This window comes from Ruminococcus sp. FMBCY1 (assembly GCF_023921805.1).
Classification (GTDB): Bacteria; Bacillota; Clostridia; order Oscillospirales; family Acutalibacteraceae; genus Ruminococcoides; species Ruminococcoides intestinale_A.
The window spans coordinates 173,014-230,684 of sequence record NZ_CP074197.1; the positions used below are offsets into that span (position 1 = coordinate 173,014).

At 36.0% G+C, this 57,671-nt stretch carries 50 protein-coding genes, 3 tRNA genes and 3 pseudogenes (1 of these 56 running past the window's edge); 16 read left to right on the forward strand and 40 right to left on the reverse strand.

Annotated features, from left to right (window positions below):
* The 12 genes from mobP3 to KGF34_RS00820 form a co-directional block, all read right to left on the reverse strand.
* Positions 1-2,171, reverse strand: partial view of a MobP3 family relaxase gene (mobP3, locus tag KGF34_RS00765; protein WP_252559512.1) — the 5' portion only. 1,843 nt of this gene lie to the left of the window's left edge; the window shows 2,171 of its 4,014 coding nt (coding positions 1-2,171); the start codon lies at positions 2,169-2,171; the stop codon falls past the left edge of the window.
* A gap of 11 nt (positions 2,172-2,182) precedes the next feature.
* Positions 2,183-2,578: a hypothetical protein gene (locus tag KGF34_RS00770; RefSeq protein WP_186935043.1), complete on the reverse strand. Its 396-nt coding sequence runs from the start codon at positions 2,576-2,578 to the stop codon at positions 2,183-2,185.
* Positions 2,566-3,033 carry a hypothetical protein gene (locus KGF34_RS00775; protein WP_195410806.1) on the reverse strand — a complete coding sequence of 156 codons (468 nt, stop codon included), beginning with the start codon at positions 3,031-3,033 and terminating at the stop codon, positions 2,566-2,568. The genes KGF34_RS00770 and KGF34_RS00775 overlap by 13 nt, the downstream gene beginning before the upstream one ends.
* An 11-nt stretch (positions 3,034-3,044) precedes the next feature.
* Positions 3,045-3,617: a hypothetical protein gene (locus KGF34_RS00780; protein WP_252559513.1), complete on the reverse strand. Its 573-nt coding sequence runs from the start codon at positions 3,615-3,617 to the stop codon at positions 3,045-3,047.
* A gap of 40 nt (positions 3,618-3,657) precedes the next feature.
* Positions 3,658-4,950, reverse strand: a complete 1,293-nt coding sequence (locus KGF34_RS00785; RefSeq protein WP_252559514.1) for a CHAP domain-containing protein — start codon at positions 4,948-4,950, stop codon at positions 3,658-3,660.
* Positions 4,951-7,353: a type VI secretion protein gene (locus tag KGF34_RS00790; protein WP_195410803.1), complete on the reverse strand. Its 2,403-nt coding sequence runs from the start codon at positions 7,351-7,353 to the stop codon at positions 4,951-4,953.
* 2 nt (positions 7,354-7,355) lie between these two features.
* Entirely contained in the window at positions 7,356-7,619 is a 264-nt protein-coding gene (locus KGF34_RS00795) for a hypothetical protein (RefSeq protein WP_186935038.1), read from the reverse strand.
* Positions 7,620-7,647: 28 nt separating this feature from the next.
* Positions 7,648-8,502 carry a conjugal transfer protein TrbL family protein gene (locus tag KGF34_RS00800; protein ID WP_252559515.1) on the reverse strand — a complete coding sequence of 285 codons (855 nt, stop codon included), beginning with the start codon at positions 8,500-8,502 and terminating at the stop codon, positions 7,648-7,650.
* 54 nt (positions 8,503-8,556) lie between these two features.
* A complete protein-coding gene (locus KGF34_RS00805; protein WP_252559516.1) occupies positions 8,557-8,922 on the reverse strand; it encodes a DUF3852 family protein in 366 nt (121 codons plus the stop codon).
* Positions 8,923-8,936: 14 nt separating this feature from the next.
* Complete coding sequence (locus KGF34_RS00810) at positions 8,937-9,623, reverse strand: hypothetical protein (protein WP_252559517.1); 687 nt, start codon at positions 9,621-9,623, stop codon at positions 8,937-8,939.
* Positions 9,624-9,756: 133 nt separating this feature from the next.
* Complete coding sequence (locus tag KGF34_RS00815; RefSeq protein WP_252559518.1) at positions 9,757-10,848, reverse strand: GH25 family lysozyme; 1,092 nt, start codon at positions 10,846-10,848, stop codon at positions 9,757-9,759.
* Between the two features lie 27 nt (positions 10,849-10,875).
* Positions 10,876-11,064 carry a hypothetical protein gene (locus tag KGF34_RS00820; RefSeq protein ID WP_252559519.1) on the reverse strand — a complete coding sequence of 63 codons (189 nt, stop codon included), beginning with the start codon at positions 11,062-11,064 and terminating at the stop codon, positions 10,876-10,878.
* 671 nt (positions 11,065-11,735) lie between these two features.
* Between KGF34_RS00820 and KGF34_RS00825 the strand changes: the two genes are divergently transcribed.
* A complete protein-coding gene (locus KGF34_RS00825) occupies positions 11,736-12,506 on the forward strand; it encodes a hypothetical protein (protein WP_252559520.1) in 771 nt (256 codons plus the stop codon).
* Here KGF34_RS00825 and KGF34_RS00830 read toward each other — a convergent pair.
* From KGF34_RS00830 to KGF34_RS00880, 11 genes are all read right to left on the reverse strand, one after another.
* Entirely contained in the window at positions 12,490-12,804 is a 315-nt protein-coding gene (locus tag KGF34_RS00830; RefSeq protein ID WP_252559521.1) for a hypothetical protein, read from the reverse strand. The genes KGF34_RS00825 and KGF34_RS00830 overlap by 17 nt on opposite strands.
* Before the next feature lie 156 nt (positions 12,805-12,960).
* Positions 12,961-13,179 carry a hypothetical protein gene (locus tag KGF34_RS00835; RefSeq protein WP_252559522.1) on the reverse strand — a complete coding sequence of 73 codons (219 nt, stop codon included), beginning with the start codon at positions 13,177-13,179 and terminating at the stop codon, positions 12,961-12,963.
* A 266-nt stretch (positions 13,180-13,445) separates the two neighbouring features.
* Positions 13,446-13,727 (reverse strand): hypothetical protein, encoded by a 282-nt coding sequence (locus KGF34_RS00840; RefSeq protein WP_252559523.1) that lies wholly within the window; start codon positions 13,725-13,727, stop codon positions 13,446-13,448.
* 32 nt (positions 13,728-13,759) lie between these two features.
* Entirely contained in the window at positions 13,760-14,665 is a 906-nt protein-coding gene (locus tag KGF34_RS00845; protein ID WP_252559524.1) for a class C sortase, read from the reverse strand.
* Between the two features lie 56 nt (positions 14,666-14,721).
* Entirely contained in the window at positions 14,722-16,215 is a 1,494-nt protein-coding gene (locus KGF34_RS00850) for a SpaH/EbpB family LPXTG-anchored major pilin (RefSeq protein WP_252559525.1), read from the reverse strand.
* Positions 16,216-16,282: 67 nt separating this feature from the next.
* The gene (locus tag KGF34_RS00855) at positions 16,283-19,372 is read right to left on the reverse strand and encodes a SpaA isopeptide-forming pilin-related protein (RefSeq protein WP_252559526.1); all 3,090 of its coding nucleotides are present in this window, start codon (positions 19,370-19,372) and stop codon (positions 16,283-16,285) included.
* 152 nt (positions 19,373-19,524) lie between these two features.
* Complete coding sequence (locus KGF34_RS00860) at positions 19,525-20,469, reverse strand: hypothetical protein (RefSeq protein ID WP_252559527.1); 945 nt, start codon at positions 20,467-20,469, stop codon at positions 19,525-19,527.
* 230 nt (positions 20,470-20,699) lie between these two features.
* The gene (locus tag KGF34_RS00865; RefSeq protein ID WP_177379012.1) at positions 20,700-21,287 is read right to left on the reverse strand and encodes a dockerin type I domain-containing protein; all 588 of its coding nucleotides are present in this window, start codon (positions 21,285-21,287) and stop codon (positions 20,700-20,702) included.
* A gap of 85 nt (positions 21,288-21,372) precedes the next feature.
* Positions 21,373-22,623 (reverse strand): ParB/RepB/Spo0J family partition protein, encoded by a 1,251-nt coding sequence (locus KGF34_RS00870; protein WP_195410787.1) that lies wholly within the window; start codon positions 22,621-22,623, stop codon positions 21,373-21,375.
* On the reverse strand, positions 22,616-23,416 hold the full coding sequence (locus KGF34_RS00875; protein WP_195410786.1) for a ParA family protein: 801 nt from the start codon (positions 23,414-23,416) through the stop codon (positions 22,616-22,618). The genes KGF34_RS00870 and KGF34_RS00875 overlap by 8 nt, the downstream gene beginning before the upstream one ends.
* Positions 23,417-23,519: 103 nt before the next feature.
* On the reverse strand, positions 23,520-24,545 hold the full coding sequence (locus KGF34_RS00880; protein ID WP_252559528.1) for an ArdC-like ssDNA-binding domain-containing protein: 1,026 nt from the start codon (positions 24,543-24,545) through the stop codon (positions 23,520-23,522).
* 349 nt (positions 24,546-24,894) lie between these two features.
* Here KGF34_RS00880 and KGF34_RS00885 point away from each other — a divergent pair, with 349 nt between their 5' ends.
* From KGF34_RS00885 to KGF34_RS00895, 3 genes are all read left to right on the forward strand, one after another.
* Positions 24,895-25,812, forward strand: a complete 918-nt coding sequence (locus tag KGF34_RS00885) for a tyrosine-type recombinase/integrase (protein ID WP_195410783.1) — start codon at positions 24,895-24,897, stop codon at positions 25,810-25,812.
* Positions 25,788-25,850 (forward strand) — tRNA-Ser (locus KGF34_RS00890). The genes KGF34_RS00885 and KGF34_RS00890 overlap by 25 nt, the downstream gene beginning before the upstream one ends.
* 129 nt (positions 25,851-25,979) lie before the next feature.
* Positions 25,980-26,054 (forward strand) — tRNA-Gln (locus KGF34_RS00895).
* 59 nt (positions 26,055-26,113) lie between these two features.
* Here the strand turns inward: KGF34_RS00895 and KGF34_RS00900 are convergent.
* The 8 genes from KGF34_RS00900 to KGF34_RS00935 all read right to left on the reverse strand — a co-directional run bounded on the left by KGF34_RS00900 (position 26,114) and on the right by KGF34_RS00935 (position 31,983).
* Positions 26,114-26,995 carry a tyrosine-type recombinase/integrase gene (locus KGF34_RS00900; protein ID WP_252559529.1) on the reverse strand — a complete coding sequence of 294 codons (882 nt, stop codon included), beginning with the start codon at positions 26,993-26,995 and terminating at the stop codon, positions 26,114-26,116.
* The gene (locus tag KGF34_RS00905; protein ID WP_252559530.1) at positions 26,973-27,986 is read right to left on the reverse strand and encodes a replication initiation factor domain-containing protein; all 1,014 of its coding nucleotides are present in this window, start codon (positions 27,984-27,986) and stop codon (positions 26,973-26,975) included. The genes KGF34_RS00900 and KGF34_RS00905 overlap by 23 nt, the downstream gene beginning before the upstream one ends.
* Before the next feature lie 135 nt (positions 27,987-28,121).
* On the reverse strand, positions 28,122-28,373 hold the full coding sequence (locus KGF34_RS00910) for a hypothetical protein (RefSeq protein ID WP_252559531.1): 252 nt from the start codon (positions 28,371-28,373) through the stop codon (positions 28,122-28,124).
* A gap of 1 nt (position 28,374) precedes the next feature.
* Positions 28,375-29,814, reverse strand: a complete 1,440-nt coding sequence (locus tag KGF34_RS00915) for a hypothetical protein (RefSeq protein ID WP_252559532.1) — start codon at positions 29,812-29,814, stop codon at positions 28,375-28,377.
* 25 nt (positions 29,815-29,839) lie between these two features.
* Positions 29,840-30,595 (reverse strand): zonular occludens toxin domain-containing protein, encoded by a 756-nt coding sequence (locus KGF34_RS00920; protein ID WP_252559533.1) that lies wholly within the window; start codon positions 30,593-30,595, stop codon positions 29,840-29,842.
* Between the two features lie 347 nt (positions 30,596-30,942).
* Positions 30,943-31,248 (reverse strand): hypothetical protein, encoded by a 306-nt coding sequence (locus tag KGF34_RS00925; RefSeq protein ID WP_252559534.1) that lies wholly within the window; start codon positions 31,246-31,248, stop codon positions 30,943-30,945.
* Positions 31,249-31,523: 275 nt separating this feature from the next.
* On the reverse strand, positions 31,524-31,694 hold the full coding sequence (locus tag KGF34_RS00930; protein WP_252559535.1) for a hypothetical protein: 171 nt from the start codon (positions 31,692-31,694) through the stop codon (positions 31,524-31,526).
* Position 31,695: 1 nt separating this feature from the next.
* Positions 31,696-31,983 carry a hypothetical protein gene (locus KGF34_RS00935; RefSeq protein WP_252559536.1) on the reverse strand — a complete coding sequence of 96 codons (288 nt, stop codon included), beginning with the start codon at positions 31,981-31,983 and terminating at the stop codon, positions 31,696-31,698.
* Between the two features lie 631 nt (positions 31,984-32,614).
* Here KGF34_RS00935 and KGF34_RS00940 point away from each other — a divergent pair.
* The 3 genes from KGF34_RS00940 (at position 32,615) to KGF34_RS00950 (ending at position 33,343) form a co-directional block, all read left to right on the forward strand.
* On the forward strand, positions 32,615-32,893 hold the full coding sequence (locus KGF34_RS00940; protein ID WP_252559537.1) for a helix-turn-helix transcriptional regulator: 279 nt from the start codon (positions 32,615-32,617) through the stop codon (positions 32,891-32,893).
* Between the two features lie 9 nt (positions 32,894-32,902).
* The gene (locus KGF34_RS00945) at positions 32,903-33,085 is read left to right on the forward strand and encodes a hypothetical protein (RefSeq protein ID WP_252559538.1); all 183 of its coding nucleotides are present in this window, start codon (positions 32,903-32,905) and stop codon (positions 33,083-33,085) included.
* Positions 33,086-33,268: 183 nt separating this feature from the next.
* A tRNA-Gln gene (locus KGF34_RS00950) sits at positions 33,269-33,343 on the forward strand.
* A 116-nt stretch (positions 33,344-33,459) separates the two neighbouring features.
* On the opposite strand, the gene KGF34_RS00955 is transcribed toward KGF34_RS00950, so the two are convergent.
* Positions 33,460-34,665 carry an ISL3 family transposase gene (locus KGF34_RS00955; protein ID WP_252558941.1) on the reverse strand — a complete coding sequence of 402 codons (1,206 nt, stop codon included), beginning with the start codon at positions 34,663-34,665 and terminating at the stop codon, positions 33,460-33,462.
* Positions 34,666-35,066: 401 nt separating this feature from the next.
* Between KGF34_RS00955 and KGF34_RS00960 the strand changes: the two are divergent.
* The 3 genes and pseudogenes from KGF34_RS00960 to KGF34_RS00965 form a co-directional block, all read left to right on the forward strand.
* Positions 35,067-36,287, forward strand: a pseudogene (locus tag KGF34_RS00960) (IS256 family transposase); the annotation flags it as partial.
* Between the two features lie 69 nt (positions 36,288-36,356).
* Positions 36,357-36,539 (forward strand): annotated as a pseudogene (locus KGF34_RS11800) (hypothetical protein); the annotation flags it as partial.
* 156 nt (positions 36,540-36,695) lie between these two features.
* The gene (locus tag KGF34_RS00965) at positions 36,696-38,348 is read left to right on the forward strand and encodes an LPD23 domain-containing protein (protein WP_252559539.1); all 1,653 of its coding nucleotides are present in this window, start codon (positions 36,696-36,698) and stop codon (positions 38,346-38,348) included.
* A 111-nt stretch (positions 38,349-38,459) separates the two neighbouring features.
* Here the strand turns inward: KGF34_RS00965 and KGF34_RS00970 are convergent.
* From KGF34_RS00970 to KGF34_RS00980, 3 genes and pseudogenes are all read right to left on the reverse strand, one after another.
* Positions 38,460-39,629, reverse strand: a pseudogene (locus tag KGF34_RS00970) (IS256 family transposase); the annotation flags it as partial.
* A 126-nt stretch (positions 39,630-39,755) separates the two neighbouring features.
* Positions 39,756-41,054, reverse strand: coding sequence for a GHKL domain-containing protein (locus KGF34_RS00975; RefSeq protein ID WP_252559540.1), 1,299 nt, complete (start codon positions 41,052-41,054; stop codon positions 39,756-39,758).
* Positions 41,051-41,770 carry a LytTR family DNA-binding domain-containing protein gene (locus tag KGF34_RS00980; protein WP_252559541.1) on the reverse strand — a complete coding sequence of 240 codons (720 nt, stop codon included), beginning with the start codon at positions 41,768-41,770 and terminating at the stop codon, positions 41,051-41,053. Before KGF34_RS00980 ends, KGF34_RS00975 begins: the two co-directional genes overlap by 4 nt.
* A 296-nt stretch (positions 41,771-42,066) precedes the next feature.
* Between KGF34_RS00980 and KGF34_RS00985 the strand changes: the two genes are divergently transcribed.
* On the forward strand, positions 42,067-42,615 hold the full coding sequence (locus KGF34_RS00985; RefSeq protein ID WP_252559542.1) for a T6SS immunity protein Tdi1 domain-containing protein: 549 nt from the start codon (positions 42,067-42,069) through the stop codon (positions 42,613-42,615).
* Positions 42,616-43,162: 547 nt separating this feature from the next.
* On the opposite strand, the gene KGF34_RS00990 is transcribed toward KGF34_RS00985, so the two are convergent.
* Positions 43,163-44,455: a UDP-N-acetylglucosamine 1-carboxyvinyltransferase gene (locus KGF34_RS00990; protein ID WP_252559543.1), complete on the reverse strand. Its 1,293-nt coding sequence runs from the start codon at positions 44,453-44,455 to the stop codon at positions 43,163-43,165.
* 599 nt (positions 44,456-45,054) lie between these two features.
* On the opposite strand from KGF34_RS00990, the gene KGF34_RS00995 reads away from it, so the two are divergent.
* Complete coding sequence (locus KGF34_RS00995) at positions 45,055-45,372, forward strand: metalloregulator ArsR/SmtB family transcription factor (RefSeq protein ID WP_022234585.1); 318 nt, start codon at positions 45,055-45,057, stop codon at positions 45,370-45,372.
* Positions 45,373-45,386: 14 nt separating this feature from the next.
* Complete coding sequence (locus KGF34_RS01000; protein WP_252559544.1) at positions 45,387-47,741, forward strand: heavy metal translocating P-type ATPase; 2,355 nt, start codon at positions 45,387-45,389, stop codon at positions 47,739-47,741.
* A 220-nt stretch (positions 47,742-47,961) separates the two neighbouring features.
* Here KGF34_RS01000 and KGF34_RS01005 read toward each other — a convergent pair whose 3' ends face one another.
* From KGF34_RS01005 to KGF34_RS01015, 3 genes are read right to left on the reverse strand one after another with little or no spacing between them, the layout of a single operon-like run.
* On the reverse strand, positions 47,962-48,606 hold the full coding sequence (locus KGF34_RS01005; protein ID WP_186936336.1) for a redox-sensing transcriptional repressor Rex: 645 nt from the start codon (positions 48,604-48,606) through the stop codon (positions 47,962-47,964).
* 39 nt (positions 48,607-48,645) lie between these two features.
* The gene (locus KGF34_RS01010) at positions 48,646-49,857 is read right to left on the reverse strand and encodes an NADP-dependent isocitrate dehydrogenase (RefSeq protein WP_186936335.1); all 1,212 of its coding nucleotides are present in this window, start codon (positions 49,855-49,857) and stop codon (positions 48,646-48,648) included.
* Positions 49,857-51,788: an aconitate hydratase gene (locus KGF34_RS01015; protein ID WP_252559545.1), complete on the reverse strand. Its 1,932-nt coding sequence runs from the start codon at positions 51,786-51,788 to the stop codon at positions 49,857-49,859. Before KGF34_RS01015 ends, KGF34_RS01010 begins: the two co-directional genes overlap by 1 nt.
* Positions 51,789-52,065: 277 nt before the next feature.
* Here KGF34_RS01015 and typA point away from each other — a divergent pair, with 277 nt between their 5' ends.
* The 3 genes from typA to KGF34_RS01030 all read left to right on the forward strand — a co-directional run bounded on the left by typA (position 52,066) and on the right by KGF34_RS01030 (position 56,649).
* Entirely contained in the window at positions 52,066-53,889 is a 1,824-nt protein-coding gene (gene typA / locus KGF34_RS01020) for a translational GTPase TypA (protein ID WP_022234710.1), read from the forward strand.
* Positions 53,889-54,767, forward strand: a complete 879-nt coding sequence (locus KGF34_RS01025) for a 3'-5' exonuclease (protein WP_195410777.1) — start codon at positions 53,889-53,891, stop codon at positions 54,765-54,767. Before typA ends, KGF34_RS01025 begins: the two co-directional genes overlap by 1 nt.
* A gap of 229 nt (positions 54,768-54,996) precedes the next feature.
* Positions 54,997-56,649, forward strand: coding sequence for a trypsin-like peptidase domain-containing protein (locus tag KGF34_RS01030; protein WP_252559546.1), 1,653 nt, complete (start codon positions 54,997-54,999; stop codon positions 56,647-56,649).
* Between the two features lie 257 nt (positions 56,650-56,906).
* Here KGF34_RS01030 and KGF34_RS01035 read toward each other — a convergent pair whose 3' ends face one another.
* Entirely contained in the window at positions 56,907-57,410 is a 504-nt protein-coding gene (locus KGF34_RS01035; protein WP_252559547.1) for a hypothetical protein, read from the reverse strand.
* Between the last annotated feature and the right edge of the window lie 261 nt (positions 57,411-57,671).

Genomic DNA, 57,671 nt, shown 5'->3' on the forward strand with positions numbered 1-57,671 from the left:
TCACCTTTTCTATCTGCTTTTAAGTAATAGTCAAATGCTTTTTCATAATCTTGAGTAAAACCAAGGCCATAATAAAATTGATTGCCAAGGTAGTAGTAAGCATGCGAATAACTGTTTTTTGCAGCAAGACTAAAAACATTACTTGAGCAGCGATAATCTTGTTCAACACCTTCACCTTTAAGGTACATTCGGCCTAACAGATATTCAATATATGCTTCATAAGAATCAACTTCACTGTAATAATGCAAATTGTCAGAATCGTTTTCGAGTTCATAAAAGTAATTTCTGTTTTTTAACCCATCTCTGAATTGAATAAAAGCTGTTTTGCAATAGTAGTTGCCAAGTTCTTTATTGATTTCTGTAGCTTTAGTACCGTATAAATACATTTGTCCGAGTTTATATGCAGACATACTGTCACCGTAACTGTCCGCAGCAATACCGTACCACATTTGAGCTGCATTATAATCTTTTTCCGTACCTTTTCCGTAGTAATAACAATCCGCAAGTTTTCTGCAAGATTGTGCAGTTCTGGTTTGCAAATCACTTGAATTTTGATACGCTTTTTTAAAATCTATAACTTCCTTTCCTTCATTTCCAAGTATAAATGAGGGAATTTTTTGTAACTCTGTATATTCGTATTCTTCCGGCTTTGTATCATCAATAAAACCGTTATCATCATCTGCTGATTGCGGTTCTGTTTCTGCAGGAGCTGTAATATTCGGTGGGGGAGAAATCGTAATATCATCAGTTGCAGTTATAAATGTTCCGCTTTGATTCATAGATTTTGCACATTCTAAGATATAATTCTTGATAGGTGTAAATTTATCAATTTTGGAAATGTCAGGCTTTACAAATTCTTTTTTTGAATAGTATTTACTCAAACTGTAGCTTTCATCACACCACTTATCATAAAGATTTGACAGTTGGTTGTTATTGCTTACAAGTGTGGTTAGAATATCATCTACAAGTTTTTTCTTGTCAGGTGAAGAAAAGCCGTAAGTATTTCTTCCTTTGCTGAAATCTTTGCTTGAAAGGGTCAACATTTGATTAACTAAGTATTTTAAAGTTTCATCGGAAATATATTTATTAGGTTCGGAAAGCAGATTATTTAGTGAATTTTTACTCTGACTGATTAGCTCGTTTAGGTATTTGTCTTTATTAATATATATTTCCTGTCGTTCATCTTTGAAAATTTCATTAACAAACTCTGATTTTAAATTCTTAATATTTTTCTTAGACAAAAAGCCTTCTTTTGGGTCTGTTGAGTAAACGAATAAGTGTACATGCGGGTGATGACCTGTATTGTGCATACCAGCATACCATTGCAGATTATTAATGTTTATACCGTGAGCTTCTGCGATAAGATCAACTTTAGACATTATTAAATCCTTCCATGGCTTTTGACAGTCATAACCGAGCCTGTCAGCGTCCTCTCGTCTGAGCGAGAGAATGTCAGTCCATATGTTTCCGTTGTGAGTTGATACTTCTTCTGCAACTCTGTCAAGATCTACATCAGGGTATGATGAAAATAAACCGTGCTCACCGACTTTAAAAGCACCCGGTCTTTTGGCTGTATATTCTATCAAATTTCCTGCTTCGTTAAAAAGCAACTCTTCTGCAAGTATGGAAATAAGAGCGGAGGCATTTGACATAGTCGGATTATTAATATAATCGGTGTATTCCAACGGTTTATCCTCATCATCTTTATAATTTAATTGTTCAAGAAATTCTTTAATAGTTTCTTTTTGTTTCTTTGTTGCAGGTCGATTTTTAACATCATAAAACTGTGCCAATCTGATAGCTTCATTTACTATGTTTTGTTCCGATAGATTTAATGAAGTATTTTCAGAAAGCTTATTTGCCAAATGCAGCATTAAACTTGAAGCATTCGCTCTTGTAGGATTAGTTTCATAAGCTTTGTATTCTTCACACTCTGCACTAAGACCTTTTTCTGTACAGAGATTAAGTAAATCTTTAACAGATACTTTTTGCTTAAAAGTAATCGGTAAATCATCTGCCATATCAATGTTTTTGTCAACGGTTTCCCTTGTACCGCAATACCGTACAAGATTTGCTGCATGCTCACCACTTAAGGCGTGATCGCTTAGCTTTTCTCCGGGTTTGGCTATATGAAAGTAACGGGAGTTTAAAATAAACCTTGTGCCAACCATAGCAGCCTCCGTTATGTTTGAGCTTCATATGCTGATATAATGCCTTTGCTTGCCTTAACATCTTCTACAGCTTTTCTACGCATTTTATCATATGAGTCTTTGTCAAGTTCCATCATACTTGCAACTATACGAGTAAGCACATTAATTTCAACAGCTTCTTTGAATTGCAGTTTTGAGGTTCTGTTTGAAGCATTGTTTATCATACCTTCAATTTTTTGTCCTACAATAGAGCATAGATAATCTTGCGTAATTTCAGATGTTTTATAGCCAAAGTAAAAATCAACAGCTGATTCAATTATCTTATTTCTGCTTGTTTTGCCGTCATCAAGTTTCTTTAAGCTCTCAATTTTATTTATCGTTGATAAAGGCAATTGAACGCTTATCTGCTGTTTGTTTACTGATTGCATACGCTATTCTCCTTTAAAACTTCATTACGCTTATTAATTAAAAGTGTAAGGTATTCATCTGAACAAAGATAGTTATAATACTGCTCAATTGCTATTTGCATTACAAATCCTCTTGAAATATAAAGCTCTCTTTTAAGAAACATCAGCATTCTATAACTCTTTTTGGTAATATAAAGACTTTTTTGTTTTTTAGGAATTATATCAAATTTTTCCCTTTCTTCTCGAAAAATGCTTTTTATTTTTTCGGGATCTTCAAGATATTTTTGGTATAAATATTCGACAGAAGCGTTATAAACGAAAGAAAGAGTGTTTGAATTAAGAATATTTTTGGCTTTAACAGCAGTTTCGTCTATTACTTTTGATGTAAGATAAAAGCAAGAGCCTAATAATTTATCATCAGGTATATTATCATTGGTTAAAGTTAATTTGTTAAAAAATCTATCTGACTGTATCATAAAATCACCTCTTAAAAGATTTTCTCGACTGAACGAATTTTACATATATTATAGTAATATCCCATATTGAAATTGTATGTTACATTTGAGTTTGACACTTCATCGTTGTATATGATTGTCTGACTGCAAATAGCCATAACATTAAATGAACCGTTATCCTCATAGTCAGAAACATACAATTGTACCAAGCCTGTAGCTTGCTCATAATTATCATCGTATGTGCTGTGACCTATTGTTGTTTGTAATTGATTATAATAATCATCTGATAAGTAATCCTTGAGCTGAGAAATATTATTACTTTGTGACCCAGAATAGGAGAGGTAAAGCTGACAATATTTATCAATGACATCTTTGACTTCAATATTAAACAGTCTGTCATATTTGAGCTTTTCACTTTCTAATTCCTCAATCCTTTGCTGCAAATTTTCTGTGTTCATAGTTGTGTTTTCAACTGTAACAGGAGCAGTAGTCGATTCTGTTTTATTAGTATCATCTTTCAAACCACACCCTGTTACAATAACTGTTATTGCAGAAATAACGACCGTTGCTATAATAAATTTCTTTTTCATTTTTCTTCCTTTCATATACCAAAGCAGCAACAAGTGTCCCACCGTGGGACACTTGTTAGCTGAAATCCGTGTCAGATAAGCCTTTTAGGTAGTCATATGTCCATTTTCGTCTTGTTTCATAGCTGTAGTTGCTGTCACTCCAAGCCCTTTTAGAAGAATAAACAGAATCAAGAGTTGCGTTAGATACACCGTATAAAACACCATTATGACCGTTGCCGTAAACATTTTTATCAAATGAACCTGTGCCAAATTGATTTAATATATCTGCACAGTAAACGATAGCTCGCTTATCATTGATATTATTTTCCTGACAAATTGCGATATATTCTTCCGCATTTTCTGTTGATGTTTGATTTTGTGCTTCTATGCCTGCATTCGTAAGCAGCATTGCTTTAATACATGAGCAAGTATAGCTGTCAGGGACATAACTTGACCAATCGCTTCCGTTTGTTATAGCGGCAATAACTTTCCTACCGGTATTTGAGTAAGATAAAGCTACTCGGTTAATTTCTGCATTGCTTATACTGTATGCTTTACGCAAGAGTGATAATGCGTTATTACCGTGCCAACCGTATGCACCTACTGACAGAGCACCGTTATCATTAGCTATAACAGAACCGAAATCACTGTTATCAAGTTCGTTGTAAAATACACCTACTTCATTGTGAGTAATAACATTTCTTGTTACATTTGCAAGACCTTTTTCAATTGCTGAACCAACCGCTCCATAGCAAGCTATGCTGTCATCGTTTAATTGTAATATGTATTTATTTACATAACTTACAGTTGCCCAGTTGGAGGTTTGGCCATTGTACTCATTGCCGGCAATTACTGTAACAGAATTATCTTTTACTTCAACAACTATGCCTATATGATCTACATTACCGGTTGCTTTATAATGGCTTCTGCCACCGTAATCGAAGAAAATTAAGTTGCCGACTTGCGGTGTATAGTTATCGGCACTTTTTAATTTTCCAAGCTCTTTTAGGTTGTTTGTCCAAATAATAGTTCCCGGTGCAAAGCCAAAATCTTTGGTTTCATAGCCTGATTCCTGAATACAGTAACCGACAAAATAACAGCACCAATCTGTCACAGAAGATTTAAAATATGAGCAATAGCGTTCACCTTGACAGGATAAATTTTGACTGCCTGGAGTGTGAGTTTGCCAAAAGCTGTACTCTTCTTTTGCTTTTTCTGCAATTGGTGCTGCATTTTGTTGTGTAGATTCATATGTAAACATCAACAGAAATAAAACGGCGGCTATAACACCTATGACTATTCCTATAATTGTATTTCTTGCTTTCTTGTTATTAATGATAAGCAAAAAATACTTAACTGCTGTAGTCATTTATTTACCACCTGCTGTGCCGAATAACTCTTTTTTGTATTCCGGTGCAATAATTTGTAAGTAGTAGCGTTCATTACCGCAGCAGTACAGACAATGACCTCTTTTACTTATTTGTATAAGCTCCCATTCTTCATCAAGCATATTAGTTATAGCTTTGTACTCCTTAATATTGACAGTGCCGGGATAGAAGAGAAAACGGTGAGTAGGTATTGAGAAGAACGGCTTTGTATATTCAACAACCCCCGGAATCATTAAATCCTCAATATTTTGTGAAGCGATAACAAGGTTACTGTTTTTCTTTCTGCCACGCTTAACAAATGATCGCAGATACATAATTACAATTAAACTTTTAATTACCTCGTGCAGCTCGTCAACGATTACAACCGTATTACCTTCTGTCAAAAATTTATTATTCATAAACGAAAGAATATTGAAATACATTGCATTTTTTAAGTTTTCGTTTGTGTTTAATAAATTCTTTACATCAAAATTTATGTGGTCTGCATTCGGAATGTTTGTATAACCGTTAAAGAATGTAGAGTCCGTACCGATACATATTGAACGAATACAAAGTGCAAGATTACGGAGAGTATCTTTTGTAAAAAGCATTTCTTTTCCGTTAATTTTTGAAACTTCATCATAAATATTAAGCTGTCTTTCAACTTCCTTGAACAAATCTGAAAGTATAGGATAATCAACATTTGTAAGCTTGCTCAAATCGGTACGGTCTGTAATATGAAATTTTTTGTACAGTTCTTCAAGCATTATTTCAAGAGTATCAAGTTCAGCTGTTGTAATAGCAGGATTATATGTTTTAAAGAAATCTTTGAGAAATGCTATATGTTGAGAAATAATTGTTTTATGCTTAAACGCAACAGGTTCATCATCAGTATAGCTGTCATCAAGAGGATCATTCAAAAGGCGAGGCTGCATTACATTTATAAAATACTTGCCTGACAGCATATCAATGTTTGTGCCGCCGAGTCCGTTAGTTACATCTATACATTCTTTGTCAGAATCCATACTGTAAACTTTTTTCTGCTGTTGTCGGAAAAGACATATAAGCAATTTTATAAGGAATGACTTACCTTCACCGGAGTTACCGAAAATTGCTATATGACCGTTGGTTTTATCGGTATCTCTATGGTCAATATCGGCAAGAATATTTCCACCGTGTACGGCTCGACCAAAGAACAATCCTTTAGGGTCTGTTTTGCCGGAGTAGCTGAAGGGGAAGAGGTTAGCAACTGAACTTGCAGGTAATACTCTTGCAAATTCTTTGTCAAACATATCAAGGCCAAAAGGAGCTACCGAAGCAAAACCGTCACGCTGCTGCATATACAATTCATCGTATTTTACATGATTTTTATTGAGCGTTGAACATACTTTTATTTGCATATCTCTTAGTTCATTAAGAGAATTAGCTATTACTTCTACATAAACAGAGCAATGTATAAACTCTTCTTTTGTTCGGTGCGATTCTTTGAGTATTTTTTCTATGTCTAAAATATTTTCCTTGCTGTCTATTGACTTAGACATAGTTTTTGCCTCTGCAATATCGCCCATATTTTTTCGTTCTGCTTTTTCAAAGATTTTTTCTTGCTCTGACGGTGTAACTCTTTCATTATATATATGTAATGTTACACCGCCCATTTCACCGATTTCAGACAGTATTGCAGTTTGTTCTGTTTCGGTTTTATATCTTCTGATAGCAAAAACTTTTCTGTATGTATTACCTACTATGTAATATCGCCTGTGCTTAAAGTCCATAATTGACGGTGCAATTATATCCACAAAATTTTTAAGGCTTTCATTTTTAGATAATCCGTATTGTTCGCCGTCATAATCAGGCAACTCTTCATCGTATGATGTATGCTCAAGATAAATCGACAACATCTTTTTAATATCTTTTTTCTCTGCAAGCTGTACATTGAAATTTTGCTCGGCACATAGCTGCAATGCGTGATTTACAAGCTGTCTGCTGTCCTGCTGAGAAGTTCTTAAAATAATAAAAAATGATCTGCTTGTTGACATAGCAGATTTTATATTATTCATATATTCAATGTCTTTGATGTCAAGAGCTGCAATAGCTGCGTTATTTTCTTTGCTTTTCAGATTTTCGAGATGTCTTATGTTATTTTCATAGTTTTGTGAATTATTAAGACACAAAATTTCAGATTTAGGCAGTTCAGAAATGATATTTGTAAGTGAGTCAATAATACCAAGTCTTATGGGCTTTGAGAGAACAGTAATATTTTTGGGCTTAACTTCAAGAAAATATTTTTCCTCATTGCGTGTAGTAAGAATATGATCTTCTTTAATCTCAGCTATTTCAAAGAAATTCTGCACTCTTGTATTATTGTTCTTAATTGCTTTGTTAAGTTTGCGATCTTTTTTTGACAAGTTTATCGCCTCCATTTCAAAATAAGTACATCAGTAAACAAGAACCTTATGAACAGCACAAATAATCTGATTACTGAATAATCCACAAAGCGGGCAGACAAAAATGCGTATGCAGGCAGAAAAGCTATAAAAAACCAAATATGCAATGACAAAAACATTATTATTGAAAAAGCAAATATACTTACCATTACAAATAAATCTGTTATAGTCCAGTATTTATATAGCTTTACTGCCGTAAGATTATCGGGATAGTAAAATTTTCTCATTTTTAGCCTCCTTTTAGTGAGCAAAAGATTAGTGAGCAAAAGAGCGGATTATTGATGTAATACCGCTTGTAGCAAAAATAGCTTGAGATACATTAGCTTTTACGCTTGTATCAAGTCCGAATTGCTGTAAAATTCTCGGAGCTTCTGCCGCAGCAAGCATAACACCTGTGGCTAAAATCAAATCCCATACATCTGCGCCGTCTTGAGTACAATATACAACCGCACCTAAAACGATTAGTATATTTGATATAAAAGATGTTGCACAAATGCCGATTACTTGTTTGCACCACCCTGAAAACGAATCTAAATATCCTCGTGGTACATTGAATAAGTGCAAAGAACCGACAAACATTTGAATTATTAAAATTCCGCCTCGTTTTATATTTGCAAGGAATACTTTAATTACACAAACAAATGTAATCAGCATAAATATAGCGAATCCCCACCCGGAAAAGAAATTTGCTGAACTTGTACTGTTATCTGAATTTATTTGGACGATAAAATTTATAGTAATATCATCTGTAAATGCCTGACAAATAATGTTACAAATATGATTTGTAAAAATCAGCAAGGATACAGGCAGGGTAGTTATTAGTAATGAAGCTAACAGACCTTTGAAAATATTAAGCAGGAGATTAATAGGAGAAACTCGTTCTCCCTCACCGACTGAAACAGCAAAGTCAAATACTGCAAAAGCTATACCGGACACTAAAAGCAATCCGGCAAAGCTTTCTATAAAAAACAAAAAATTTGTAACCATACTATTATCAAAAAGGCTTGTTGTATAATTATTGTTTTGATTGATTATGTCGGTTGACCAACTTGCAAGACCAATAGACATAAACTGAGCAATTGTATAGTGTAAGTCTTTTGTTAAATCCATACAAAATATATCAGCAAGGATTAAAAGTAAAGAATCTATCATATGCTGCTCCTTTTAGCTTAAACCAAACCAACCAAAGAAGCCTGCTCCGGCAACCACGCCACAAACAATAGTAGCACCAAATGCCATTCCGATTCCTGCCCATGGAATTTCAGTTCCCTGATTACGATGGCTGAGCAATCCTTTAACAAGCTTTGCAACTGCGACTGTTAATGCTACAAGTGTCAAAAATCCAAAAATGACTGCGACTACATCCTTAAATTGTACTTTTACTTCATTAATTGCTTTATTAATGCCGCCCGAAATATCAACACCGGCGTTGTTATCGGCAGCATAAGCATTAATTGCTGTTATAGATGAAATCAGTGCTGATGTGATTGAAAATGATAACACTTTGTTTTTGATTTTTTTAAGATTCATAAAAATTACCTCCGTTAATTAACTGTTACATAGCAGGTATATGACCTACCGTTATATGTTGCTGTTACTGTTGTTGACCCTTTTTTCAATGCTTTAAAGCTGCATTGATTTCCACCTCCTCCATAATTTTGAAGAATATACGAGTTACCGACTGACCATGAAACTCCGTTATCTGCTCCGATTAAGTTAAGAAACAAAACATCATCTGTATGTATAGAAACTGACGAATAAGACAAATATATATTATCTTTAGTTGTTTCTTGCGGTTTTACAGTAGGTTTTGAAGTTGGCTTCTCAACTTTTTTAGTCGTTTGAGGCTCTTGAACCTTTGTCGGTTCAGGTTTTGGTGTTTCAGATTGCTGTGGTCGGTAATAGTTGTTATTGCTTTGTGATGAATTATGAGAACTGTTGTTTATGCTGTTTTCGTTAGGTTCTTGTGATTGCTCGTGCTCTGAATCTTCAGATTTACTTTCACTTTTTGATTGCGATTCTGAACTTTCGGAGCGTTCACTATTAACGCTTTGAGAAGATTGTTGTGTTGCTAATTCACTGCTGTTTTGCCACTTAGAAATACTTTGTGTTGTTTCTGCGGCATTAGTGAATTTTATAACTGAACTTGAATAAGAAGCTGTAGTATTTACTTCTTCTTTCTCTGTTTTGCCATTAACCGCAAGACTTACGATTATAACAACTGCAATCATTACTACAATAATTCCTGCACATACAATAACGAATACAGGGTTGATTTTTCGCTTGATGATCTATACCTCCTTTTTTATTTGTTATATATTAAAAGCAGTGCATATTTTAATACACTGCTCCTAAATATCGAAATCAATTTAAGTTATATATGTAGTTTAAATCAACATCACCTCTTATACCGTCAACCTTGCCGTTCCAACTGTACTGATGAATGTCAACAAATGCCGGAAGCTCATTGTACGAATTATTTGGTGCTGCCATCCAAATTAAATATTTGCTTGCAAGCTCATCGGGATAAGCACTGTCAACAAGCATTGATTTTGCCGAATACAAACCCGACTCGAAGCCGTTGCTTTTTATGCCGTCACAAAATGTTGAAATTATATCAGTTAGTGTTCTGCGTGGCAAAACAGCTTGTCTGTATTCTTCTACATCAAGAAAAACCGGCAAGTCAAACTCTTTACCTTGAATGGTTTTCATACAATTTCTTACTTCTGCTTTTGCCGCATCGACAGATGTAGCGTAGCTGTACCAATAAGCACCTACATTTAAACCAGCGGCTTTTGCTTGCTTATAATATTTCTGAAATTCATTGTCCTCTTGGTTCGGGTCTTTTCCGTAGCCTGCACGAATAATAACGCAAGTGACACCTGCTTTTCTTACTTTGTTAAAATTTATATCACCGTTCCATTCTGAAATATCAATACATTTTGCTTTATCAACATTGAACTTAACTGATACGGACTTAGAACATTGTTGGGCGGTAATGGTAGCGGTGCCGACCTTATTAACTTTCACTTTTACCATATTTTTATCAGACGAAACAATCTTTGCAACCGAACTGTCTGATGATGAGTATGTAATGTCGCTTATAGCGTTATTGGTTGTTATTGAAAATGTAACTGTATCACTGACATTTTTCTTATACTCATTTGTTGTCACAGATAGTTTTGTGTTTGCCTCAATGGTTTTAATATCGTTGTTTGAAATTTCTATTTGTAAAGTTGAAATATCATTTACATCAATTCTGCCGTCATTGTTTAAATCATAGTCTGTATTATCGTTGAAATTAGATATTACATTCTGCAAGAATGTAACATCGTTTACATTCACAGTGTTGTCGTTGTTGACATCAAAGCCGGCAGCAAATACAGATGTGCTGTAACAGATGACCGACAATATTGCTGTTGCTGTAATCAGCAATTTCTTGAATAGCTTATTCATTTTCCGTACCTCTTTCTTTTCTCTAACTTAATCGTCAGTAAAAAATATTATAATTGCGGTTATGAACCATAAACCTACATAAATCAGTGTAGGTGACAACACATACCACCAGCTCCAATTCATTACATTAAGCAGCTTTAAATCAATAAATACAATTTGCACTAATGCCGAAATCACTGCCATATAGACAATTTTTGAAGATAAATTATTGTTCATTTTTTCACTCCCGATCGTTTATTTGTATTAATTTGGGGTTTGAAGGTCATAGTCAATATTGTCGGTAAATCCTGATATTTCGTTCTGTAAATAAGTAACATCGTTTACATTAACGCTATTATCATTATTCATATCAAAGCCAGTAGCAAATGACGAGGTGCTGTAACAGATGATAGGTATAGCTGCTAAAGATGTAATTAGCAGTTTTTTAATTAATTGATTCATTGGCTTTGACTTCTTATTCCTGTTGATGAATTTTATACTAAAATAATGAAGAGTTCCGGAAAATTGCTAGTTCTAAGGATAGCAAAGTGTTCGATTTTTGTGTCCTTATACTCTTTCCAGTATGATTTTTTTTAAATCGCCATAATAATAAAAATCAAACTTGTCACACAAGCAGGGTACTGTAAGCAAAAAGTCTGTGTTAGATATTTTATTAAGTAATTCTTGTAATTTCATGTTCAATATTTCTTTCTGTATTTTTTGTTTTATTTAATTTTCTGAAAAGACATATGGCCCCTAATTACTACAAATACTGTCACAAGAATTATTGTGACAGTACAAAACTGATCAAAACATGTTGTTAAAGCGAATTGAATTTTATTATAATCATTGTAAAAAAATTGACAATTATAGCAAAAAGTTATAATATTGTTATGAGGTGATAATTTATGAATAATAAGTTTTTAGGTGCTTATTGTCAATATTTAAATGATTATTTGTCAATTGATGAAATTGTTGAAATAGAAAAAAAGGATAAAGATTTTTTTCAACAAAATATAAGTCACAATTTATATTGTCCCGAATGTAAACTTGCTCCACTTTCCATTGTTCATGGTGATTCCGAATATTTAAGAGCTTATGCTAAAAGTGTGCATGGAGAAGATTGTTCACTTATGCAAAATATTGTTTCAAATGCGGCTTTTATTAAAATTATTGAATCAGATAGTAATAATGAATTTTTAAGTAAAAAACTCAATGATTTTGCAGATTATATTTTTTTACCAAAGAAAAATAATCAAGTTTTGACACCATTGACTATTGAACATGGAATTGATGAAAATGCTCAGACCGATACAACAGCTAACAAAAAGACTAAAAATTCAAAATATATACCTCGACAAAATATCTCAAATGGAATATTTGTTGAAGATATTGGTGTTTATAAGTTCTTCTATGGTGAACTATATTTAATGTGGTATAAAAACAAAAATAATGATAATGTAAAAAAATTGTTAGCATTTCCTTTACACCACAATAAAAAAAGCGTCTTTTCTATAACAATGTCATCTCGTGTGAGTGATTATGTTAAGAATGACTTGCCTATTCAATTTAATAAATTGCAACGAGTAAAAGTTGTTTTCCTTTCAGTACTTAACAAGTATAATAATTATTACAATTTTCATATTAAACATTCAGCTCATTTTATTGTAAAGTCTTAACTAATATACAAATCCATTTTGAAAAAGCAAATGCAACTTTGTCATTGTGAGTCCAAGTTTCGTGCTTGAAAATTGTTTTTTCAAGTTCGTCAGCACGCATAATTTTATAATACAAAACTTCTAAATCCAGTTGTTTTTCGATTAGCTCCTTATGATTTTCGATTGAATCAATATAATCAATATCGAAACTTTTTGCCTTTTCAAAATCATCTTTTGGAAAAAACACTGCAAAACTTTCAAATCCTGTTTTGTCGTAATCATAAAAATCGTATTTATTTAGTAGTTCTTTGACTGTCATTTTATTTAGTCATTCCTTTCATTTATATACTTGCTAATTACCACAATTAAATCTCTGTATGAAATTTATCACAGTCGCCGGAAGCAATAAACAGTGCATACACTATAAATGTATCTGCTATTGCTAAAAAACTCATTACATCGAAAAATAAAGCCATTATGCACACCTCACTTTAAATGCTTGTTTAGCTTCACTTTCGCTGAAAAAAGCATTTTTACCAACAGTCCAAAATTCATCGCCTGATGTTTTGCACCTTACGCTCATACCGTTTTCTTCTATAAGAATTGCGGTAACGGTATCACTGCACATCAGCATTTCTCCGTCACCTAAGTCATCAATCAAGAAAACTTTTTTACCTATCATATTTTCTACCATATCAGTACCTCCGTTTATCATAACTGGAACTTTTGAGATTGTTTTCTGTTTTTTAATTTCCTTTTGCTCTTTTTCCCTTCCGCAACATTTAAAAGCATTGTAGATAAAAAAGATATATAATATAATTAATGAAAGTAATAAATAAAAAAGATAATTATGTATAGTATCAAAAAATTCTGTATTGGAAGGTAAGAAGAGTATAGGTGTGATATTAATATTCATTTTGTTATACCTTATAATTTTTTATAATATATTGTTTAATTCGGTTATATATTTGAATATAGGTCACTTGTTTGACTTGAAGAAATGTAATTTGTATCGATTTTTCTTTTTGACATCATTGATAAAATTTCATTTCTTTTGTTATAAATTAATTCTTCTTTTTGGCTTAATGGCAAAGAATTTTCAACAGGACTCGGTTTAATATATTCATCTATAATAATTCTATCTATGATAGTAACCAATGTATCTGCTATATCGTCATCACAAGTGAGATTTTGCAAAAATTCAGATATATTGCCTTTTAAATCAATTTTTAACTTTAACAAAAAATCAGTCCTTTCAGAATTGAATTAACAGATTATTTTTGCTTTAGTAACCTGCGTATCCATTTAATTTTTGCAATAGTCCATTCTTTAATCGCCTTAAAGGGATAGAAAGGTGATCCACGAAATACATAAATAACAAACATAAGAAAACAGAGCAATGCAGAGAAATAAACCAAATCCCACCAAGTATAAACACGATTACTTTTATCGCTAATCACCTCATCAGCTGTTGCAGTATCAGTAATCGTATCTTCAACCCTTTCGCCACGAACGCAAAGCCGGTGCGTATTAATTGAGTACGGATAGCAAGTGACCAATGTCACATAGTCTTTGCCGTTCTCAATTTCAAGTTTACTTGAATCGTCAGGGTCAACTATATTAATCTCACACACCTTGTATGTGAGTGTTTTATTCAGTACATTTATTTTAAAGGTATCTCCGATTTGCAGTTTGTCCAACTCATCAAAGAACACCTGTTCAGGATAACCGGAGTGAGCGGATATAACAGCGTGTGTGCTTGCACCGCCAATGGGCAAGGAAGTGTTTGCCAAATGTACACAGCCGTTTTTGAGTTTTTCTTCTCTGTTGGTGCTGTCGTGATACACCGGTAAGTCAACATTTATCTTTGGAATTTCGATAGTACACATTATATCGTCATAGTTGAGAATGTTCTCATACTCTGACATCGCTGCATTGTATTCGTTTTTTTCTTCATCGTTTAACGCACTCTTTGCGAGCAATTCGTTAAAATTTTGAGCCTTAGCAAGCTCGTTGTCGATTTCATAATCAGACATTGTTTGAGTGCTTTCACTGTAGTTTTTTATAACTGTTTCATTGCTTTTACTGTTGATGTAATCGGCAATATTGGGATATACTATAAAGCCTATTCCGACCGCAGCAAGAACGCAGAGGGATATAAAAAATATTTTAGTTTTCATAATTTTTTGTGAGCAAGGGCCACCGATAAATCGGCAGCCCTTTTGTTATAGTTTAATTATTTAGCTGTCTTAGCTGATTTCTTCTTGATGAGGTATGCAAGTACCAATGCAAGAGAAATGCCTACACAAGCCACACCAGCCATTCTGATGAAGCCTACATATCCGCCTGTCTTAGGGAAGAATACGATTGTATCAGTTACGGTAATTTCAACTGCGCCGTTTGTCGGAGCATTCTGTACCCAAGTGCCTTTAGTGAACACTGAATTGTACTGAACAGGGATTTCAACTTCAATTACCTTGCCGTAAACATTGTAACCGGCAGGAGCAACAGTTTCTACAATGTAATATGTTCCGCTCTGTAATTTTATTTCCTCATTTGCTGAATTTTTAAAAATTACATTACCGTTGCTATCTGATGTACCCGTTCCAATAACATTGGTATGAGCTTTATCGTTATACAGGTCAAAGGTTGCACCTGCAAGCGGATTGCCTGCTTCATTAAGTTTGAGTACCTTAAGTCCATATGTGTAAACATATACCTTATTGCCCGGAACGCTGTCAACACCTGAATCATTACCGTATTCAAGTTTTACATCTTCATTCGGGTTGCCTGCTGTACCGACTACAGCGTATTTGTTGACTGTTGTAGAATATGTTACAATAACAAATTTTGCGTTGCTTGTATAAAAATCTGACTTTGCAAGATACTCGGAAGTAAGAGCGACATTAAACTTTGTGTTTTTGCCCTCACCCTCGCTTGTTACATTCACCTTGTAATCTGTGCCTTTAGTAAGGTCAGCTACTTTAGCACCTTTAGCGTCAACAAGTGTAACCTTGAATGAATTTTTGTTAAGTGTAAGACCTGCACTCATATCATCATATACAGCATATGTTGTGAGCTTAATATCATTTGAGCCTGCTACTGTATTCTTAAGTTTAAAGTTTACAGTGTCGCCAAGGCTTACATCTGTATAGTTAGTATTGTTCTTTGTGCTGTTGGTAATTGACTTTTCTGTTGACGGTGTGCTGTCAGCTACCTTGCTTGCAAGATTGATTTCAGCGTAGCTGTATACCCAACCGTTATTGTAATATGGGAGAGCAAGAACAGAGTTTGTGATACTTGTAACACCGGCAGGGTACTTAACACACTTGATGTAATAAATACCCTGTACAAGGTTTGAAAAGCTCTGTGTTGTGTTTGTTGCTGATGAAGTAAATGTACCCTGTGATACTGCCGTACTTAAATCAGCGTTATCGAGTGCGTCAAGAGCAGCCTTTGAATCGCCTGCAAGAATTTCTGCGCTGATTGAATTTACAAGAGATGTGTACTCTGTTTTGAACGGAGTAGCTGTTGTGCTCTTGAGGTCCGCAACTCTGAAAAGTTCAAAAGTATAGCCCGGTTTAGTGCATTTTACACTGATATTTACCTTTTGGTCTGTCTTAAGTGCAGTAGCCGCACTTGCTGTTGGGATCGCCGCAAAGAGTAATGTCAACATCATTACTACTGCGAGCAGTTTGCCTGTGAATGATTTTCTAATTGATTTTCTCATAAGAAAACCCCTCCTTAAAAATTTTTTGCGGACAATTTGTCCGTTGTATGGAAAAAGCCCAACAGATTTACTGTTGAGCCTTTTTGCCGATGCTTTTTTTCTTCTTTCTTATACCTAAACCAATAGCACCTACCAATATTGTAAATGCTAATACAGCGGCGCCGATTTCAATGTACATCGGTCTGTTGTTGCCTGTTCCGCCTGTTTCAGGAATGAAGACACTGTTATTCTTAACTGTAAGCTGTATGTCAAGTGTATCTAAGCTGTCGGGCGAAATCGTAAAGTTAATTTTGCCTGCATACGGCATATTACCTTTGCTGTCTGTTTCAATGAAGTAATAATCACCGGGCAAGAGGTTATTTACAATAATTCTGCCGTCGCTGTCGGTAACGAGCTTTGTTACCGTATCAGCCGTCTTGCTGTCGGCAGCTTCGTACATAATACTGCTGTTTTTATTTATAACATTAACAATGCCTGTTTTTGTGTTGTAGAGTTCAAACTCAATACCCTCAAGCGGATTGCCGTTGCCGTCTGTTTTTAAAAGCTCTACACTGCCACGCTTGAGCAGGTTTTTCATCGTAACTACAAAGCTTTTGCCGTCCTCAAGTGTAACTGTCTGAGCCGCAGGCTTTACATACTTAGCAGGGAAGTAATATGTACCGTCTGCATTTTTAAAGCCTAATTCGTCAATTGTGTATTTAACCTTTTCATTGCTTGTGTTATACACCGCAAGATTGGTAAGATGAGCAGTGCCGTCCTCGCCTGTTACAAGCACCTTATTTGTTTTGCCGTCATCAGACTTTACCGAGAAGTAAAAGCCGCTTACAATGCCGTCCTCAGACTCTTTTTGAACGATTAAGCCTGTCTTTTGCAGTCTGTTTGCAAAATAAAATGAAAGAGTAACATTTTCCTTAAGAGTAACAGTTCTTTCTACAGGAGGAACATATCTGTCAGGCACAGAGTATGTACCGTCTGCATTTTTGTAGCCAAGCTCTGTGATTATGTATTTTACATATTCTCCGCTTGCTTTGTAAACAGGCAAGTCGCTGAGCGTTGCTGCACCGTCTATGCCCTTGCTTTTTGTTACTATGTTTTCGTCTGTCACTCCGTCATCAGATTTGACATTAAACCATACATCCTTAGCAGTATTAGCTCCTCGCTTACTGTCATCTGCGGTTTTGTAGATTGTAAGATTGCCGTAAACGGTATCTCGTGGTTCAGGCACTTCAATCTCATTAAAGGTTGTGATTGAGCCTGTGGCTTCATCAACCTTAATTTGTCGGATAAACAATTCAGGATTGATTTTGTAACCTGTCGGGGCTTTGGTTTCTTGCACAGTAAAAGTTCCTAATGGTAAGGTAGGATTGCCTGTTGTTGTAACATAGAATTTTTCGTTATAGTCACTATCTGCTCTATATTCATCAGCTAAGCGACAGTAACCGTCACCGTCAGTCTTTAACACCCATTTTCGTTCAGGCTTTTTCCCCTCAAGTTCACTTTCAGAGTAATAATATCCCTGATAATAACATAATGTAAATTCAGCATCAGCCATATTAGTTGTCTGACCTGTTATAGCATCTTTCTTTCGTAAAACAATACGAACGGGGTCATTTTCAGGTCTATCGATAATAGTAGCAGATAGAATAGCAAAACCGTTATCGGTATCACTTAATGTGAACTTTGTGGCTGATTTATTTAGCATATAGCCTTTAGGTGCTACCATTTCGACAGCATAGTAATTGTCACTGTATTCAATTTTGTATAAGTCTGAATTTGTGTTATAGTCCCAAGAATTACCGTCTTTAGATACAGCCTTGCATTCTCCATTACTGTCGGTAATGAAGTACCTTACTATGTTGTTTTTTATACTGTTGTTATAAATATATGCAGTTGCACTTTCCTCATCGGAAAATACAGCAAACATACCGCCGTCTAATGAATAGCAATCGTTACCTGATGTTATATCAGGGTTACTGCTTTCTTTTTTGAATTTTAGCTTAACGATTTCGGTATCAGATAGTTGAAGAATATCAAGTATTCTTTCGTTATTGCAATCGTCTGTTGTGACTGTAACATTGTATTTTTTGTTGCTAAGAGTGAAGTAACCGTTTGCCGGTGCTTTTGTTTCTTTGAGGTAATACTGACCTGAACCAAGCTCAAAGTAATTCTTTGTAATCCAGTCCTGATTGGAGTACGAATACTTAATTTTAGCAATGTTACCGTTTTTATCAAGCTCCGCAACTGCAACTGCTTTGTTATCATCGCTATACAAGGTGTACTGTGCACCTGCGAAATTCAAGTAATCTTTATCAGTTGTCTGTTCTGTCAGGTTCTTGATTTCTTCGCTTGTACCGCTTTTTTTAAGATACAGTTTAGCTTTTTTCGGTATTCTTACAATTAAGTGTTGGCAATATGTACCGTCAGACGGCTTCGGCTGACAAATGTAAAAGTTACTGCTTTCACTTCTTTTTTTAATTACCGACCAGTTACTTGACGATTTAGCAATACTATGGGCAAAATCAGCAAGCTCGTTAATGATTGTATCGGTATCGCCATACCAAGCTTTCCATTCAGATGTTGGATCACCTAACATCTGATGTTCTAACTGGCTTAAAGTATAGTGAGATAAAATATAATACTTTTTCTCGTTTGCTTTGCTGCCAAATTCCTTATCAATTTTGGCAAACAACGGCTCATACAAAGAGTTGTTAATATATTTATCCAAAATGCTTTTAGCTGATTTTCCATTAACCTCAAAGTTGCTGAAATAATCACCATAAGCTACACCGTAAAAGGTATTAAGAGCAGCTATTAGTGCTTTTTCATTCTCGTTATTGGAATTTGGGTCAAGTTTAATTACTTCTTTGCCTGTTTCTCCAAAAAAGTCCGTAAATTCAACAGTCTTGCCATCTGTTTTCTGTGCAGGTGTATTTGGGTCTATGCAATACCCAATCTCACCGTTAATTTTAAACTCATAAGCTACAAGGCTGTCTGTCCAAGGGATAGGCTTTGCTGACGATTCAAGCAAAATTTTGTTACCAATTTCAGACAGCCCTGTATATGAATAAGCACTTGCCGTAATATTAGCAATAGGAAACATCGCAAAGACAGTAACAAGCGAAATGATTACGGCTGTAAACTTTTTAAGAATTTTCATTATTAAGTTTTTCTCTCCTTTCAATGAGATAGTATATATCTTCTTAGTTTGGTGGACTTCTGCTCATATCAATGCTCCTTTCAGACTTTTTTGTAATAAAAAAAGCAGCTAAGTTCAAAACTTAACTGCTTTAATTGATGTATTTTATTTGATTAATACCAACCGGCTTCTCTTACAAGAGTTGTTTTTGTTTCATAATGACCTTTCTCAGGAACTTTAATTGTTTCATAACCTGTAATTTGTTCAATCCATTTATCACTATAGCTAAAATCGTCACCGTAAGGAAGGTGGTATGTTTTATCGTGACCAGTAACATCTTCTGTAATATCAGCTCCGCAAATGTTACATATAGTTCTCCATTGACCTTCTACAATCGGTTTCTGCCAAGTGTAACCCTCTTCATCAACTACCCAGACCTGTTCGGTCTTATACTCTGCATCGTACCAAGTTTTTCCCTCGTGTGGGTCTTTTGTTGCAGGCTGTGTAGCCGGTGCAGGTGCAGGCTTACTTGAAGATGATGAGCCAGAGCCGCTTGACGGCTTGCTCTGACTTGAGCTGCTTGATGAACCGCCTGACGGTTTACTCTGACTTGATGAACTGTTTGAGCCTGAATTGCTTGCAGGCTTGTTTGTGCTGCCTGATGAGCCGTTGCTCTTGCTTGTCTGACCGTTGCCGGCATTGTTATTATTGTTGTTAGTCTGATTGCTGTTGCCGTTGCCGTTATTGTTGCTCTGACCGCCGTTGTTCTGCTTGTTGTCGGTCTTTGCTGCATTCTGTGCATTAACTTCCGTAGCTTTTTCCGACTTCTCCGCAGGCTGTGTCTGCTTAACCTCAACAACCTTAGTTGCTTCTTCTATATGTGTATTGCCCTGACTGTCCGTCACAACCTGTGTAACAGTCTGAACAGATGTGCCGATTACCTCATCAGCCGTTGCAACAGGCTGTTTATTTCCGCAAGCGGTCAGCATAGCAATAATGACCGCCGCCACCGTTACTGCCGCAACTGCAACAATACCAATAGCCTTTTTCTTATTCGTTTTTTTCTCTGCTGATTCATTCGTATTTGTAATGTTTGTGTTCATTTCCTGTGTAGTCATAACTCTGACCCCTTTCGTATATGTCTTTATATCTTAATTTTACAATTCACATTTTTGTTTGTCAATAATTTGTTTGTTAATTGTTTTTATACAATCCGCAGTAATAAAAGAATATAAGAATAGCAATAAAAACAGTTTAGTACAAACACTGCAGTTCAGCACTAACTGCAGTGTTTCTTCATTTTAATAAAAGGAGAAGGGGTATGTAAGGTGCGGTTTATTCTTTAATTTCACTTAAACTGAATTGACTTGAATTTTGGACAATTATAAAATGAATTGCTCCACTTGAGGTTTTTATTATAAGCATAAACAGTTGTAAGTTTGCTGCAATTATTGAAAGCTTTATCGTTAAGCTTTCCGATATTTTGAGGCAAAGTTACTGTTGCGATTTTTGAATTGTTTGAAAATGTATTAGAACCGATTTCGGTAACTACATAGTTGTAGCCGGGGAGAAATCCCGGTACTGTTACATTTGTATCATTGCCAAAATATGATTGAGAAATCAACTTTGAATTACTGCTCATTTGAAATATAAAATCACCATACACAATGATTGATTTTGAAAGATACTGTTGCAATAAAGATATATCGTTAATGTCTAATTTTCCGTTGCGGTCAAAATCAGCATATGCCGAGTAAAATTTCATATCTTTATATCCTGCGAGATATTGCTGAATTAATGATACATCTACAATATTAATTATGCCGTCAAGGTTTACATCACCAATTTTCGGTGCTGCGTTTACCGGTGATGATAATAATGCTGTTGATAAGCTAAGTACTGCTAATGAAGCACAAATTATTCTTTTGATTTTCATATTTACCTCCTTGTGGGTGTTGGGCTGTTCCAAATGTTTTGAAACAGCCCTGTATTTCTATCATCGGGGAACGATGAGAAGAAAACTATGTATTTGATATAAGTTCAACGAGTTTTTCTTTTGGAAAGAATTTTCTTAAATATCTGCGTATAAACTCATCAAGTTCATTGTAAGCAACTGTATATTTATTATTGTTAAGATAAAATTCAAGCTGCTTTTTAAGAAACTTTAATTTGTATTCGCAATTTTGATATTCCTGATATGGAACATAATTTTGCGTATTACCGCTTGCAGAAAAATTCTTAAATCGTTGACTAAACATATTAACTGATTCGGCAGTGGTAGGAAATGCAGTTGCATAATATTTTAATACCGAGCTTGTACAGTTTAAAACTGTAGCCGATAAGGTCATAATCAGTTCGTTCGGTAACTGCTCTTTTTCCTTTAAGTGTCCCACCGTGGGACACTTGCGGTTGCTTGTTTCAGGATTAATTACCTTTTCAGATGAATTATTAACTTTTTCTTTCTCTGCTTCAAGAGGTTCAATTCCAATATTTTCTTCTTCAATATCAGCTTCTTCAAATAATACCGGCACATCAACTTTTGGATAAAAGATTTCTTGCAGATTGTCAGGTTCAAGTCTTATTCTTCTTGCAATGTCTTTATCAATCTTTTGGCAAACCGAGGCATTATTAAGAATAAAATTAAGCAATGAGATCTGTTGTTCCTCTGAAAGGAATGAAAGTTCATATCCTGCACCTACTGTAATTGCTCCGCTGTCAACTTTGTTAAGTAAAGGTTTAATGAGATATGTAAGTCTGATGTGTCGATGAACAGCTTTTCTGTTTGTGTTGTTTTGCTCTGCTATAGCTGATACGGTAGATTTACTGCCAAGTTTTTTTAATAGTTCGGATTGTTCCGCATAACTGAAAGCAAGTTCGGAGGGAAGGTAGTCAGTGTTACGGTCATTATTAGTGGCCAATAAGATTAGTCTTTGCTTGTCCGGGTCGGTTTCGTTTTTTATTATTGCTTTAACAGATTTTTGCCCATTCAGTAGGCATGCTCTTTTTCTGTGTCTGCCTGCAAGTAAAACATATCTGCCTTCTTTTTTTGACTTCACAACAGTAACAGGGTCAATCTGTCCTATATGTTTCATACTTTCTGCTATGTTTTCAATTTTGTCTTGATGTATGCTTTGTGGCTGATCGTCTATTTCATCAATCAGAGATATGTCAATTTCTACAACTTGATTTTCCGTGCTTCCGCCGAGCAATTCAGAGTATGCCTGCTCCGGTGTTTTTAATATTTGCTTTTTAGGTTTAAAAAAATCAGGCATTTTCACATTCCTCCATAATCCTATGTGCAGCTTCTATATACTGAGCACCTACAACTGATTTGCAGTCTGAAACGCTGCTACGATGAAAACCTACTGAGTTTTTTGTTTCTGTTCTATATGATATATATGTATTAAAAACAAGATCGTTATAACTTTCTTTAAGTGCGTTGTAAATTGTAGCGGAATGTCTTGTATTAGTCTGATACATAGTAACAAGCATTCCGAGAAGATATTTACGAATATCGGTATCTTTCTTAATTCGCATAAAACTGTCAAGCATTTGTTCTACGCCCTCATAACTGAGTAAATCTGCCTGAACAGGAATAAGCAGCTTATCACAAGCGTTGAGAACATTTGTAACAAGCAAATCAAGAGCAGTTTGACAATCAAATATAATGTAATCGTAATTTTCGTTAAAGTAGTCATTCTCAAAAATTCTTGAAATTACAGTTGAACTGTTATCATCTGCAGCAATAATTCCAAGCATACCGGCAAGCAAGTTAATTGACGGTATAAAGTCAAAGTTTTCTTTTTCACAATAACGAATACAATTTTTAAAATTTACATTTTGTTTTGTAACTGTGCTGAAAATAATATCGGATGTTGTAGGCTTGCCATCGGCTTCCCAATTAAGCCAGTTTGATAAATGGTGCTGTGGGTCGCAATCAACAAGTAATACTCTGCGATCATTAACAGCAAGTGCTGCTCCGAGATTTAATACAGTTGTAGTTTTTCCTACTCCACCTTTTTGATTTGATACTGCAATTTTTATTGCTTTGTTATTTTCTTTCATTTTTCGTTCCCCCGATTAAATGATAAATTTTTTACTAAGTGTCCCACCGTGGGACACTTGTTTGTTTGAGTAATAAAAAAGACTGCCAAAAACGCAGTCATAATTACATCATCATAGCCATTCCCATATCGGGCATTGCTATTTGATTTGGTAAAATGGGTTGTGTCACCTGTGCAGCCTGAACATTTTTAATTGATGGTGTAAGTTCAGGTTTTAGACTATTGTTGATATTATCCGCAACTGATTTATATGCTCTGTGAGAGTGATCAAGTGATTTTGTAATGTCAGCCGAAGAGATATTTTTGTCTGCACACATTGTTTTGTATTGATCGGCAAGATGTCTTTGCCTGCTCTCAGGTATTTGCAAGCCAAAGTATGACTGCAACATTACCGATGTTGCGTCAGCTTCAAATTCCATTTGAGCTTCACTTTTAATTTGAGTTTTATCAAGCTCTTTATGTAAAATAGCGTGTGCGGTTTCGTGTGTAAGTACTGATAATTTTGTTGAATCGTCAAACATACCGCTAAGCGAAATTGAATTGCTTGCAGGATCAAAGAAGCCTCGCAGTGATACTGAATTAAATTGATTTTCGTGTACTTTACAATTCAACTCTTTTTCGCAATATGTTTTCATAAGTTCGTATAGCTGTTTATGCTGTTCTGATGTGTAACCAAGATCGAAATATTTAGGATAATCTTCTTTAGGACAATTTGTTTGTGCTATGTCAAAAACAGTACCGACTTTAAAATGTATTCGTTGCTCTGCCTCAATTCTATGTAGCTTGTAAGCCTCTTTCTGTTCTTTTGTAGCTTTACTGAGAGGAACAGGGCTGCCGTCAATATTAAGGTATGTCTTTATAGTTGGCACAAGTATTTTCATTCCGTGTTCGCCACGCTTAACCGAATAACCCATATCCTGATATGCTTTATAGCTGTTACAAAATATTGCACCCGGATTTTGCTGATAAATAAGCATTGTGTTTCTTGAACTGTAGTTATAAAAACGAGTTGAAAATTGCAAGTATTCAATCATATTCTGCGGATTATCTTTAAAGTTCTTAGCAAGTTCAATGACCTTTTGTTTCATTTCTTCTTTTGTCTGTTCTGATTTTGCCGGATCGTAAGCCATTTTTTACACCTCTCAATCTGCATATTGATTCTTAATTTCTTTTTGTACATTGTACGGTAATTCTGAAATACTTGTTAAATCTTTTTGAGAAATAGTTTCTCCTATTTCAATAAGATTTTCGGGTATTTCACAGAAAAATAATTCGCCGTCCTCACGCTTGACAATAAGTTTATCTTCATAATATCCGACAACCTAGTTGTCTGTGTACGGTTCTTCAAAACTTAATATACTCATAGCTGCCTCCTGTTTTTTATATAAAAAAGACCTCATAAACAAAGTTGTTGAATATTGACCATATTATTACAATATGTTACAATATTGTTACCTGATTGCTTACGAGGTGTATTTTATGACTTTATGTGCTGCTTATCAGCAGTTCTTGAAAGAAAAAATTTCTGAAGGTGTAACTGAACAAACTTTAAAATATTATAAATATAATTTACCGAAGTTCATTGAATGGTGTGTAGATAACAAAATAGAAAATGTCGAAGATGTTTATACTCATTTATTTGAAGATTACAAACTCTATTTAATTGAAAATAAAAACGGTACTAAAAAAATATCACTGCAAACTTATACAAGAGCAGTGAAAACATTTTTATTATGGTTAAATGAAAATGAGTTCATTCAAAATGTGGGAAAGTTGAAACTTATTAAAGCTGAAATTGCCAATATAGTTCCTTTGTCAGATGTAGAAGTAAAAATACTTCTCAATAATTTTGATAACTCATACTTTGGTATTCGCAATAAATTAATGGTAATGTTTATGCTTGATTCAGGTCTGAGAAGAGGAGAAGTAGTAAGTCTTGAATCAAAAAACATATTTATGCATAACAACACTATGTTAGTGCAAGGTAAAGGAGAAAAAGAGCGATTAGTACCTTTTGGTGAAGAAACTAAGCGATATATTAATCGTTATTCACACATGAGAAACGAATATGAAAAACGCTTTTTCCAAAAAGAAGATGGTACACCGATTACCGATAATACAATCAAGATGTATTTTCAAGATTTAAAAGAAAGTACAGGAATTATCAGATTGCACCCTCACTTACTTCGCCACACTTTTGCGACTAACTATATCCTTTATGGCGGTGATGTTGAAGAACTGCGAATATTGCTCGGACACACAAGTTTACAAATGACAATGAAATATGTGCATTTAGCTACACAACAAAGAATACTAAATCAGCGTTATCATAGTCATATTGATAAATTATTTTGTCAATATGATAATAAATTGGCTCAATATAGTGGTAGCTTTTAATCAAGGTGTCCGGAGTTCGAATCTCCGATGGGTCACCATAAAGCCGCAAGGTACAATGCCTTTGCGGCTTTACTTATATAAATGTAAAAGACACTCTCGGTAATTTGCACAAACAACTTTTTTAAGCTCGCTAATCAGAATAAGCGTTTTACACAAAAATTATATATTGGGCTGTCGCCAAGCGGTAAGGCAACGGACTTTGACTCCGTCACCCGTGGGTTCGAATCCCGCCAGCCCAGCCATAAGCACCGATTTTTGAAGTCGGTGCTTTTCTTTTTTGCTTGCCAAAAAGTCAAGGTGTCTAAGTCAAGGTGTCTAAATGACTATCAAACTTATTATTCACTAATTGCATTTGTGTAGCCAAATGAATATATATTTGAGTGATTGAGATAGAACTATGACCGAGTAGAACCCTGAGTACTTCAAGATTACCGCCCTGGATAATATAATTCGTTGCAAATGTATGTCTTAACAAGTGCGGATACAGCCGACTTATGCCTGATGAAATTTTTAAACGCTGAAATAACATTTTGATAGTATTTGCTGTAATTGGTTCTCTTTCAACGGTTAAGAATAGAGAGTCGGAGTAACAGGGCTTCTCTGAACGAAATGCAAGATAACGCATTAGTTGATTTTTAACGGTTTTACCGAATGGGACAATTCTTTGCTTACTGCCTTTACCGTTAATAATCATTGTTCTTTTGCTTTTATCTATATCAGATAACTTGAGCTTTACAACTTCGCCACGCCTAAGTCCACAATCAAGCATAAGCATACACATAAGCTTATCACGCTCACCAAGAAATGTTAAAGGTTCGAATGAATTAAGCAACTGCTTAACTTCTATATCTGTTAAAGGCATAATAACTTCTTTATCTGCTTTAATTAGCTTTAACTTATTAATATTAATATCTATTATATCTTCAAAGTATAAATATCTGTAGAATACCCTGACAGCCCTTGAATATGTGCGAACTGAAACCCTTTTAATATCTTTGTTCTCTGATAAATATAATTGATAACCTTTAAATAGTATTACATCTAAATCTGATACATCTAAGTCAGAGCCGCAATAATCAATGAACATATTTAAGCAGATTTTATAATACGATATAGTTTCTTGAGAATTTCCTCTGAATTTTTGTTCCTGCATAAACATTTCATATGCTTGTGACAGGTTCATAGTAATTCACCTTCTTAAGTTCTTCATCTTCGGCAAGAAGTAGCTTATATTTAGGATTTAATTTAGGTTTACACTTTTCAATATCAGCAAGCAAAGTATCAACACCGAATATCTGAATATATGTATATATGCCACCGCCGAAGCGTTCTCCATAGGTTTTACGCAGCTTAATTGCATTATATTCCATTCCAGGAGCTTTATAGATTGATTTTTCGGTAGTTTCAGCAAAATTATAGAAATCTGACCAGTGGTCAGCAAGTTCAAACCGCCATTTATTAGTATCAGTATTAGACCGCTTTACATAACGCAGGTAGTGATTAAGAACAGCAAAATAAAGATTATCTATTGTTTCATTCTCTTCTACCATAAGCCTGATGAACTCTTCCGCACGGTTGCCGGAGTTTTTACAATTTCCGCAACGGAGCTGGAGCTCGCAGCGAACCCAATGCTTTATCTCATCAGACTTGTTGCGTTCAACAGCCTTATCATAAATACGGATAAATACGGAACCGTCACGCTTGCCGTGAGTTACAGTGTGACCGCAGTGTCCGTCAGGATAGACTTTTGAATGAATTTCGGGAGGAACACGAAAGCGAGAAATGAAGTTGCATTTATAAGTATCTCTGATTATTTCATCAAGATTTAAAAGTCCGGTAAAATCATCAAAGGCTACATCAAGTCTTGTAACCTTGCATTCTTCTTTATTTTCAATGATAAACGAAAAAAGAGCGTTAAAATTGCCGTGACCGAGTGTTTCAAAAACTCTGCAACCCTGACCGGACATTTCAAGCATTACGAGGTTGTCGTGAAAGTCACCGCCATACATTATAGAAATGTGGTCAAAAGATAAGCGATTAGTCCAGCCATAGAAGCCGTGTGTTTCAACCCACGGACATTCTTCCATTCCGAGCAGCTCAATAATATTCTGTGGTGAGCATATAGAGGTTGTAAAGCTGAACCAGTCAATTATAATTTTGTTTTCTAAATCCATATTTATGTCCCTTTCATGTGTATTGTAGGTAGAGGGGGGCTATTAGCTTGCCCCCCTAACAGGAAACAACTTCCTGAATTTTTTTGACTGCAGGGCCCCGGCGGTTCAAACCGCCACCCCGCAGTCAATATATTTTTAGTCAATTGTTTTAATCATTCGTAAGATAACGCTATATGTATAATAACCTGCTACTGCAACAAGCCACAGCGTAAGAGTGTCAACTATAAACGCAAAATCAACGAAATAATTAATATATACAAGATATTTTGAAATAGGTGAATTATCAAGCATTTGGAACGGACTATCAGGAAGTAAATCTATTATGCTTTTTAACAAGTCATACAATGTTTCGCATATCCAATTCCAAATCTCGCCGAAAACATCCATATTATTCAGCTCCTATCACTTTTCGAGATATTAAAATCAAAAATACAACAAATCCCAAACTACTGAAAAAGCGTGAAATTTTTGCTATTTCATCAAACATAGAAAAGTCAATTTTCAAAGTGTAATCTATATCTAAAAATTCCCACTTCATAGGAATTTCAAAAACTGGTGCTTTCGGTTCCGCAACGAGATTAGCAAAAACATTGTAAACATCCCACGGCAAGCAGAACGGAAATTTTTCTTTAAAGAGGATTTCCGGCAAGCTCAAACCAGGAATTGACGGCTTGTTCGGTTTGGTGTCAGGATCTTCTTTTGTGTCGTCTTTAGTATCTGTTTTGTCTTTATCAACTGTTCTAATATCTTCTGCGGTCTTTGAGATTGTATCTGTCAAGTCCTGTGGAACACTGATACCAATACTGTCAGGGTAAGTGCCAACATCAGTTATATCATCAGCAGTAGAGGGGAAAGAGTCAATACCAGGAATATGAGCAGAGTCAACACCTACAGAGAACACATCTTCACCAAGAAGAAGTCGAGTTAAATCTTGTTTACAAATTGTTAAATCATCACAATTAATAAGATTATCATTACTGCTAATGACATCATCAGCAAGCCATTGACTAATTACATTACCACCAGAAGAAGTAAGTGTATAAGATTGTGATGCAGAATCATAAGAAGCTTGACAAATTTCGTTTTTATATAAAAGTAAAGAATAAGAGCCAATAGCACCAACTTGAACACCTTTAATAAGAACATCAGAATAATTACTTAAATAAAACAAAGGACAATCTATACTTGTATCAAAGTTATTATATCCAATAAGTAATATTTCAGATAAATCAAGAGCAGGAACACTTAATACAGCGAATTGAGTATTATTCATTACTTTAAAATTTGAATTATAATTAGATATTTGATTATATAAATCAGAGCCAACAACTTTTCTAAGTGTATCCATACCATAGAAACTTAAAGTAGTTGAAGCAGATGTTTGAATAAAAATATTAGTATCAGATTTCCAAGGATTTGAAATTGAAACAGTAGTACCTGCGACAAGTGTCTTATAAAGAGTATCAGCAGTTAATTGATTTTTTACAATATTACTATAATCTAAATCAATATTACAATACTGCGGAAACTGTCTTACGAACTCATCTATTAACGCTTTCCATTCGGACTTTATAACAGCAATAAAACCATTTCCTAAAGCTGAATCAACTTCAACTTGATGAGCATTATAATCTATAATATCTTGAACATCAGCAGGCGACGAATCATAAAAATTTTGTGCTGCAGTCGATATAGCACTTGTAGATGTAAATGTCATTCCGCAGCAAACAAGAAAAGCACCGAGGAAAAAAAGAATAGCGTCATCAACTCCGGCGACAGCGTTAGCTTGCACCGGAGCAAGCACACCGCCGAAACATATTACAGTCATTATGCAAAGTAAAAAACACAGAGAACTACGAAGCAGCTTCTTGATGTTCTTCTTGCTGAACAATGTTTTTATTTTTAATAGCATTTCGTAACCTCTCTTTCATTTTTTCTACATCTATTTGCTGTTTAGGCTTTTCATCAGAATTTGCAGTCTGATTAGTAGCAGCCTTTTCATCTTCTTTAAAATTGAAAAGCGCCATAGTGTCATAACAAGCTGCGATCTTCTTGTTAAAGCGTTTAAGCTGCGTTCCTGTTTTGATACGGCAAGGATACCAATACTCGACACAATGAAAAATACCTTTGCAAACGAGGGAGAGGAGAGCAAAAGCCAAGTTCCAATTCTTTAAAGCTCTGTGCTTGTAATCATATTCGAGCAATCCTCTAATCTGCCTGTCCAACATTCTATCGTTCTGAGCTATCAAGATAAATTCATAGTTAAAATGCCGATGATTTGCGAAAAAATTAACCCATTCCATACGGTCTTTTTTATCAAACTGTCGAGCGTTAAACATTATGCTTGCCTCATCAATAACAACAAGGGTTTGTGCTTTGCGGCTTGGCTTATGATGTAGTTTTGCATAATCAAGTAAATAATTAACAGTCAATTTTGAGTTAGGAACGAAAGTAAAAGAACCGATTTTTTTACGCTTAAAATAATTCTCTGTATTAACAGGAAAATTAGCAATAACATTATTGCCGGATCTAAGCCAACTTATTATTTCTGCAGTTGCGTGGTAACTCTTATACGAGCCGGGAGTGCCACTATACAAGGATATTGCCATAATTTTATGTCCCTCCTTTTGCGTGTCTGAATTGCGTGTCTGATGCGTGTCTGAAAAAACTTTTGAAAAAAAGCTCCTGCGGAGGTCTTGACTCTCCAAAAGCAAATGATAGCTTTAAGTCGCCGAGCAACTCAAAAGCTAAAACTCATTTTAAGTCACTCGGCTTAAACATTTTATCATTTGCTTTTGGAGAGTAAAGACTAAACTTTTTTTAAAAACTTTTTTCAGAGAATAGATACATCAGATTTCCGAAGTTGCCTACGGCGTGCCTCACAATCTAAAAGCTAAAACAAAAATAGGAGCAGGGCATTAAAACCCTGCCCCTAAATTTGATTGAGAGGTACATTTTAAGAAGCTTTACCGAGGAGCTTTTTAACAAAGCCGATACCTTTGGTGACAGCAACAACTACACCAAAGATAGCAAGAGCGGTAGGAATAGCAGCTACAATGAACTGCAAAATGTTACCCTGAACATTAGTTAAAGCGTCAGTAAATGAAGTCAACGCAGTTTGTAACGCATTGTCAGATGAAACAGATGTTCCAGCCTCTGCAGCAAAACAGTTAATAGCTGACATAGCCATCATTACTGCGGCAGTTGCCATTACCGAAAGCTTTTTCTTATGCTTGCACACAAAATTTTTGATTTTTCCCATTTTTTTAACTCCTTCCATAGATTTTATGTATTAAGCCATTTTTATGAGCTTGTAAGCACTATAAATGGCATAACCAATTAATGAAGTTATTACATACGAAGAAAACCCAACACATAAACCAGTAAGAAAATAAGGAACAATATTCATATTACCACTTCCAAAAGCTAAACGCTCTTCCTAACGATATTCCGATAACAACGGCTATTGAAGCGACTATTGCAATAGTGCTAAATGTTATTAAATCGTTTTGATATTGAAGAGAGTTATATATTTCATCAATCGTTGACATTTGTATCATCACCTGCAAGAGTTGACATTACAGCGTCTTTGAATTGACACTTTTTGCAAATTTCTTCATCACCGGGGCGGAATTTTTCTCCGTGTTTTTTAATCAGGTAGTTGCATAAGAGCATTAAGCAACAACCGAGTGCAAAACCTGTCAGCATATTACAACCCCCATACTGCAGTGAATGCGTTTAGTGTTTCTTCGTCAACATTTTCAACTTCATTGATAAGAATACACTTCTTTTTGTCATCGAAGTACAGATTAACAAAAGAGCCGAGTTTAACATTTTCGAGGACTTGAGCATCTCTGACTTTTACTTCTTCGGCTTTAAGTCCTGTTGTGTCATCTGACTGATAGAGAACTGAAAGTCTGTAATATTCAATGCGTTCTCCTTGCTCTGTGACGAAATCACCTGAACGGTAGCCTACTATCATTTTTACATCATTCATTTTGTTGCCTCCTTGTTTGAAATTTTTATTTTATATTATAGGGACATTCGGAAAGTGTTTATAGTAATTCGACAGTGGACCCCTGACACGTAATTTAATCTGACTTCATGACATTAATATTTATCTCGTGATTTTCACACGCATGTTCAGACACGTTCTAAGTCACTTTTTTATGTGTCCTAAACCGAATGTTATGTAAATTAATTAAAAAATGATAATTCTTTCAGAAAGTCGAAATTAACAACCTTATTGAAAACTTCTGAATTATCATATGTACGCTTGCATCTTAAAAAGATTTTACCTGCGCAAGGAAAAAGGCGGAAGCTATAAGAATTGCACTCAAAAATGAATAATGATTCACGATTTAATTTAGAATACGAAAATTCTAACATTTTCTTTCCTGAAATAAGTTCAGGACAAACAGTATTACATAATTTGAACATTTTTGATTTTGTTACATTAAATTTTAATTCTTTCTCTTTAAGCATTTTTTATGTCCCCTTTTAAATCCGATAGTTCATATTGAACTATTTTATTATATTATAATTCAAAATGAACTATTTGTCAATATATTTCAGCAAAAAGTGATAAAATATAACTGATATTTTATAGAATTTTGCGAGGAATTTTTATGAAATTTAACGAAATTATAAAAGCTTTAAGAGAAGATGCAGATTTAACACAATCTGAATTAGCTAAAGAATTTAATGTAAACCAAATCACAATATCACAATATGAAAGAGGAACAAGACAGATTTCATTAGATATGTTGATTAACTATGCAAAAAAATTTAATGTTAGCACTGATTATATTTTAGGACTAACTAAAAATCCAACACCAAATTATGATATTAAAAACCAATTAAATATATCGGGTCAGAATAAAATACATAAAATTGAAATGAAGTGAGGTATTAACATGGAACAAACAACAATAGCAGATTATAATGAACAAATACAACAGGCTTTTAGTGACGGACTAAATAGCGGACTATCACAAGGATTTGAAATAATAATGCCATATGTAATTGGTGCAGTAGTTATTGTGTTAATTGGTACAATTATTAAAGCATTATTTAAAAAAACTACTAAAAGAAAATAAAAATTCAAACTTTTAATCAAGGTGTCCGGAGTTCGAATCTCCGATGGGTCACCATAAAGCCGCAAGGTACAATGCCTTTGCGGCTTTACTTATATAAATGTAAAAGACACTGTCGGTAATTTGCACAAACAACTTTTTAAGTTGCGCTAATCAGAATAAGCGTTTTACACAAAAATTATATATTGGGCTGTCGCCAAGCGGTAAGGCAACGGACTTTGACTCCGTCACCCGTGGGTTCGAATCCCGCCAGCCCAGCCATAAGCACCGATTTTTGAAGTTGGTGCTTTTCTTTTTGGAGTGTTAAAAAATGGCTCTATGTCAATAGTTGGGGTAAACCCGAAAAAGAAGAATTGAAACGAACAAGCGATAGTAAATCAAGCTATCGCTTGTTTTTGCATTTGGTGAGAAAACATATGTAAAATACGGTTACGGAAACGCTTAAAATTTCTGTAACCATAAGCATTACGCTTAAGTACCTTAATCTTGTTGTTGCAGCCTTCGGTAAAACCGTTGGTGATAGCAGAAGAAAAAGAATTCAGAATACCTGGAAGCCAATTGAGCATAGAGTTAGCACATTTTACAAATTGTGCAATACCACAGTCTAAAGCAGAATTTATCCAATCAGAAAAAGCTGTTTTTGCAGACTGTCGGTCTTTGCAATCAAGGATTTTAAGGAAATCCTCTTTGTAAAAATGAGCAGTAGAAAGAGTTGGAGAAGTAAAAAGCATAACATTTACCTGTTGTTTTTGTTCGTCAGAAAGGAGGTCAAATCTTTTTAGTAAAAGCTGTCTTGATTGCTTGAAGTATCTGCGATGAGATTTGCTGAATTTCTTTTGTTCCTGCTTACGAACAGCCTCAAAAGCCCAGATAACTTGCCGTATCCAATGGTATTTATCAACAATCTGTGAGGCATTTTTAAACCACACAGAAGAAATATTAGAGTAGGGTTTCCACATATCACTGACAAAAAACTGAACCTTGTCACGCTGTGACTTATCAAAATGGTTAAAATACTCAGTTAGGAAATGCGCATATCTTTTTGGAAGAATGTCCAAAACAACCTTGTTGACAGGATCGGTGAGAATACATTGATACTTTTCACTGTTCGTATTGCCTTTAAATTCATCAATAGAAATAGCAGATGGGAGCTTTTTAGGAGCGTAGGAAACTAAATCAAAAACCCTGATTACGGAGCTTACAGAGAGGTTAACCTCTCTTGCAACGCTTGAAAAAGAAACTTCATTTCTCAATTTGTCAATGATATACAAAGACAATCTGTTAGTCATACGATGATAACGAGGGAGGAAATCGACATTTTCAGGGAAACGCTTGCCACAGGAGCAACGATATCGACGCTTATAAAGATGAATAAAGATGTGCTTGCCAAAGGCAGGAATATCCTTTATAGGCTGTTCACGATAATCGTGAACCTTATCAGTTAAATTGCCACAGCAAGGACATTTGTGAGGTTTTCGTTTTAACCGGCAGTTAATATGGATTGAATTATCAATTTCTTCAATTTTTTCTATATCAACATCTTGCAATCCTAAGAGTTTTTCGGTAAAATATTTGTAGAGCATATTTGTTCCTCCGTTTCTGGTTTCTAGTCAATTCCATTTTAACGGATTTTAGACAAATATGCTCTACTTTTTTTAAAATTATTTTTGTAGGATCTATTTGTTACCCCAACATTTATTATAGAGCCTAAAAAATCAAGGTGTCTAAGTCAAGGTGTCTAAATGACTATCAAACTTATTATTCACTAATTGCATTTGTGCAGCCAAATGAATATATATTTGAGTGATTGAGATAGAACTATGACCGAGTAGAACCCTGAGGACTTCAAGATTACCGCCCTGGATGAGCTTGTAAAATAAAGTGTGTAAGTTAAAAAATAGCTTGCACACTTTTTCAATTTTTGGAAAGTGAGTTACAATGAAAGGAAGGAAAAAGGAATGAACGAAATGGCAAAAAGAGAGAAAGCACACGGGGCGAGAACCTCGCAAAGCAAATTCTCGAACAGTATCATCCGAAAAGCGTTGCAGATATGCAGGACGCCTTGGAAGACATTTTCGGTTCGATGTTTGAAGCAATGCTGCAAGGCGAAATGAACAATCACTTAGGCTATGAGAGCAACGACCACGGCATAAAAACGACTGATAATCGACGCAACGGTTATACGAACAAAAAGATCAAAACGAGTGCCGGCGAAGTAGATATCAAAGTACCTCGTGACCGTGATTCGAGCTTTGAAACACAGCTTATACCGAAGCGGCAAAAGGATGTATCCGAGATTGAAGAAAAGGTTTTGACGATGTATGCAAAAGGAATGAGCCAGCGTGATATTGCCGAAACGATTGAGGATATATATGGCTTTGAAATCTCACACGAAACAGTGTCGCAAATAACCGATTGCGTTTTAGATAAACTTGACGATTGGCAAAACAGGCCTTTGAAAAGGATGTACACATTTCTGTTTGTGGATTGTATGTATGCTACAATCAGAAAAGAGTATGAGAGCAAGAATTATGCAGTATATACGATTTTAGGCTATGATATTGACGGACAAAAGGACATTTTAGGCTTGTGGCTTAACGAAAACGAAAGCAAACACACATGGATGCAAATATTTGATGAATTAAAAACACGGGGTGTGGAGGACGTATTGTTTATCTGTATGGATGGTGTTTCCGGTCATGAAGACGGTGCAAAAGCGATATTTAAAGATGTTGTCGTGCAGCGTTGTATCGTACATTTAATTCGAAATTCAATTAAATATGTGCCAAGCAAGGACTACAAAAAATTCACACAATCGCTTAAAAAAGTTTACAGAGCACCAAGTCTTAATGGATGCAGAAAAGCATTTGAAAAGTTTTGTCAGGAGTGGTCACAATATCCCGGAGCAGTTGATGTGTGGAAACGAAATTTCAACCATGTCGAGCAGCTTTTCGATTATGGCAGTGCCGTTCGTAAGGTTATGTATACAACCAATGCGGTTGAAAGCATAAATTCAAGTTTCAGAAAAGTTACAAAAAAGAGGGCTTTTCCAAATGAAAACGCACTACTCAAATTGCTCTATTTACGCACAACCGAGCTTTACAAAAAGTGGAATGGCAGTAAGGTTCAAAATTGGGCAATGGTCAGAAATCAACTGTCTACAAATGAAAAAATCAGTGCCCTTATTGAAAATACGAGCACATGATTTGAAGCATTAACATAATTTTTATGATTTTTAAAAAACTTACACACTTTTCTTGACAAAGCCGTTAATGGAAGACTTGTTTTATTTGGTGATGTATATGACAGCAAAAACAATCCTGTACTTGTTGCACTTGAGTTAAATCCGACAGAAAAAGGCGGTAAAAGTTTAAATATAATAAAAATAGCGAGTGCTTACGGCAAAGATGTTGATTTGCAAGGCTTTATAAATAAAAGTAAAATTTTGTATGTTGAACCAAATAAAGAAAGAACCCATAATTGGCTGTCGGTTAATAGGCTCAAATTGCCGTTACCCAGTACCAGATTTGGATTCTTTAATAACAGTATATCTCAAAGTGAAAATAATGTCAATACGAAAAATGACGAAAGTAGCAATGATATCAAATACAGCATGGGAGGATTGAAAGCAGAAACTGCGGACAAGAGTGCACTTGAGAAAGCTATGGAGCTTGAAAAGGACGGTACAGATTCCGAGAAAATCCGTAAGGAAACGGGTTGGTTTAAGGGATATGACGGCAAGTGGCGATTTGAGATAGATAACAGCGAATTAGAGTTTAAAACAGATATCGAAAAGAACAGAGCTGCCGCAATTGAACTTGCGAAAATGAAAGTTAAAAGTGCAGAGCTTGAAGAAAAGATTGTAAATAATACAGCAACAAAAGCAGAGGAAAATGAATACTACAATCTTGACGAAAAAATGATTGAGTACAGAAAAGGAGTGAAATTGAGTGATGTAATAAATCATCCCAAACTTTTTGAAGCGTATCCGCAACTAAAGAATGTAGATGTTTATTACGAGATTTCTTCGGTTAATCGAGGTGTATACAGTTCAAACGGTAATGTGATAATGTTAAATCCGATGAATACGATTGATGAGCAGAAAGAAGCGATTATTCATGAAATTCAGCACGCAATACAGGGAATAGAAAATTTTGCGAATGGAAGTAATTTGGAATACTGGAAAAATCTCGGATACAGCGATGAAGAAGCAATGGCAATGTATTATAACACTGCCGGAGAAAGAGAAGCAAGAGATGTTTCTGCCAGAAGAGATTACAATGCAGAGCAAAGAAAAAACATCCGTCCGGACATTGACCGGAAAGATGTTGTATTTGCTAATAGCGGTGATGTAGGGTATTCGGCGGATGAAAATATAATGCAAAATGATTTTGAGAAGAAAGTTGACCAGATAGAGAATAATACATATAATTCAGATGATGTTGTTATTATGGGTAGAACCCCAAAAGTGTTACAGGATATTGGATTTAATTCGCTGCCTGTTGCGATGACGAAAAAACATATATATTCTGTTGCAGTATCAGAAGCGAGGGCGAAAAATGAGGGGAGATATAAGCAAAACACTAATTATCATGATTTAGGTTTCAATACGGTTAAGCAAATTTATAATAAAATTTCTGATCCGCTTATGGTAATTGCTCACCCTGATTTTACTAATAAAGAGAGCAGGGACAGTACTCATAAAGTTATTGCATTGGTTGATTTATCCGTAAATAATAAGCAGGTAATAGCACCTATTGCGGTAGATTTTGAAGGTATATATAACAAAAAAATAATTGATGTCAATCTTGTAGCAACATACTTTAATAAAAACAATATTAATGATTTAATCAAAGAAGCAATAGCTTTAGAGAATAATAATCAGGTTGGTTTTTATTATTTAGACAAAAAAAGAACTCAAAGTATAATTAAGCATGAAGGGTACCAATTACCCAGTATACTTAATAACTCGAGTTCCAACATTATTATACGCAAAATTGATAGCAATGTCAACAAAAAAATTAAAAAAATTACCCAAAGCCAGCAGTTTGTAAGGTGGTTCGGTGATTGGCAGAATAAGCCGAAAACTGCAAGCAAGGTTGTGGACGGCAACGGTGAGCCTCTTGTAGTGTATCACCAGACGGGAAATGATTTTACAGTATTTGATACTAAGCATACCGGTGCGGGTGAGTTTGACAGCGAAATGCCGACAGGAATATTTATGAAGCCGACAAATAGGGTACCCCATAAATTTCTGTGTAAATAATAATCCTTCAAGCAATAACAAAACAGCGGATTGCAGTGTAATCAGTCTTTCTGATTTGCCCCGTGTCAACTTTTCATTCCGCAGACAGGAAATTCTATTCTCGGGGGCAAATCAAGCCGGTATTCTGTCCTCAAATATTATCGATAACTGGCTTAAAACAACATCCCAGTTTCGACATCTTTGTGTCCAGCGTTCGACAATCTTTTGCGACGCTAAATACAACATTTTGCGCAGGCTGTCATCATTCGTGAATGACGGCTTGTTCTTCGTAATCTGCCTGAACTGGCGGTTCAGCCCTTCGATAATATTCGTTGTATATATTATCTTCCGAACCTCGGGCGGATATGCGAAGAATGTGGATAGAATATCCCAATTTTCCTCCCAACTTTTCACGCAGGATGGATAAGTTTTGCCCCACTTGTCCTTGAACAAAATCAGGTTGTTCATAGCTTCTTCCTCGTTGATAGCTTGATATACTTTCTTGAGGTCAACCATCAGCCCCTTGATGTGTTTGTAGCTTACAAATCTTGTGCTTGAGCGTATCTGATGAATGATGCAACGCTGAATTTGTGCGTTCGGAAAAGCCGCTTCAATAGCTTGTCTGAAATCTGTCAGACCGTCAACGCAGAACAGAAATACGTCTTTAATCCCACGAGTTTTGAGCTCGTTCAACACATTCAACCAAAATTTACTGCTCTCATTTTCGCCAATCCATATGCCGAGAATATCTTTCTGCCCGTCAAGATTGATGCCCAAAACTACATACGCAGCCTTCGTGATATACTGATGATTTTCCTTGACCTTGTAATGAATTGCATCCATAAGCACAAACGGATATACAGCTTCAAGAGGTCGATTTTGCCATGCAGTCACATCGGGCATAATCTTCTCGCTGATTTTGCTGACAAGCTCGGGAGAGATTTCTACATCATACAGATTTTTGATTTGTTCGGAAATATCACGCTGGCTCATTCCACAGGCATAAAGTGAGAGGATTTTCTCTTCCATACCGTCTGCATTGCGGTTGTATTTGCTGATTATTTTGGGTTCTTATTCGCCGTTTCTATCCCTCGGAATTTTGATTTCAAGCTCTCCCATCTGCGTTTTTATCGTCTTTTTCGAGTAGCCGTTTCTGTAATTTTTCGACTTATTGCCACATTCATCATTCGACGTTCTTTCGCTTTTCTCATAGCCGAGTTCATCGGCAAGCTCACATTCCATAACCTCCTGAAGAATGTCCTTGAACATATCTTTCATCGCTGTCATCACTTCATCTGTTGATGTGAAATTCTGACTTCTTCTTTACCTTGATTCGCTATCTTTCTATTTCTTCTGTCCGTTCACCATCCCACAAAAATAGTGATGAACCACTTTTTTTATCAGTCATCGCTTTTTTGTGTTATTATTTTATTTAATTTTCAAAACAACTGCGAGAGTGAATTTCATATTTTCGGGGTCAAAATTATGACTTACATTACCGTTGTATTGTTTGGCTATTCGTTCTATACTTTTTATTCCGTAGCCGTGAATAAATTTATTGCTTTTGGTTGTCTGTAATTTGCCGTCCTTAAGATTGGGAGCACTTGCACAGTAATTCCATATGTTGATTACAATATAGTTTGTGTTCGTTTGCTTAACTGTAAGCTCAATTTTCTTGTTATCGGCATTTTGCGTTGCCTCGAGAGCGTTTTCAAGAATATTATCAAGTAATGATGTTATATCGTTATTTGAAATGCAAGAAAAATCTATATCTCGAATATCGCAGTAGAAGTCAATCTCTTTATCTTTGCAAGCACTGACATATCTGTTTATGATTGCATTTATAAGTTTGTTATCGCTGTATTTCTTTAAGTATTTAATCTGATAATCTTCATACAGACTGTCAATGTATTTGTTTATGCTTTCAAAGTCTTTTTCGTTTGAAAGTTCTTTTATTGAAAGCAAGTGGCGTTTTATATCGTGAATTAAAATATTAGAATTTTCGTATTGATTTTGTAAAATAGAGTAATATTCGGTATCAATTTCTGATTTTTGCTTTTGCAGCTTTAGCGCCGTGTTTTCGTATTGAGTTTTCAATACGTCTTCGTGTACAAGAAAAACAACTATATTTGAATACATTAAAAGCAGAGCGCCTACCGCAAACAAAACATATGTAAATTCGTCAAGTTTATAGTTAAGCGAAATGTATGACATACCGCATATTATAAGTATTGACGCCATCGGCAGAAAGAAAAGCATATCTGTTTTATTTAGCTTCAAATTTTCTTTATTTTCTTTGACGGAAATTTTAGATACAAAGTATGCAATAAAGAAGAAAAATAACTGCGAGCTGCCGCTTAATAAGAAAAATATCATACCGTTCTCAGTGATTCCTTTAATATCAATATTAAAAGTTACCATTACAAGAAACAGCAGAGTCATTTTTGTTATGAGAGTTATAGATGTGAGAAGAATTGAAGTAAATATTGCTTGAAAAACATTTGTGTTAAAGCAAAAAATACACAGCAACAGATTGCAAGCTAAAAATGCTACAATATTTGAATATTCGACACCTACCGTATTTATTATAAATTGCAGTGCAGCAGACAATGAAAAACATAAAAATAAACCCATATTGCTCATTTTCTGAGCAAATTTGCTGGAAATAAATATGTAAGAAATGATTGCCCCAAATACCGTTACCGTCGCATAGCTGAAAATTATCATACAATACCTCCCGCAAAATCAAAAAAGGCTTTTTTAAATTCTGCGTATTTTCTTTGCGAAATGCAATGCTCCATAAGATTCTCATTGGCCCCCTGAAATGTAATTGAACTTTTATCAAAGTTAATTACATTCTGTAAGTTTACGATATAGCTTTTATGCGATTGGACAAAGCAGTTAGGCTGATTGATTATTTCGTACCATTCGGCAGGTTTCTTATTGGTTTCGTATGATTTGTATTTAGTAACGATAAGTGAACCGTGTTTTCTGTTTTCAATATAGAGAATATCCCTTGTTTTTACGGTGAAAATTTCGTCATATTTTTCTATTATAATACTTTTACTGATTTTCTTGTAATAGTCAACGGCTTCAAGAAAATTTCTGTTAAACCTTTCAGTGTCAATCGGCTTTGAAAGATATCTGAAAACCTGAATTTTCATTGCACTGTCAAGGTAAGCCGGATATGAGGTAAGAATCATAATAATAATGTCAGGGTTTAATTGTTTTAATCTTTCCGATACCTCAAGTCCGTTTACGGCAGGCATTTGAACATCGACTATAGCGATGTCGTAAGAATGTTTTTCTTTAAAAATAAAATCACCGCAGGTACGCATATCTATATTAAATTCTATTTTATAGTTTTTTTGAAGATTACGTATAAGTGACCGTACTTTTTCGAGTATTGATTTATCATCATCACAAAGCAGAATATTAAGCACCGAAATTCCCCCTTTAGAAGATATTATACAACATAATTTTTAATTTGTCATATAAAAAACATCACTTTTGACTTTTTTTAATGCGTTTTTGCCCAAACTGTAACAAATGAAAATCCTTGTGCTATAATAAAATCAGTAAATAAAGGAAAAACAAGTACATTTAGAAGTTTTGTATTTAGCGGTTTTGATTATGGCACTTCACAGCTACTTCATACATCTGCGATATGATGTGTGAAGTAAAGCGGTGCTGTGCAACGGTACGGAGGTTTGTATAAAATAAAAAGGGAGAAATACTCTTGAATACAGTTGCATTACAGGATTTTCAATCATATGCAAAAGTTAATGACAATGTTATTAACAAATTCAAGAATAAAATTCCTGAAACTTTGCTTAAAATTTGGCAAAATTACGGATTAGGCACTTCTATGAACGGATATATTAAAGTGATTAATCCCGATGATTATCAAAGTATAATTGATAATACATACTTTCCGTATAAAGACGCAGTTCCCATTTTTGTAACTGCATTTGGTGACATAATTACCTTGGAAAGCGGCGAATATATAAGTATAATGTATCTTCGCTACGGAAAATGTGAACTGATGCTCAAAGATTTTGATTTCTTTTTAAAAAGACTTGCAGACAAGAGCTTTTTAAACGAATTTTTTTCTTTGAATCAGTATTATAAAGCTGTTAACGAACATGGAAATTTGTTGTATATAGAGTGTTTTGGTTATATGCCTTTATTAGCGCTCGGTGGGGACGAAGACACCGATAATCTGAAAAAATTTCAGATACCGGAGCACATAGCGTTGATAAATTCATATTTCCTCATACTGATGTAAATCCGTTCTGCCTGACATCTTGAGATTTATAAAAATTGAGTAATCGGCAATATTGATGTTTAAAGAGAGAGGGAGCAAGATGTTAGGCAACGAGATTTAATTTTAAAATTTTAGGCGGATACTTGCAAAGAGTACCCGCCTATTTTTTCGTAAAAGTTATGGTTTTGCGGATTGTCGGTCGGGCATTGAAATTTAGCTAACGCTAAATTATCCTCCCAAAAACAAAAAAGTTTACTCAATTTTTTCAAAAATTGCGGGTATGGGCAGCGCCCATAAAAATCTTCCGATATAACAATTTATCAGGAGCAAACAGCGAGCTGTTTGGCTATCGTTAGATTGCATAAACGGAAAGTATTTGTGGGCTTTGCCCACACCCACGACCTTTGAAAAGGTCGACCAAACTTTTATAATTGCTTTTCCAATTTATTCCGCTAAACCATAATTTACACAAACGATTAGTATTGAATTTTGATAAATAATCTAATTTATTATGAAAAAAACCGCTTGAGCTATAAAACTCAAGCGGTTAAATTTTTATGTTTAATTATTAAGCCCGAAGTTCTTCTTCGTTATCGCCTGCATAATAAACTTTTTTGATGTCAGCACCCAATGCTCTGAATTTTTCAATTACATCTTCATAGCCACGCTCAATGTACTGGATACTTGAAATTTCAGTAACACCGTTAATTTCAAGTGCCGCAATAATCATTGCTGCACCGGCTCTTAGATCGGTAGCTTTTACAGGAGCTGCTGTAAGCAGAGATCCGCCCTCAATAATTGCAAGTCTGCCCTCAACAGAAATGTGTGCACCCATTCTAACAAGCTCACTTACATACTGATAACGGTTATCCCATACATTTTCATTTATAATGCTTGTACCCGGTACACTTACAAGAAGTGCGGCAAATTGCGGCTGACAGTCAGTAGGGAAACCGGGATGTGGCATAGTCTTAATATTACAACGCTTTAAAGGATTCTTTGTAGCGTCAATTTTGATAGCCTCATCGTATTCGGTAATTACAACACCCATTTCACGGAGTTTAGCTGTAATTGATTCAAGGTGCTTTGGAGTAATGTTATTTACTGTAATGCAACCTCTTGTAGCAGCTGCCGCACACATATATGTGCCTGCCTCAATCTGATCCGGAATAATCGAATATGTTATGCCGTGGAGATATTTTACGCCACGGATTTTAATAACATCTGTACCTGCGCCTCTTACATCTGCGCCCATTGAATTAAGAAAGTTAGCGAGGTCAACAATATGCGGTTCTCTTGCGGCATTTTCAATGATAGTCATACCCTCGGCTTTAGATGCCGCAAGCATAATATTCATTGTAGCTCCTACAGATACTACATCAAGGTAAATATGCTCACCGTGAAGATTATCAGCATCTGCCTCAATAATCGCGCCGTCAACAAGCTGTGTTACTGCGCCCATAGCTTCAAAGCCTTTTAAATGCTGATCAATCGGACGGACACCGAAGTTACAACCACCCGGTAAAGCAACCTGAGCTTTACCGCATCTGCCCAGAAGAGCACCGAGAAGGTAATAAGATGCTCTCATACCTCTTACAAGTTCTGTTGTTGCAGAGTGAGTTGAAATATGTGTCGGGTCTATATAAAGTGATGATTTATTAATTCTTCTTACCTGTGCACCCATCTGCTGAAGAATTCTGCTGATAAGTGAAACATCGCTGATGTTAGGTATATTTTCAATCTGACAAGGCTCGTCACAAAGGATTACTGCCGGGATAATTGCTACTGCGGCGTTTTTTGCACCGCTGATATTTACTTCACCAAAAAGCGGCTTACCGCCGTTTACTACAAACTTTTCCAAACCGTTACACTCCAATTCCATATACTGTACATTCACAATAACGAATATGTGAGTTTACATAATCTAAATCTAAATAAAAGTGCGTGCCAAAAAACAGCAACATTGATTGCTGTAAAAATGAGTATCTGCCAGATTACTCAACTGATAATAGTATATCCACAAATATATTACATTTTCTTAAAACACACATTTTGTAGCATTACAACAAGGTAACACTAACATTCCTATACAGAAAATGATACTACAAAATTGTAGTAAAGTCAACGCATATTTGGAATTGTAACATATTTTTATCTAAAATGTACTCAAATTATATGAATGAAATCAAGTTTATTCTTATTATGACTAAGCAAGATTACATACTTGTAATTATTCTTATAAAAAATAATACTGCTGTCATAATTGCAATACGGAATTAAAATCTTGCAATATTTTTCAGGATATAATTGCATATATAATGTAAGAAATTCTGAAAAATATTTAAATATTTACCAAATAATTTTTTAAATTGTATTGACAATTACTTTTTTATGTGCTATACTCAAGCTAACATATGAACATATAAACATATGAACAGATTAATAAACGGAGATAGGAATATGGCAGAACTAAATGAAAAGAAAGAAAAAGAAATTCCTGATTTGGAAGTGCTGTTTGATTTAGCGGATCTTTTTAAAGTATTCGGCGATTCGACAAGAATCAGAATAATGTTTGCAATTTCCGATAATGAGATGTCGGTGCTTAGTATTGCAGAGGCTTTAAATATGGAGCAAAGCACTATTTCTCATCAGTTGAGAGTATTAAGACAAAACAAACTTGTTAGGGTCAGAAGAGAGGGGAAGCAAATTTATTATACTCTTGATGACGACCATGTTAAAAAAATTATTGAAATGGGACTTGATCACGTTCTCGAGTAAGGAGGGTGTTTTTTATGAAATATAATTTTACACTTGAAAATCTTAACTGTGCGCATTGTGCGGGAAAGATAGAGCAGAAATTAGCTGAAACAGACGGTTATGAGAATGTAAATTTCAACTTTGCAAATAAAAAACTCGTACTTCAATGTTCGCGTGATGTAACGGCACAGGATATACAGGCGGTTTGTGACAGCATCGAAGACGGTGTAGAAGTTATTGATAATACAAAGAGAAAGAATTTAAAGCAGTACACTTTCACACTTGAAAATCTCAACTGTGCGCACTGTGCAGGAAAGATAGAGAAGAAATTAGCCGAAACAGACGGCTATGAGAATGTTAATTTCAATTTTGCAAATAAAAAACTTGTGTTTGAGTCAGCAGAGGATGTAACGGCACAGGACATACAGGCAGTTTGTGACAGCATTGAAGACGGTGTAGAAGTTATTGATAACAATGTAAAAGAAAACACTGTAACTGCCAAAAAGGTAAATTCAGCCAAGGAAGATAAAAAGGTTGAAATAAAGAATGAACTTATTTCTATTATTACAGCGGCTGTGCTTGGTGTAGCGGCTTTCGGTCTTGAACTTACTGTATTTCCTGATGCTGAATTCGGTACTGTAGGTTGGTTTGTTCTACTCGGACTAAGCCTTGTTGCCACTGTTTTGTCAGGTTGGAGAACATTTATTAAAGGCGTAAAATCGGTGTTTAAATTACAGATAGATGAAACTACATTGCTTACAATTGCTGTTATTGCGGCATTTGCGTTAGGCGAGTTTGTAGAGGCGGCTATGGTTACTATTCTCTTTGCAGTCGGCGAAATTGTAGAAGAGAAAGCAGTATCTGCATCGAGAAGTGATATTGCAAAACTTGCGCAGATTCGTCCCGATAATGCAACCGTACTTATAAACGGCAAGGAGGTTGTAAAAGCCGCCGAGGATGTTAAAATAGGCAGTACAATTGTAGTTAAACCACACGAAAGAGTACCGCTTGACGGTGTTATTACTAAAGGAAATACTACTCTTGATACTTCGGCGCTTACAGGTGAGAGTGTTCCTGTCGACGCAGAGGTCGGCAGTGAAGTAATGAGCGGAATGATTAACGGTAATTCTTTAATAGAAATAAAAACTACTAAGGAATTTGGCGACAGTACAGCGGCAAGAATTATTAAACTTGTTGAAGATGCAGCCGCTACAAAGGGACAGAGTGAAAAGCTTATCAGCCGTTTTGCAGCTGTTTACACACCGATTATTATACTTATTTCTATTGTAGTTGCTATTGTTCCTCCGCTTGTGGGGCTTGGCAGTTTCAGCACATGGATTTATCGTGCTTTGGTTTGTCTTGTTGCATCTTGCCCTTGTGCAATCGTAATTTCGGTTCCGCTTTCTTATTATTCGGGTCTTGGCGCATCATCAAAAATCAGCGTTCTTATTAAGGGCGGCAAGTATATCGAAGCTCTTGCAAAGGCTGACGCATTTGTATTTGACAAGACAGGTACACTTACAACAGGCGAGCTTTCTGTAAACAAAGTTTTTGCTTACGGCAATCATACTTCATCTGAAATTATTGCACTTGCAGCCGCTTGTGAAAGATATTCTTCACATCCGATTGCTATGGCAATAAAAAATAAGGCAGAAAAGGAAAACTTACCTGAACTTTCAGATTACAGCGAAAAGGCGGGACAGGGAGTTACAGCTGTATATAACGGCAAAGCTCTTGTATGCGGCGGCACAAAGGTTTTAAGCGATAAACAAAAGGTAAATGCAGAAAAAACCGCATCTGTATATGTAATCTACGACGGTGAATTAATCGGTGCAATCTCTGTTAGCGATACATTAAGACCGGAGGCAAAGAGTGTAATTGCAGAGTTAAGAAAACTCGGTGTTAAAGACAGTGTAATGCTTACGGGTGATAAAAAAGAAAATGCAATGGATATTGCAAATGAACTTAAACTTGATTCTTATTCGGCAGAGCTTATGCCGTCAGATAAACTTGAAAAACTTATAGATATAAAGAAAACTCATAAGTCTGTATGCTTTATCGGTGACGGTATCAATGATGCCCCTGTTCTTACTGCAAGCGATTGCGGTTTTGCAATGGGATTCGGCAGTGAGGCTGCTATTGAGGCGGCAGATGCTGTGCTTGCGGCAGGTAATTTAAAACAGTTACCGTTGTCTGTCAGAATAGCAAAGAAAGTTGTTGCTACTGTAAAGACAAACATTACATTTGCACTTGGTGTAAAGACAATTGTAATTATCCTTGCAATACTCGGTATCGCTCCGATGTGGTTGTCTGTAATAGCAGATACAGGCGTAAGCGTACTTTGCGTACTTTATGCTGCAAGACTTCTTCATACAGTTGATAAAAAGTAATTTATAAATAGATAGATTTCCTATCATAAAAACTACCGCATTCCGATTGGAGTGCGGTAGTTAATTGTTGTTTTTTTATTAAATTAATTGGAGTGAATTATTATTTTGCTTAACTCGTGCACTAAACCATAAATTAACATTGAACCTTTTAACTTTGTGATAAACTAAGTTAAGCATAATTAAAAGGCTGTTCCGAAGATAGGAAACAGCCTTTATTTAATTATAAGATTTTATCTCGGTTATTCATTTTGTAACATAAGGTCATAAGACTGTCACTTAGGTGTACATTTTCAACAAGGGTGTCGCTGTACTTTCTTGCAATGTCATAGTGACTGAAATTCCAATAGTTCTTTATGCCGTAGCCATAAAGTTTGTCAAGTACATTTTCTACACATACTCTCGGAATACACAAAAACGCTGTATTGATTTTGTTGTTCTGACAGAACTCGTCAAGCAGACTGTCGTGCATTATTGTAAGATTATTCAGCTTTTTGCCAACTTTTTCTTCGTTACAGTCAAAACAGGCGATAAGTTCAAAGCCGAGCTTTTCAAAGTTCATATGCTTGGCAACCGCTTTACCAAGGTTGCCGGCACCGATAAGTATAGCTTTATAATTATTGTTAAGACCAAGAATATTTTGTATTTCTTCCTTAAGCTGAGAAACACTGTAACCGTAGCCCTGCTGACCGAATCCACCAAAGCAGTTAAGATCCTGTCTTACCTGAGAAGCGGTTACATTCATAATTTCAGCCAGTTTTGTAGATGAAATTTTATCAATGTTTTGTTCGTTAAGCTCAGACAAGAAACGATAATATCTGGGCAGTCTTCTGATTACAGACATTGAAATGTTGTCATTTCTGGACATTGTACTTTAACCTTACTCCTTTAACCGAATTGTGTTTGCTTATGCAAGTGAAGCGGCAAGATGCTCGTTTATTGCAAGCAAGAAATCTTCTGAATTAACCTTTTTCTTGTTTTCAAGAGTTGAAATAGCATAAAGGTCGCCTGTCATAATGCCGTCTTCAATAGTGTCGATAGTAGCTTTCTCAAGCTTGTCCGCAAAGTTCATAAGTTCAGGAAGATTATCAAGCTCGCCACGCTTTCTGAGAGCGCCTGTCCAAGCAAAGAGAGTTGCAACAGAGTTTGTGGAAGTTTCCTCGCCCTTAAGATACTTATAATAATGGCGCTGAACTGTACCGTGTGCAGCTTCATACTCATAAACACCGTCAGGTGAAACAAGTACACTTGTCATCATAGCAAGTGAGCCGAAAGCAGTAGCAATCATATCGCTCATTACATCGCCGTCATAGTTTTTGCAAGCCCACATATAGCCGCCCTCACTTCTGATAACTCTTGCTACAGCGTCATCAATAAGTGTGTAGAAATATGTAATGCCTGCCTGCTCAAATTTCTCTTTGTATTCATTCTCAAAGATTTCAGCAAAAAGATCCTTAAATCTGTGGTCGTACTTCTTGCTGATTGTATCTTTTGTAGCAAACCATACATCAAGTTTCTGGTCGAGTGCATAGTTAAAACATGAACGGGCAAATGAAGAAATACTCTTGTCAAGGTTGTGCATACCCTGAATGATACCGTCTGTCTTGAAATCAAAGATTGTACTTCTTTCTTCTGTACCGTCAGGCTTGGTAACGCAAAGTTCAGCCTTGCTGCCCGCCTTAACAACCATTTCTGTATTTTTGTAAACATCACCGTAAGCGTGACGGGCAATACAGATTGGCTTTTTCCATGTAGGAATGTACGGAGTGATACCCTTTACAAGGATAGGACTTCTGAATACTGTACCGTCAAGGATAGCACGGATTGTGCCATTTGGTGATTTCCACATCTGCTTGAGGTTGTACTCGTCCATTCTTGCAGCATTTGGTGTGATTGTAGCACATTTTACGGCAACGCCGTATTTCTTTGTAGCCTCTGCACTGTCAACAGTAACCTGGTCATCTGTTTTGTTTCTGTTTTCAAGACCGAGGTCATAATACTCGCTCTTTAAATCAATGTATGGGTAAATAAGAATGTCTTTGATTTTCTGCCAAAGAACTCTTGTCATTTCGTCGCCGTCCATCTCAACGATGGGGGTAGTCATTTTAATTTTATCCATTAGCTGTTCTCCTTTGTATAGTCAAGCAAACCGCCTGCAAGAATAATTGCTCTTGTTCTGTCTGAAAGCTCACAGTCGGCAACAATGGTTTCGCCTGTTGTCTTGTTTACAACTGTAACAGCCGAGCCTTCTGCAATTTCCTTTTTAACATTAGGAAACTCAAGCATATCGCCGAGCTTAATCTTATCGTAATCGGCAGTGTTTTGGAATGTAAGCGGAAGAATACCTGCGTTAATGAGGTTACTCTTATGGATTCTTGCAAAACTCTTTACAAGAACTGCCTTAACGCCGAGGAAGAGCGGAGCAAGTGCTGCGTGCTCTCTTGATGAACCCTGACCGTAGTTTTCGCCGCCTACGATAATGCTCTTGCCGAGAGTTTTTGCTCTTTCAGGAAATTCCTTATCGCATACTGTAAAGCAGTGCTGTGAAATAGCAGGAATATTTGAACGGAGCGGAAGAATCTTTGCACCGGCAGGCATAATGTGGTCGGTTGTAATGTTGTCGCCAACCTTAAGTGAGCAAGATGCCTCGATAGACTCTGTAAGAGGGCTTGTCTTAGGATATTCCTTAATGTTTGGTCCTCTTAAGATTTCAACATTGTCCATTTCCTCAACAGGAGCAGGAGCAATAACCATATTATCATTAATGAGGAACTTCTCGGGAAGTTCAATTTCTGCGGCAGGACCGAGTTTTCTTGGGTCTGTAAATACACCTGCAAGTGCCGAAACAGCAGCTGTTTCAGGCGATACGAGGTAAATCTGACCGTCAGCTGTACCGCTTCTGCCCTCAAAGTTACGGTTGAAAGTACGGAGTGAAATACCCTTGCTGTTAGGTGACTGTCCCATACCTATACATGGACCGCAGGCACTTTCAAGAATTCTTGCGCCGGCAGCAATCATATCGGCAAGTGCGCCGTTCATAGCAAGCATATTGAATACCTGCTTACTGCCCGGAGCAATAGCAAGTGAAACGCCGTCTGCAACTGTTTTGCCCTTTAAGATATGGGCAACTCTCATAAGGTCAAGATAACTTGAGTTTGTGCAAGAACCGATACATACCTGGTCAATCTTCTGACCCTCAAGCTCGCTGATCGGTTTAACATTATCAGGTGAATGTGGACAAGCGGCGAGCGGTTCAAGCTCCGAAAGGTTAATTTCAATAACCTCATCGTAAACTGCGTCTGCGTCTGCGCTTAACTCTGTGTAGTCTTCCTCTCTGCCCTGAGCCTTGAGAAATTCTCTTGTGATTTCGTCAGAAGGGAATACGGATGTTGTAGCGCCGAGCTCAGCACCCATATTTGTAATTGTAGCACGCTCCGGAACTGTAAGTGTTTTGACACCTTCGCCGCCGTACTCAACAATTTTGCCGACGCCGCCCTTAACGCTCATAACTCTTAATACTGCAAGAATAATATCCTTTGCAGAAACCCATGGGCTGAGTTTACCCGTAAGATTAACTCTTACCATCTTAGGCATTGTGATGTAATATGCACCGCCGCCCATAGCAACAGCAACATCAAGACCGCCTGCACCGATAGCAAGCATTCCGATACCGCCGCCTGTAGGTGTGTGGCTGTCGGAACCGATTAATGTTTTGCCAGGCTTACCGAATCTTTCAAGGTGTACCTGGTGGCAAATACCGTTGCCCGGTCTTGAAAAATAAATGCCGTGCTTTTTACATACAGACTGAATAAATCTGTGGTCGTCGGCATTTTCAAAACCTGTCTGCAATGTGTTGTGGTCTATATATGCAACGCTCTTTTCGGTTTTGACTCTTGGAATACCCATAGCCTCGTATTCTATGTAAGCCATTGTGCCTGTTGCGTCCTGTGTAAGAGTCTGGTCAATGCGTAAGCCGATGTCGTTGCCGACAACCATTTCGCCGCATACCAAATGCTCTTTAATAATTTTCTGTGCAATTGTGTAGCCCATTTGATTACCTCCGCAAAAAGTATTTTGTGGTATTTGCATTATTAAAAGCAATAACCCGTGTACATTAATTGCCCATTATAAGGCAATTATTAGTATCTATTATATAACATTTTTCTTCTTATGTAAAGTAAAAATGGATGTAAATACGAAAATTTGCGATTTTGGCACTATCTGTTGTTTATTTTTAAAAATAAATTGAATTTTCAACATTTAGGTGATATAATAAAAAAGTATGTGTAGGATATTTGAACTTAGATTCTTATAGGGGGATAATTTTATGGAAACAAGAGAAAATTTGAGAAATATAGCTATTATCGCTCATGTTGACCACGGTAAAACAACTCTCGTTGACCAGCTCTTAAAACAGAGCGGTGTTTTCAGAGCAAATGAGAATGTGGCTGAAAGAGTAATGGATTCTAACGACCTTGAAAGAGAGAGAGGCATTACAATCCTTTCTAAAAACACCGCTGTAATGTACAACGGCATTAAGATTAATATTGTTGACACCCCCGGTCATGCCGACTTTGGCGGTGAGGTTGAGCGTATACTTATGATGGTAGACGGCGTTGTACTTCTTGTAGACGCTTTCGAAGGTTGTATGCCGCAGACAAGATTCGTTCTTAAAAAGGCTTTGGGTCTTGGCAAAAAGCCTTTGGTTGTAGTCAATAAAATTGACCGTCCGGGTGCAAGACCCGAAGAAGTTGTTGACGAAGTTCTCGACCTATTTATCGAGCTTGGCGCTGACGAGGATCAGCTTGAATTCCCTGTAGTATATGCATCGGGCCGTGACGGCTATGCAAGCCTTGATCCGCATCAGCCCGGTACAGATATGAAACCTCTTTTTGAGGCTATTATAAATGAAATTCCTGCTCCGCAGGGAGATGCAGAGGGCGGACTTCAGATTCTTATTTCAAATATAGATTCTGATCCGTTTGTGGGCAGAATAGGTGTAGGCAGAGTTGAGAGAGGCACTGTAAAAACAGGTCAGAGCGTTGCAATCTGTCATACAGACGGCAATGTAACAAAGAACGCAAGAATCGGTAAGATTTATCAGTATGAGGGACTTAAGAGAGTTGAGAGCGAAACTGCTGAAATGGGTGATCTTATCTGCGTAAGCGGTATTCAGGATATTAATATCGGTGAAACAATTTGCGACCCTGAAAATATTGAACAGCTCCCGTTTGTTAAGATTGACGAACCGACCGTATCAATGAACTTTATTGTAAATAACTCTCCGTTTGCCGGCAGAGAGGGTAAGTATGTTACATCAAGAAATCTTCGTGACAGACTATTCAAGGAAATTGAAACCAATGTTGCGTTAAGGGTAGAAGAAACAGACAGTGCGGATACATTTAAAGTATCGGGCAGAGGCGAGCTTCACCTTTCAATTCTTATTGAAACAATGCGCCGCCAGAATTATGAGTTCCAGGTATCTCGTCCACAGGTTATCACAAAGATGATTGACGGTAAGTTGAATGAGCCTATGGAAATGCTCATTATAGAAGTGCCTGACGCTTATGTAGGTGCAGTTATGGAAAAACTCGGTTCAAGAAAAGCTGAACTTATTAATATGGGCACCCGTGAGGGCGGTTCTACTCACATTGAGTTCCGTATTCCGTCAAGAGGTCTTATGGGTTACCGTCCCGAATTCCTTACAGATACAAACGGTAACGGTATTATGAACCATGTGTTTGACGGATATGAGCCGTACAAGGGTGAAATCGTAACCCGTCATCAGGGTTCGCTTATCGCTTTTGAAACAGGCGAAACAGTAACTTACGGTTTGTATGCGGCACAGGAGAGAGGCAGACTCTTTGTCGGCCCGGGTGTTCCTGTATATGAGGGTATGATTGTAGGCGCAAGCCCTAAGTCAGAAGATATTACGGTTAATGTATGTAAGAAAAAGCATATCACAAATACCCGTGCTTCAGGTTCTGATGATGCACTTAAACTTACACCGCCGTCAATTCTATCGCTTGAGCAGTGTCTTGAGTTTATTGCAGATGATGAGCTTGTAGAGGTTACTCCCGAAAATATCCGTATGCGTAAGCGTATTCTTTCTAAGGAACAGAGAATGAAACAGGCATTCCATAAAAAATAATGAGTTTTGTAGTATTAGACCTTGAATGGAACGGCTCATACAGCAGTAAAGAACACAGATTTGTAAATGAGATAATTGAGTTCGGGGCAGTTAAAACTGACGAAAATCTGAATATTATTGACAGATTTGAAATGCTTATTTCTCCGCAGATAGGCAAAAAACTTTGTTCAAAGGTTAAAAAGCTAACCAAAATCACCAACGAAGAATTAAGAGAAAACGGCTGTACATTTATGCACGCTGTTTCTGAATTTAAAAAATTCTGCGGCGATTGCGTTTTGGTGACATGGGGTACAAGCGACATTCTTGCATTGATTGAGAATTATATGTACTATGCTCACAGGCCCGAGCTGCCTTTTCTCACAAGCTATTGCAATGTGCAGGATTATTGTGAAAAATGTCTTTCCGTAAATGATAAATCTTCTCAACTCGGATTATCCGTATGCGCAGATATGCTTGCAATTAACTTTGATGTTGAAGAACAGCACCGTGCATATGCCGACGCAGAGCTTACATTAAAGTGTATGAAACATTTTGTCGAGGATTATCCGATAGACGATTTTATCAAAGATGCAACGGCTCACGAATTTTATGACAGACTGCTGTATAAAAATCATTTTATTACAGATATTAATAATCCGGAGATTGATAAACGCAGTATGCGCTTTAATTGCGATGCTTGCGGAAGGCAGGCTGCAAGACAGGCAAATTGGAAAGTAAAAAACAAAAGTTTTGTTGCTCCCTTTTTGTGTAAAAAGTGCGGAAGAAAGTTTACGGGTAAAGTTTCCTTTAAAAAGAAATATGACGGAGTTACCGTCAGAAAGCGTATAGTCGAGTATGTTGAAAAGCCTGTTGACGAAAACAGCGAAAATAAGGCTTAGTATAATAATACCTTCTATACATATATCAGCATATAGAAAAACCAATGCCGAACGGTCAGACTAAGACTGTTCGGCATTTTTAAGAATAGAATGTGAATTTGGTTTCATTGTTATTTCAATTTATTTCATATTTATTTCAAAACGAGTTCATATAGTTTTCACTTGGCAAAATTATTATATATACATCGTAAGAGATACGAAAGACATAGCATTTAAGGAGGACTAAAAAATGCTTGATAATAAAAATCCAAATGAATTCAATGATATTTATTCAGGTAATGCTGAAAATACACCTGAAAGCAACACAGACATTCCGCAGAAGAATGCAGAGGCTTCATATGAATGGAATTCCGATAAAAGCGACAACAAGTCAGACAGCACAGAATACCATTATTCATATGTAAACGGCAATAATAAAGACGCTTCGCATAATCCTAACAGATATAACGAGCCTACTCAATATTCTTCACAGAATACAAGTTCGGGATACAGCAATAATTATCAAAATCCAAATACAAACGCTTATGATAATTACCAATCAAACGGTTACACTGCACAGAACCAACAGTCACAGAATGTATATAATTCTCAACCGTACGGTACTGCTCCCAATCATTCGGCAAACGCAAAACCGCCTAAGGCTAAAAAGCCTAAAAAACAGAGAAAACCAATATCAAGAGGCGGTATTGCAATAGCACTTGCAGTTACAATGGTGTTCTCTTGCGGACTTGGCTTTGGCGGCGGTTATTTTGCAAATAAGGTAAATACCAGTACAAGCGGCAGTTTAAATATTACCAAAACAAGCAACAGCGGCACAACCACAACTGCTTCAAGTACATCTAAGGCAAATTCAACCTCTGAAATTGTTAAAAAGACAGCCGACAGTGTTGTTGAAATTTCAACAGAAAGCGTTGTAACGGGTTCATTTGCTCAACAGTATGTTCAGCAGGGTGCGGGTTCAGGCGTTATTATTTCTCAAGACGGTTATATTCTTACAAATAACCATGTAATTAACGGAGCAAATTCTGTTAAGGTAAGACTTAGAGATTCCACAGAGTACGATGCAACAATCATAGGCAGTGATTCAGATAATGATATTGCTTTGTTAAAGGTTAGTGCAACAGGACTTTCGCCTGCAACTTTCGGTGACAGCAACAGTCTTGCGGTAGGTGACTATGTAGTTGCTATCGGCAATCCACTCGGTGAACTTGGCGGTACAGTCACAGACGGTATCATCAGTGCACTTGCAAGAAAGGTTACTATTGAAGATACACAAATGACACTTTTGCAGACAAATGCACAGGTAAACCCGGGTAATTCCGGCGGCGGACTTTTTAATGCAAACGGTGAACTTGTCGGTATCGTAAACGCAAAGCAGAGTGCAACCGAAGTTGAGGGTATTGCTTTTGCTATTCCGATTAACAATGTACTTGATATTTTAAGTGACCTTAAAGAATACGGTTATGTAACAGGTAAGGTTGATCTTGGTATTGACTTTACAGATATTACTTCTGACGAAACAGCTTTCTATTACGGTGTAAATCAGACAGGTTGCTATGTTCTTTCTGTTGATTCCGGTTCAAATGCCGAAAAAGCAGGAGTTACAAGAGGTGACCTTGTAACAAAGGTAAACGATACAGATGTTTCTTCGTCATCGGACATTACTACTGCACTTGAAAAAGCAGAAGTAGGCGATACAGTTACATTTACTGTAAGCCGCAGAGGAACAAGTAAGACAATTTCATTTGTACTTGAAGAATATATACCTGCGGTAAGCAATTCTCAAATCACTAACGGCTCACAAAAGAGCACTACTCCGACATCAGACAGCGAAAATTCAACCGGTGACGACTCTATTTGGTCACAGATGTTTGGATGGTAATGCTGCTGTTTATATATAAATAATTCATTCTAATCTCTCCATACACAACAGCCGATGCGTTTTGCACCGGCTGTTGTGCTGTTTAGCGGTTTTGCAAAAATAATAGGGCAGACAAAGCGTCAGCCCTATTATGGTTTAGTGTATTAAATTGCGGTAGCAAAAAGTATTTGTGGGCTTTGCCCACACTCACAACCTTTGAAAAGGTTGATCAAGCTTTTATAAATGTTTTTCTAATGGATTATGCTAAATAATAAAATTTACTGTTTCGGAATAGGTTTTGCCAATTTCATAGCATCGTTTGTTCCAAAAGTACGACGAATAACAGTTTCAATGTATTTCTTAATAAGTGTTTCATCATCAACTATTGTAAAAAATCTCAAAACCTGCGTTTGATTAAACCATACTATTTTCATAGGTGCTTTTAAAGTTTTGCTTATTCCGGCAACGGAAAGACTTGCCGCTTCGTTTTTTAATTCTTCTGTTTCACTGCATTTGCAGTTGCTCTTTTTGTATAATTCTGTAATATCGGTATCTTCTGAGTCAATAAAACCGCTCGTTACTTGTGATATATTTTCCAAGTCAGCGGCTGCCATATAATCAGCCGAGCTAATCATATAATCCCATCCATAGCCCTGCGCTGCCAAAAGCACATCATATTGATGCCAAGGCCCTGATTGAATATGCTTTATATCTCTGATAAAGGTTACATCATCAATGTAATCTTCGTTATTTTTCTTTTTAAATTTATCAAACAGTCCCATATTATTCTCCTTTATTACAGAAAAGATTTAGTAATAATAAGTCTAAAAATTACCATACTTGTAAAACAAAAAAACAGACTAATAAGAAAGTTAATCTGTTTTTATGGTGCGAGTGACTTAGTTAAAAAATAAGTAAACTTTCTGCCTCGTTTGATGCGGCTTGCAAAAATTATAAATATCATCAACGCTCTCCCTAAAAACAGTCCACAGGACTGTTTTCTTAACGGTCGCCTTCAAGTCCCGTTATCAATTTGCTTGTAA

Coding starts and splice junctions, on each gene's coding strand:
- KGF34_RS00770 (WP_186935043.1), bottom strand. CDS start 2,578: ATGCAATCAGTAAACAAACAGCAGATAAGCGTTCAATTGCCTTTATCA.
- KGF34_RS00775 (WP_195410806.1), bottom strand. CDS start 3,033: ATGATACAGTCAGATAGATTTTTTAACAAATTAACTTTAACCAATGAT.
- KGF34_RS00780 (WP_252559513.1), bottom strand. CDS start 3,617: ATGAAAGGAAGAAAAATGAAAAAGAAATTTATTATAGCAACGGTCGTT.
- KGF34_RS00785 (WP_252559514.1), bottom strand. CDS start 4,950: ATGACTACAGCAGTTAAGTATTTTTTGCTTATCATTAATAACAAGAAA.
- KGF34_RS00795 (WP_186935038.1), bottom strand. CDS start 7,619: ATGAGAAAATTTTACTATCCCGATAATCTTACGGCAGTAAAGCTATAT.
- KGF34_RS00800 (WP_252559515.1), bottom strand. CDS start 8,502: ATGGATTTAACAAAAGACTTACACTATACAATTGCTCAGTTTATGTCT.
- KGF34_RS00805 (WP_252559516.1), bottom strand. CDS start 8,922: ATGAATCTTAAAAAAATCAAAAACAAAGTGTTATCATTTTCAATCACA.
- KGF34_RS00810 (WP_252559517.1), bottom strand. CDS start 9,623: ATGATTGCAGTTGTTATAATCGTAAGTCTTGCGGTTAATGGCAAAACA.
- KGF34_RS00815 (WP_252559518.1), bottom strand. CDS start 10,848: ATGAATAAGCTATTCAAGAAATTGCTGATTACAGCAACAGCAATATTG.
- KGF34_RS00820 (WP_252559519.1), bottom strand. CDS start 11,064: ATGAACAATAATTTATCTTCAAAAATTGTCTATATGGCAGTGATTTCG.
- KGF34_RS00825 (WP_252559520.1), top strand. CDS start 11,736: ATGAATAATAAGTTTTTAGGTGCTTATTGTCAATATTTAAATGATTAT.
- KGF34_RS00830 (WP_252559521.1), bottom strand. CDS start 12,804: ATGACAGTCAAAGAACTACTAAATAAATACGATTTTTATGATTACGAC.
- KGF34_RS00835 (WP_252559522.1), bottom strand. CDS start 13,179: ATGGTAGAAAATATGATAGGTAAAAAAGTTTTCTTGATTGATGACTTA.
- KGF34_RS00845 (WP_252559524.1), bottom strand. CDS start 14,665: ATGAAAACTAAAATATTTTTTATATCCCTCTGCGTTCTTGCTGCGGTC.
- KGF34_RS00850 (WP_252559525.1), bottom strand. CDS start 16,215: ATGAGAAAATCAATTAGAAAATCATTCACAGGCAAACTGCTCGCAGTA.
- KGF34_RS00855 (WP_252559526.1), bottom strand. CDS start 19,372: ATGAAAATTCTTAAAAAGTTTACAGCCGTAATCATTTCGCTTGTTACT.
- KGF34_RS00860 (WP_252559527.1), bottom strand. CDS start 20,469: ATGACTACACAGGAAATGAACACAAACATTACAAATACGAATGAATCA.
- KGF34_RS00865 (WP_177379012.1), bottom strand. CDS start 21,287: ATGAAAATCAAAAGAATAATTTGTGCTTCATTAGCAGTACTTAGCTTA.
- KGF34_RS00870 (WP_195410787.1), bottom strand. CDS start 22,623: ATGCCTGATTTTTTTAAACCTAAAAAGCAAATATTAAAAACACCGGAG.
- KGF34_RS00875 (WP_195410786.1), bottom strand. CDS start 23,416: ATGAAAGAAAATAACAAAGCAATAAAAATTGCAGTATCAAATCAAAAA.
- KGF34_RS00880 (WP_252559528.1), bottom strand. CDS start 24,545: ATGGCTTACGATCCGGCAAAATCAGAACAGACAAAAGAAGAAATGAAA.
- KGF34_RS00885 (WP_195410783.1), top strand. CDS start 24,895: ATGACTTTATGTGCTGCTTATCAGCAGTTCTTGAAAGAAAAAATTTCT.
- KGF34_RS00900 (WP_252559529.1), bottom strand. CDS start 26,995: ATGAACCTGTCACAAGCATATGAAATGTTTATGCAGGAACAAAAATTC.
- KGF34_RS00905 (WP_252559530.1), bottom strand. CDS start 27,986: ATGGATTTAGAAAACAAAATTATAATTGACTGGTTCAGCTTTACAACC.
- KGF34_RS00910 (WP_252559531.1), bottom strand. CDS start 28,373: ATGGATGTTTTCGGCGAGATTTGGAATTGGATATGCGAAACATTGTAT.
- KGF34_RS00915 (WP_252559532.1), bottom strand. CDS start 29,814: ATGACTGTAATATGTTTCGGCGGTGTGCTTGCTCCGGTGCAAGCTAAC.
- KGF34_RS00920 (WP_252559533.1), bottom strand. CDS start 30,595: ATGGCAATATCCTTGTATAGTGGCACTCCCGGCTCGTATAAGAGTTAC.
- KGF34_RS00925 (WP_252559534.1), bottom strand. CDS start 31,248: ATGGGAAAAATCAAAAATTTTGTGTGCAAGCATAAGAAAAAGCTTTCG.
- KGF34_RS00930 (WP_252559535.1), bottom strand. CDS start 31,694: ATGCTGACAGGTTTTGCACTCGGTTGTTGCTTAATGCTCTTATGCAAC.
- KGF34_RS00935 (WP_252559536.1), bottom strand. CDS start 31,983: ATGAATGATGTAAAAATGATAGTAGGCTACCGTTCAGGTGATTTCGTC.
- KGF34_RS00940 (WP_252559537.1), top strand. CDS start 32,615: ATGAAATTTAACGAAATTATAAAAGCTTTAAGAGAAGATGCAGATTTA.
- KGF34_RS00945 (WP_252559538.1), top strand. CDS start 32,903: ATGGAACAAACAACAATAGCAGATTATAATGAACAAATACAACAGGCT.
- KGF34_RS00955 (WP_252558941.1), bottom strand. CDS start 34,665: ATGCTCTACAAATATTTTACCGAAAAACTCTTAGGATTGCAAGATGTT.
- KGF34_RS00965 (WP_252559539.1), top strand. CDS start 36,696: ATGGGAGGATTGAAAGCAGAAACTGCGGACAAGAGTGCACTTGAGAAA.
- KGF34_RS00975 (WP_252559540.1), bottom strand. CDS start 41,054: ATGATAATTTTCAGCTATGCGACGGTAACGGTATTTGGGGCAATCATT.
- KGF34_RS00995 (WP_022234585.1), top strand. CDS start 45,055: ATGGCAGAACTAAATGAAAAGAAAGAAAAAGAAATTCCTGATTTGGAA.
- KGF34_RS01000 (WP_252559544.1), top strand. CDS start 45,387: ATGAAATATAATTTTACACTTGAAAATCTTAACTGTGCGCATTGTGCG.
- KGF34_RS01005 (WP_186936336.1), bottom strand. CDS start 48,606: ATGTCCAGAAATGACAACATTTCAATGTCTGTAATCAGAAGACTGCCC.
- KGF34_RS01010 (WP_186936335.1), bottom strand. CDS start 49,857: ATGGATAAAATTAAAATGACTACCCCCATCGTTGAGATGGACGGCGAC.
- KGF34_RS01015 (WP_252559545.1), bottom strand. CDS start 51,788: ATGGGCTACACAATTGCACAGAAAATTATTAAAGAGCATTTGGTATGC.
- typA (WP_022234710.1), top strand. CDS start 52,066: ATGGAAACAAGAGAAAATTTGAGAAATATAGCTATTATCGCTCATGTT.
- KGF34_RS01025 (WP_195410777.1), top strand. CDS start 53,889: ATGAGTTTTGTAGTATTAGACCTTGAATGGAACGGCTCATACAGCAGT.
- KGF34_RS01030 (WP_252559546.1), top strand. CDS start 54,997: ATGCTTGATAATAAAAATCCAAATGAATTCAATGATATTTATTCAGGT.
- KGF34_RS01035 (WP_252559547.1), bottom strand. CDS start 57,410: ATGGGACTGTTTGATAAATTTAAAAAGAAAAATAACGAAGATTACATT.